This is a genomic window from Streptomyces macrolidinus (assembly GCF_023887685.1).
Classification (GTDB): Bacteria; Actinomycetota; Actinomycetes; order Streptomycetales; family Streptomycetaceae; genus Streptomyces; species Streptomyces macrolidinus.
In genome coordinates this window covers 1-55,677 of sequence record NZ_JAMWMR010000035.1, presented here as the reverse complement: position 1 = coordinate 55,677, position 55,677 = coordinate 1, and the positions used below count along the sequence as shown (strand labels likewise).

The 55,677-nt window shown below is 69.5% G+C and carries 50 protein-coding genes, 7 pseudogenes and 1 riboswitch; of the genes and pseudogenes, 34 read left to right on the top strand and 23 right to left on the bottom strand.

The window, feature by feature from the left end; all coding sequences use genetic code 11:
- The coding region (locus NGF19_RS27200) for an AMP-binding protein (protein WP_252428210.1) at positions 1-585 on the bottom strand (585 nt) is incomplete at its 3' end.
- Positions 586-751: 166 nt separating this feature from the next.
- Here NGF19_RS27200 and NGF19_RS27195 point away from each other — a divergent pair.
- Positions 752-2,089 (top strand): acyltransferase family protein, encoded by a 1,338-nt coding sequence (locus NGF19_RS27195; RefSeq protein ID WP_252428209.1) that lies wholly within the window; start codon positions 752-754, stop codon positions 2,087-2,089.
- A 14-nt stretch (positions 2,090-2,103) separates the two neighbouring features.
- Here NGF19_RS27195 and NGF19_RS27190 read toward each other — a convergent pair whose 3' ends face one another.
- A complete protein-coding gene (locus tag NGF19_RS27190; protein WP_372505915.1) occupies positions 2,104-2,328 on the bottom strand; it encodes an HAD family hydrolase in 225 nt (74 codons plus the stop codon).
- A gap of 142 nt (positions 2,329-2,470) precedes the next feature.
- Here NGF19_RS27190 and NGF19_RS27185 point away from each other — a divergent pair, with 142 nt between their 5' ends.
- Positions 2,471-4,558, top strand: a complete 2,088-nt coding sequence (locus NGF19_RS27185) for a HelD family protein (RefSeq protein WP_252428208.1) — start codon at positions 2,471-2,473, stop codon at positions 4,556-4,558.
- A 143-nt stretch (positions 4,559-4,701) separates the two neighbouring features.
- Here the strand turns inward: NGF19_RS27185 and NGF19_RS27180 are convergent, their stop codons facing one another.
- Positions 4,702-5,454 (bottom strand): response regulator, encoded by a 753-nt coding sequence (locus NGF19_RS27180; protein WP_252428207.1) that lies wholly within the window; start codon positions 5,452-5,454, stop codon positions 4,702-4,704.
- Complete coding sequence (locus NGF19_RS27175) at positions 5,451-6,719, bottom strand: sensor histidine kinase (protein ID WP_252428206.1); 1,269 nt, start codon at positions 6,717-6,719, stop codon at positions 5,451-5,453. The genes NGF19_RS27180 and NGF19_RS27175 overlap by 4 nt, the downstream gene beginning before the upstream one ends.
- Before the next feature lie 144 nt (positions 6,720-6,863).
- On the opposite strand from NGF19_RS27175, the gene NGF19_RS27170 reads away from it, so the two are divergent.
- Entirely contained in the window at positions 6,864-7,283 is a 420-nt protein-coding gene (locus NGF19_RS27170; RefSeq protein ID WP_252428205.1) for a DUF4190 domain-containing protein, read from the top strand.
- Positions 7,284-7,342: 59 nt separating this feature from the next.
- Entirely contained in the window at positions 7,343-8,878 is a 1,536-nt protein-coding gene (locus NGF19_RS27165) for an alpha/beta hydrolase (protein ID WP_252428204.1), read from the top strand.
- A 50-nt stretch (positions 8,879-8,928) separates the two neighbouring features.
- Here the strand turns inward: NGF19_RS27165 and NGF19_RS27160 are convergent, their stop codons facing one another.
- The gene (locus NGF19_RS27160) at positions 8,929-9,627 is read right to left on the bottom strand and encodes a response regulator (RefSeq protein WP_252428203.1); all 699 of its coding nucleotides are present in this window, start codon (positions 9,625-9,627) and stop codon (positions 8,929-8,931) included.
- 33 nt (positions 9,628-9,660) lie between these two features.
- Complete coding sequence (locus NGF19_RS31045; protein ID WP_252428202.1) at positions 9,661-10,824, bottom strand: sensor histidine kinase; 1,164 nt, start codon at positions 10,822-10,824, stop codon at positions 9,661-9,663.
- Between the two features lie 123 nt (positions 10,825-10,947).
- Between NGF19_RS31045 and NGF19_RS27150 the strand changes: the two genes are divergently transcribed.
- The 3 genes from NGF19_RS27150 (at position 10,948) to NGF19_RS27140 (ending at position 13,345) form a co-directional block, all read left to right on the top strand.
- Entirely contained in the window at positions 10,948-11,883 is a 936-nt protein-coding gene (locus NGF19_RS27150) for an ABC transporter ATP-binding protein (RefSeq protein WP_289738205.1), read from the top strand.
- On the top strand, positions 11,880-12,743 hold the full coding sequence (locus tag NGF19_RS27145) for an ABC transporter permease subunit (protein WP_252428201.1): 864 nt from the start codon (positions 11,880-11,882) through the stop codon (positions 12,741-12,743). Before NGF19_RS27150 ends, NGF19_RS27145 begins: the two co-directional genes overlap by 4 nt.
- Before the next feature lie 119 nt (positions 12,744-12,862).
- On the top strand, positions 12,863-13,345 hold the full coding sequence (locus tag NGF19_RS27140; protein ID WP_308288563.1) for an SLATT domain-containing protein: 483 nt from the start codon (positions 12,863-12,865) through the stop codon (positions 13,343-13,345).
- 126 nt (positions 13,346-13,471) lie between these two features.
- Here the strand turns inward: NGF19_RS27140 and NGF19_RS27135 are convergent, their stop codons facing one another.
- Positions 13,472-14,374: a TIGR03619 family F420-dependent LLM class oxidoreductase gene (locus NGF19_RS27135; protein ID WP_252428199.1), complete on the bottom strand. Its 903-nt coding sequence runs from the start codon at positions 14,372-14,374 to the stop codon at positions 13,472-13,474.
- A 131-nt stretch (positions 14,375-14,505) separates the two neighbouring features.
- On the opposite strand from NGF19_RS27135, the gene NGF19_RS27130 reads away from it, so the two are divergent.
- Both NGF19_RS27130 and NGF19_RS27125 read left to right on the top strand, forming a co-directional pair.
- Entirely contained in the window at positions 14,506-14,703 is a 198-nt protein-coding gene (locus NGF19_RS27130; RefSeq protein ID WP_252428198.1) for a hypothetical protein, read from the top strand.
- Positions 14,704-14,796: 93 nt separating this feature from the next.
- The gene (locus NGF19_RS27125) at positions 14,797-15,120 is read left to right on the top strand and encodes a hypothetical protein (protein WP_252428197.1); all 324 of its coding nucleotides are present in this window, start codon (positions 14,797-14,799) and stop codon (positions 15,118-15,120) included.
- 1 nt (position 15,121) lies between these two features.
- Here NGF19_RS27125 and NGF19_RS27120 read toward each other — a convergent pair whose 3' ends face one another.
- On the bottom strand, positions 15,122-16,600 hold the full coding sequence (locus NGF19_RS27120) for an amidase (protein ID WP_252428196.1): 1,479 nt from the start codon (positions 16,598-16,600) through the stop codon (positions 15,122-15,124).
- A 333-nt stretch (positions 16,601-16,933) separates the two neighbouring features.
- Here NGF19_RS27120 and NGF19_RS27115 point away from each other — a divergent pair, with 333 nt between their 5' ends.
- A complete protein-coding gene (locus NGF19_RS27115; RefSeq protein WP_252428195.1) occupies positions 16,934-17,443 on the top strand; it encodes a hypothetical protein in 510 nt (169 codons plus the stop codon).
- 157 nt (positions 17,444-17,600) lie between these two features.
- Positions 17,601-17,939 (top strand): inner-membrane translocator, encoded by a 339-nt coding sequence (locus tag NGF19_RS27110; protein WP_252428194.1) that lies wholly within the window; start codon positions 17,601-17,603, stop codon positions 17,937-17,939.
- Positions 17,940-18,065: 126 nt separating this feature from the next.
- On the opposite strand, the gene NGF19_RS31210 is transcribed toward NGF19_RS27110, so the two are convergent.
- Positions 18,066-18,431: a trypsin-like serine protease gene (locus NGF19_RS31210; RefSeq protein WP_372505918.1), complete on the bottom strand. Its 366-nt coding sequence runs from the start codon at positions 18,429-18,431 to the stop codon at positions 18,066-18,068.
- Between the two features lie 59 nt (positions 18,432-18,490).
- Positions 18,491-18,850, bottom strand: a pseudogene (locus NGF19_RS31205) (S1 family peptidase); the annotation flags it as partial.
- 750 nt (positions 18,851-19,600) lie between these two features.
- Here NGF19_RS31205 and NGF19_RS27105 point away from each other — a divergent pair.
- On the top strand, positions 19,601-19,885 hold the full coding sequence (locus NGF19_RS27105; protein WP_252428193.1) for a hypothetical protein: 285 nt from the start codon (positions 19,601-19,603) through the stop codon (positions 19,883-19,885).
- Between the two features lie 56 nt (positions 19,886-19,941).
- Here NGF19_RS27105 and NGF19_RS27100 read toward each other — a convergent pair whose 3' ends face one another.
- The 3 genes and pseudogenes from NGF19_RS27100 to NGF19_RS27090 form a co-directional block, all read right to left on the bottom strand.
- Positions 19,942-22,452 (bottom strand): aminotransferase class I/II-fold pyridoxal phosphate-dependent enzyme, encoded by a 2,511-nt coding sequence (locus NGF19_RS27100; RefSeq protein ID WP_252428192.1) that lies wholly within the window; start codon positions 22,450-22,452, stop codon positions 19,942-19,944.
- Positions 22,449-23,498: a 4-hydroxyphenylpyruvate dioxygenase gene (gene hppD, locus NGF19_RS27095; protein WP_252428191.1), complete on the bottom strand. Its 1,050-nt coding sequence runs from the start codon at positions 23,496-23,498 to the stop codon at positions 22,449-22,451. The genes NGF19_RS27100 and hppD overlap by 4 nt, the downstream gene beginning before the upstream one ends.
- A gap of 370 nt (positions 23,499-23,868) precedes the next feature.
- A pseudogene (locus NGF19_RS27090) lies at positions 23,869-24,090 on the bottom strand (hypothetical protein); the annotation flags it as partial.
- Between the two features lie 274 nt (positions 24,091-24,364).
- On the opposite strand from NGF19_RS27090, the gene NGF19_RS27085 reads away from it, so the two are divergent.
- The 3 genes from NGF19_RS27085 (at position 24,365) to NGF19_RS27075 (ending at position 27,940) form a co-directional block, all read left to right on the top strand.
- Complete coding sequence (locus NGF19_RS27085) at positions 24,365-25,543, top strand: ATP-grasp domain-containing protein (protein ID WP_308288562.1); 1,179 nt, start codon at positions 24,365-24,367, stop codon at positions 25,541-25,543.
- A 364-nt stretch (positions 25,544-25,907) separates the two neighbouring features.
- Entirely contained in the window at positions 25,908-26,957 is a 1,050-nt protein-coding gene (locus NGF19_RS27080) for a methyltransferase (protein WP_252428189.1), read from the top strand.
- Between the two features lie 170 nt (positions 26,958-27,127).
- The gene (locus NGF19_RS27075; RefSeq protein WP_252428188.1) at positions 27,128-27,940 is read left to right on the top strand and encodes an SAM-dependent methyltransferase; all 813 of its coding nucleotides are present in this window, start codon (positions 27,128-27,130) and stop codon (positions 27,938-27,940) included.
- 163 nt (positions 27,941-28,103) lie between these two features.
- Here NGF19_RS27075 and NGF19_RS27070 read toward each other — a convergent pair whose 3' ends face one another.
- From NGF19_RS27070 to NGF19_RS27060, 3 genes are all read right to left on the bottom strand, one after another.
- The gene (locus NGF19_RS27070; RefSeq protein ID WP_252428212.1) at positions 28,104-28,634 is read right to left on the bottom strand and encodes a DUF1648 domain-containing protein; all 531 of its coding nucleotides are present in this window, start codon (positions 28,632-28,634) and stop codon (positions 28,104-28,106) included.
- A 620-nt stretch (positions 28,635-29,254) separates the two neighbouring features.
- Positions 29,255-29,482: a hypothetical protein gene (locus NGF19_RS27065; RefSeq protein ID WP_252428187.1), complete on the bottom strand. Its 228-nt coding sequence runs from the start codon at positions 29,480-29,482 to the stop codon at positions 29,255-29,257.
- A 184-nt stretch (positions 29,483-29,666) separates the two neighbouring features.
- Positions 29,667-31,073 carry a purine-cytosine permease family protein gene (locus NGF19_RS27060; RefSeq protein ID WP_252428186.1) on the bottom strand — a complete coding sequence of 469 codons (1,407 nt, stop codon included), beginning with the start codon at positions 31,071-31,073 and terminating at the stop codon, positions 29,667-29,669.
- Positions 31,065-31,158: riboswitch (TPP riboswitch) on the bottom strand. (Overlaps the previous gene by 9 nt.)
- A 256-nt stretch (positions 31,159-31,414) precedes the next feature.
- Between NGF19_RS27060 and NGF19_RS27055 the strand changes: the two genes are divergently transcribed.
- Positions 31,415-32,341, top strand: a complete 927-nt coding sequence (locus NGF19_RS27055) for a glyoxalase (RefSeq protein ID WP_252428185.1) — start codon at positions 31,415-31,417, stop codon at positions 32,339-32,341.
- A 2-nt stretch (positions 32,342-32,343) separates the two neighbouring features.
- Here NGF19_RS27055 and NGF19_RS27050 read toward each other — a convergent pair whose 3' ends face one another.
- On the bottom strand, positions 32,344-33,477 hold the full coding sequence (locus NGF19_RS27050; protein ID WP_252428184.1) for an FUSC family protein: 1,134 nt from the start codon (positions 33,475-33,477) through the stop codon (positions 32,344-32,346).
- Between the two features lie 396 nt (positions 33,478-33,873).
- Here NGF19_RS27050 and NGF19_RS27045 point away from each other — a divergent pair.
- From NGF19_RS27045 to NGF19_RS27005, 9 genes and pseudogenes are all read left to right on the top strand, one after another.
- Positions 33,874-35,767: pseudogene (locus NGF19_RS27045) on the top strand (amidohydrolase).
- An 88-nt stretch (positions 35,768-35,855) separates the two neighbouring features.
- Positions 35,856-36,509 (top strand): hydrolase, encoded by a 654-nt coding sequence (locus tag NGF19_RS27040; protein ID WP_252428183.1) that lies wholly within the window; start codon positions 35,856-35,858, stop codon positions 36,507-36,509.
- Between the two features lie 105 nt (positions 36,510-36,614).
- The gene (locus NGF19_RS27035) at positions 36,615-37,313 is read left to right on the top strand and encodes an MFS transporter (RefSeq protein WP_252428182.1); all 699 of its coding nucleotides are present in this window, start codon (positions 36,615-36,617) and stop codon (positions 37,311-37,313) included.
- An 8-nt stretch (positions 37,314-37,321) separates the two neighbouring features.
- Positions 37,322-38,002, top strand: a complete 681-nt coding sequence (locus NGF19_RS27030; protein WP_252428181.1) for an MFS transporter — start codon at positions 37,322-37,324, stop codon at positions 38,000-38,002.
- 75 nt (positions 38,003-38,077) lie between these two features.
- A complete protein-coding gene (locus NGF19_RS27025; protein WP_252428211.1) occupies positions 38,078-38,773 on the top strand; it encodes an MIP/aquaporin family protein in 696 nt (231 codons plus the stop codon).
- Between the two features lie 67 nt (positions 38,774-38,840).
- The gene (locus NGF19_RS27020) at positions 38,841-39,278 is read left to right on the top strand and encodes a quinone oxidoreductase family protein (protein ID WP_252428180.1); all 438 of its coding nucleotides are present in this window, start codon (positions 38,841-38,843) and stop codon (positions 39,276-39,278) included.
- Positions 39,279-39,473: 195 nt separating this feature from the next.
- Positions 39,474-39,815 (top strand): annotated as a pseudogene (locus NGF19_RS27015) (zinc-binding dehydrogenase); the annotation flags it as partial.
- Between the two features lie 184 nt (positions 39,816-39,999).
- Positions 40,000-40,410, top strand: a complete 411-nt coding sequence (locus NGF19_RS27010; protein WP_252428178.1) for a RidA family protein — start codon at positions 40,000-40,002, stop codon at positions 40,408-40,410.
- A 77-nt stretch (positions 40,411-40,487) separates the two neighbouring features.
- Entirely contained in the window at positions 40,488-41,051 is a 564-nt protein-coding gene (locus NGF19_RS27005) for a GNAT family N-acetyltransferase (RefSeq protein WP_252428177.1), read from the top strand.
- 259 nt (positions 41,052-41,310) lie between these two features.
- On the opposite strand, the gene NGF19_RS27000 is transcribed toward NGF19_RS27005, so the two are convergent.
- Together NGF19_RS27000 and arsM are read right to left on the bottom strand one after the other, a co-directional pair.
- The gene (locus NGF19_RS27000) at positions 41,311-42,042 is read right to left on the bottom strand and encodes a (2Fe-2S)-binding protein (protein WP_252428176.1); all 732 of its coding nucleotides are present in this window, start codon (positions 42,040-42,042) and stop codon (positions 41,311-41,313) included.
- A gap of 333 nt (positions 42,043-42,375) precedes the next feature.
- Positions 42,376-43,173, bottom strand: a complete 798-nt coding sequence (gene arsM, locus NGF19_RS26995) for an arsenite methyltransferase (RefSeq protein WP_252428175.1) — start codon at positions 43,171-43,173, stop codon at positions 42,376-42,378.
- Positions 43,174-43,278: 105 nt separating this feature from the next.
- Between arsM and NGF19_RS26990 the strand changes: the two are divergent.
- The 4 genes and pseudogenes from NGF19_RS26990 (at position 43,279) to NGF19_RS26975 (ending at position 47,036) form a co-directional block, all read left to right on the top strand.
- Positions 43,279-43,742: pseudogene (locus tag NGF19_RS26990) on the top strand (ArsR/SmtB family transcription factor).
- Positions 43,739-44,859: pseudogene (arsB, locus tag NGF19_RS26985) on the top strand (ACR3 family arsenite efflux transporter). The pseudogenes NGF19_RS26990 and arsB overlap by 4 nt, the downstream one beginning before the upstream one ends.
- Positions 44,852-45,265 (top strand): arsenate reductase ArsC, encoded by a 414-nt coding sequence (locus NGF19_RS26980; RefSeq protein ID WP_252428174.1) that lies wholly within the window; start codon positions 44,852-44,854, stop codon positions 45,263-45,265. Before arsB ends, NGF19_RS26980 begins: the two are co-directional and overlap by 8 nt.
- Positions 45,266-45,548: 283 nt before the next feature.
- Entirely contained in the window at positions 45,549-47,036 is a 1,488-nt protein-coding gene (locus tag NGF19_RS26975) for a cellulase family glycosylhydrolase (protein ID WP_252428173.1), read from the top strand.
- Between the two features lie 71 nt (positions 47,037-47,107).
- On the opposite strand, the gene NGF19_RS26970 is transcribed toward NGF19_RS26975, so the two are convergent.
- The 3 genes from NGF19_RS26970 to NGF19_RS26960 all read right to left on the bottom strand — a co-directional run bounded on the left by NGF19_RS26970 (position 47,108) and on the right by NGF19_RS26960 (position 49,221).
- A complete protein-coding gene (locus tag NGF19_RS26970) occupies positions 47,108-48,040 on the bottom strand; it encodes a glutaminase (protein WP_252428172.1) in 933 nt (310 codons plus the stop codon).
- Positions 48,041-48,520: 480 nt separating this feature from the next.
- The gene (locus tag NGF19_RS26965; protein ID WP_252428171.1) at positions 48,521-48,958 is read right to left on the bottom strand and encodes a S26 family signal peptidase; all 438 of its coding nucleotides are present in this window, start codon (positions 48,956-48,958) and stop codon (positions 48,521-48,523) included.
- The gene (locus NGF19_RS26960; RefSeq protein WP_308288561.1) at positions 48,955-49,221 is read right to left on the bottom strand and encodes a hypothetical protein; all 267 of its coding nucleotides are present in this window, start codon (positions 49,219-49,221) and stop codon (positions 48,955-48,957) included. The genes NGF19_RS26965 and NGF19_RS26960 overlap by 4 nt, the downstream gene beginning before the upstream one ends.
- A gap of 187 nt (positions 49,222-49,408) precedes the next feature.
- Between NGF19_RS26960 and NGF19_RS26955 the strand changes: the two genes are divergently transcribed.
- The 5 genes from NGF19_RS26955 to NGF19_RS26935 all read left to right on the top strand — a co-directional run bounded on the left by NGF19_RS26955 (position 49,409) and on the right by NGF19_RS26935 (position 54,816).
- Entirely contained in the window at positions 49,409-49,744 is a 336-nt protein-coding gene (locus NGF19_RS26955; protein ID WP_252428170.1) for a MauE/DoxX family redox-associated membrane protein, read from the top strand.
- Positions 49,745-49,853: 109 nt separating this feature from the next.
- A complete protein-coding gene (locus tag NGF19_RS26950) occupies positions 49,854-50,051 on the top strand; it encodes a hypothetical protein (RefSeq protein WP_252428169.1) in 198 nt (65 codons plus the stop codon).
- Positions 50,052-50,644: 593 nt separating this feature from the next.
- The gene (locus tag NGF19_RS26945; protein WP_252428168.1) at positions 50,645-51,508 is read left to right on the top strand and encodes a phosphatidylinositol-specific phospholipase C/glycerophosphodiester phosphodiesterase family protein; all 864 of its coding nucleotides are present in this window, start codon (positions 50,645-50,647) and stop codon (positions 51,506-51,508) included.
- A gap of 87 nt (positions 51,509-51,595) precedes the next feature.
- Complete coding sequence (locus NGF19_RS26940) at positions 51,596-51,886, top strand: aldo/keto reductase (protein ID WP_372505916.1); 291 nt, start codon at positions 51,596-51,598, stop codon at positions 51,884-51,886.
- Positions 51,887-52,065: 179 nt separating this feature from the next.
- A complete protein-coding gene (locus tag NGF19_RS26935) occupies positions 52,066-54,816 on the top strand; it encodes a fibronectin type III domain-containing protein (RefSeq protein WP_252428166.1) in 2,751 nt (916 codons plus the stop codon).
- A 623-nt stretch (positions 54,817-55,439) separates the two neighbouring features.
- On the opposite strand, the pseudogene NGF19_RS26930 reads toward NGF19_RS26935, so the two are convergent.
- Positions 55,440-55,677, bottom strand: a pseudogene (locus NGF19_RS26930) (SAM-dependent methyltransferase); the annotation flags it as partial.

Below are 55,677 nucleotides of genomic sequence, written 5' to 3'. Positions count from 1 at the left end.
GACGCATCCCTTGGGGCGGCCGGTGGTGCCCGAGGTGTAGATGATGGTGGCGGTGTCGTCCGCGCGGACCGCGTCGCGGCGCTCGTCGACCCGGGCGGCAGGGACGTGGGCGCCCTCCTGCCGCAGCCGGGAGAGGTCACCGGCGTCGATCTGCCACACCCGCTCCAGCCCGGGAAGGTTCTCCTGGATCTCCTCCAGGCGGTGGCGGTGCTGCGATGTCCCGACCACCGTCGCGACGGGCTCGGAGTCCTCCAGTACCCACCGGATCTGCTCGGGCGAGGAGGTGTCGTAGATCGGCACGGGCACCGCGCCGACCGTCCACAGGGCGTAGTCGGTCAGGGTCCATTCGTAGCGTGTCGCGGCCAGCAGGGCGACGCGGTCGCCGGGCCGGATCCCGGCGGCGAGGAAGCCCGCCGCGAGGGCGCGTACCTCGCTCGCGAACCGCGCGGCGGTCACCGGCTCCCAACCGTTCCCCGTCGGCCGGTCGAACAGGACGCACTCGGCGCGATCGCTGCGGAACACCGTCGTGGCGAGCTGATCCTGCGGCGGAATCCGGATCGTGGACGGGCTCTCGTACTCGCGCATACCCGCAGTGTCAGCGTGGAGTGGGGGGCGAGGCGTGTGGGGCGCGCCGGGTGAATTGCCGGATTGCGCGATTACACCGGCAGGGCACGGTGCAGTTCTTGTTCACGGATATGGGTCGGGGGGCACGGAGCGGGGGCTCGGTGGACGCGCGAGGAAGGAGGACCGGGTGCGGGTTCGGGACCTCGCCGACGCCACCCCCGCGCGCCGTGACCGCTATGTCGACTTCCTGCGGGCGTTCGCCATCGTCATGGTGGTGATCGGCCACTGGCTGGCAGTGATGATCACCTTCCGGGACGGCCGGCTGGGCGGGGAGCACGCGCTCGCTGTGCTGCCGTGGACCCACTGGCTCACCTGGCTGTTCCAGGTGATGGGGATCTTCTTCCTGGTCGGCGGCTACGCCAACGCCGCATCCTGGACCTCGGCCCAAAGGCGCGGGGACGGCTACGCCGACTGGCTGGGGTCGCGTACGGAACGGCTGTTGCGGCCGACGACGGTGTTCATCGTGGTCGGGGTCGCGGTCGCCGCGGCTGCCCGGCTGGCGGGTGTGAACCCGGAGTTGGTGCGGCTGGCTGCCTGGGTGGTGGCCATCTCGCTGTGGTTCCTCGCCGTCTATCTGGTGGTCGTCGCCCTGACCCCCGTGATGCTGGACGCCCACCGACGCTGGGGCCTGGCCGTCCCGGCGGCCCTCACTGTGATCGCCGCCGGCTTCGACGCCCTGCGGCTGAGTACGGGCGTCGGCTATCTCGGTGCCGCCAACTTCCTGCTCGTCTGGCTGATCCTTCCTCAACTCGGATTCGCGTGGCGCGACGGCACCCTGACCCGTACTCCGGCCCGCCCCTGGTGGCTGTTCCTCGGCGGGTCGGCCGCGCTGGTCGCCCTCACGACGGTCGGGCCGTATCCGGTCAGCATGGTCGGCGTGCCCGGGGCCGAGGTGCAGAACACCTCGCCGCCGACGCTCGCGTTGCTTGCCCTGGCCGTGGCCCAGACCGGGCTGTTCCTGCTGCTCGCCGGGTTCCTGCGGCCCTGGCTGCGTCGACGGCGAGTCTGGATGGCGGTGATCGCCGTCAACGGCGGGATCATGACGCTGTTCCTGTGGCACATGGTCCCGGTGCTCGTGGCCGCGCTGGCGCTCTACCCGACCGGCATCATGCCCCAACCGGAGATCGGGTCGGCGAACTGGTTCGCCTGGCGCCCGGTGTGGGGGGCGGCCTGTGCTCTGCTGCTGGGGATCCTGGTAGCCGTGTTCGCACGCTTCGAACGCCCACGCGGCCGGGCGACGACGGCCACCCGGCCGGGGCGCACCGCCGACAGAGGTGCGACGCGGCTCGCCATCGTCCTGGTACTGATCGGCACGGCCGCGACCTGCGTCGGCATCATCCAGCTCACCGTCGGCGGCTTCCAGGGCGAGGGGCCCGCGGGTGTCCCGCTGAGCGCCCTGCTGTGCTACCTCGCGGGGCTGGTCGCGTTCAGGGCGGCCCGTCGCGCGAGGGCTGATACCGGGTGAAGCGGGGGAGAGGTTCAGGCTGTGGCAGTCCCGTGAGAGTCGGCCGCGAAGGCCAGGATGTGCAGGACCGCCTCACGCAGGCTGACGAAGTGGCGGTGCACGCCTTCCACATCCAACCCGTACCGCTCCGCCCAAGTCCCCCAGACCTGGCGCCGATTGCTCACCGCGTCGATCAACGTACCGTCGACGTCGAAGAGTACGTACTTCACGCGGCCCGGTCGCGGAGGTTCACTGGTCACCCGTCGATCCTGCCGGGCAGCGCGAACGCGTTGCCGCGCCGGAGGACACGTTCCACCCGCTTCGGTCAAGATTTACATTTCCGGAGTCCGTCTGCATAGTGGCGCCTCGACACAGTGGCGGGTTGTACCGAGGGGGCCTTTCTTGTCGCAGATCGACGATGGTGCAGCGCGCGAGGTGGAGCGTGAGCGGGTTGAGGTGTCCGCCATAGGCGACCTGTTCGACGAACGGCTGGCGGACGTACGGGCGCAGTTGGCGCGCGTGCTCGCCTCGCCGCCCGGCAGTGCGGGCGAGGCGTACGAGCGGGAGGTGACGGCCGGGCGGCTGGCGGGGGAGGCACGTCGGCTGGAGGGGGCTGAGGACGGGCTGGTCTTCGGCCGGATCGACCTGGCGGACGGGACGGTTCTGCGGATCGGACGGCTGGGGCTGCACAGGGACTCGGACGACATGCCCGTGCTGGTGGACTGGCGGGCCGAGGCCGCACGGCCCTTCTACGAGGCGACGCCGGTCCATCCCATGGGGCTGCGGCGCCGCCGCCATCTGCGCCTGGCAGGCCGCACGGTGGTGGGGGTGAGCGATGAGCTGCTGGACGGCTCCGCACCTACCGGACAGGACGTGGTCGCTGACGGCCCGTTGACGGCGGCGCTCCAGGAGAGGCGTACGGGGCGGATGGGTGCGGCGGTTGCCACGCTCCAGGCCGAGCAGGACGCGATCGTCCGGTCGTCGCACCGCGGGGTGACGGTGGTGCAAGGCGGTCCGGGCACGGGTAAGACGGTGGTGGCGCTGCACCGCGCCGCGTATGTGCTGTACGCGTTCCCGAAGGCGGCCGAGCACGGCGTGCTGGTACTGGGGCCGAACGCGCGGTTCCTCGACTACATCTGCCAGGTGCTTCCCTCGCTCGGGGAGAACGACGTCGTCTTGGCGACGTGCGAGGAACTGGCCGGGGTCGTGCCGGGCGCCGCGGACCCCTTCGAGGTGGCGCGCCTGAAGGGGAGTGCCGCGCTGGCCGACGCGCTGGGCGCGGTGGTCCGCTCACGGCAGGCCCCGAGTGGCGACTTCACCGTCCGGGTCGGCCAGGAGTGGATGCGTCTGCCGGACGGGGATGTCGCCCAGGCGCGGGAGACGGCGCGGACCAGCGGTCTCGCGCACAACCGGGCCCGTCGGCTGTTCAAGGAGCTCCTGGTCGACGCCCTCGTCCGCGAGCTGGCCCGCAGTGGCGCCGAGGCGCTGGAACTCATCGACGCTCAGGTCACGCAACTGACCGGCCTCGACCTCGACCGGGTCGCCGCGGCGGACCTGCGCCGCCTCGGTGTCGACGGCCCACCGGCCACAGGTGCCGACGAGTTCGACGCCGACGCCGTGCGCGCCGACCTCCTGGACGACGACTTGCTCGAAAGGGCCGTCGAGGACCTGTGGCCGCGGCTCACGCCCGGCGAGGTGGTCCGTACCCTGCTGACGGACGCCGACGCGCTGCCCGCGTACCTGCGGCAGTTCACCGACGACCAACGAGCCCTGCTGCGGCGCACACCCGGTGCACCCTGGACGGACGCCGATGTGCCGCTTCTCGACGAGGCGGCGAGCCTCGTCGACGGACCGCCCGAGCACGTCTTCGGGCACGTCGTCGTCGACGAGGCACAAGAGCTCACCGCCATGCAGTGGCGGATGATCGTGCGTCGTTGCCCGGGCAGGTCGATGACGCTGGTCGGAGACTTCGCCCAGGCGGGCCCGACGACGGTGGCCCTGGACTGGAAGGAGGCACTGGGCCCGCACCTCGGACGGCGCTTCGACCTGCGCACGCTGACCGTCAGCTACCGGACCACGCAGGAGATCCTCGCCGTCACGGAGGACCTGCTCGCCCGGATCGCCCCGGACCGGCCACCGATCCGCTCGATCCGGCGCGGCGAGGCGCCTCGGACCCTCGCCGCGGCCCCGGAGTCGCTCGTCACCACCCTCGTACGGGAGTTGCGGGCGCAGGGCGCCGCGTACCCGGACGAGCTGATCGGGGTGGTATGCGCCGACGGCAGGACGGAGCAGCTCGCGGCTGCGGGCATCGAGCAGTACGCCCGACTGGTGCCCGCCTCACAGGCGCGCGGCCTGGAGTTCGACGCGGCCGTCGTGGTCGACCCGGACGAGATCACCGCCGCCCGCCCCGGGGGCGAACGTGACCTGTACGTCGCCCTCACCCGGGCCACCAAGCGACTGTGCACGATCACCGTGCCGTCGGCCGGATAGCTCTGGTCGGGTCCCGGGGTGAGGAAGTCCGGGACCCAGCCGGAGACCGGCACCGGCAGCGAGCTGTTGCAACCGATCGTTACCCGCGCCGCGCTTCTGGCAGGATTTGACTGCCGAACGTCGGCGCGCGAGAGCGCTGTTGCTCAGTCTGTGCGGGCGTGGTGGGTGACCCGGGGAACGACCAGGCCCGTTTCGTACGCGATCACCACCGCGTGGGTTCGGTTGTGTGCGCCGAGTTTGGTCAGTACGTTGCCGACGTGTGTCTTCACTGTCTCCTGGCTCACTCCGCACGACTGCGCGATCTCCGGGTTGGACAGGCCGGTGGCCATCAGGCGCAGGACCTCTTCCTCCCGGGTCGTCAGTGCCGCGTGCGGCAGGGCTTTGGCGGAGTCGAGCGGGCGGGCGGTGACCATCTGGCGCAGGGCCGCCGGGAAGAGGATCGCCTCGCCTGTCGCGGCCACCCGTACCGCCTGTGCGATCTGCGGGACCGGGAGCCGCTTGAGGACGAAGCCGCTGGCTCCGGCGCTGAGTGCGGCGGTGACGTAGCCGTCGTTCTCGAAGGTGGTGATCACCACGATCTTCGGCGGCTCGGCCGGTCCGGCCAGGATCTGCCGGGTGGCCTCGATGCCGCCCAGGCGTGGCATCCGTACGTCCATCAGGATCACGTCCGGCCGCAACTGCCGTGCTTGCTCGACCGCTTCGATGCCGTCGGCGGCCTCCCCGACCACCGTGATCCCCGGCTGCATCCCGAGGAGCGTGCGCAGACCGCTGCGGGTCACCGCGTCGTCGTCCGCGATCACGAGGGTGACGGAGGTGCTCTCGCAGGCGCCGGTGGTGACGGCTGTGTCGGCGTCAGGACTGGTCGTGACCGCTGCGCCGGCGTGTGAGCCGATCATGCGGGCAAGCGTACCGGCAGCCGGACCGCGAGCCGCCAGTGCTCCGGCCCGTCCGGGCCCGCCTCGAACGCGCCGTGCAGCAGCCGTACGCGCTCGGCGAGTCCCGGCAGACCATGCCCGGACGTCGGGAAGGCACCCGAAGTCATCTCTGGTCCGGTGCGGTTGACCACACTGAGTTCCAGCGCGTCCTGCGTGGTCGCCACCGTGATGTGGATCGGGCCGCCTGTTCCGTGCCGCAGCGCGTTCGTCAGTCCCTCTTGCAGGATCCGGTAGGCCGCGCGGGAGAGCGTCCCCTGTACGTGCGTGAAGTCGCCCGACAGGTGCGGCTCCACCTCCGCGCCCGCGTGCCGCAGCCGGTCCAGCAGTTCGGGCAGGTCGGCCAGGGTCCGGGTCGGTGCCGTCCCCGCGTGTTCCTCGCGGAGCATGCCCAGCACGTAGTCCAGATCTTCGAGGGCGGCCCGGGTCGACTCCTCGATGCTGCGCAGGGCGGCCCGTGCCGCCACCGGGTCGGCGTCGAGTACCTCGCCCGCCACCGCCGCCTGGATCGTGGCCGCCGTCAGCGTGTGCCCGATCGAGTCGTGCAACTCGTGGGCCAGCCGGTTGCGTTCGGCCGCCGTCCGCTCCCGCTCTTCCGCCAGCGCGAGCCGTTCGGCCGAGGACGGGCCGAGCAGCCTGGGCGCCAGCCATCGCAGGGCGTACGTCACGCCCCCACACAGGGCCGCCGCGAGCAGCAGGCAGCCCAGCGCGGCTGCCCAGCTCGGCCAGCCGCTCTCCGGCCGCAGCGACCAGCCGTTCACACTCACCCCGGCCTCGGCGCCCGCCCAGCCGCCGGGCAGGAGCAGACCGGCGATGAACAGCAGGACGCCGAGCTGCGCCCCTGCCCACCCCAGCGCCACGTGCGCCAGCAGCCACAGCGGGGTCCGCCAGCGGTCGGCGCCCGATACCGGGGGAGAGGTCCGCCCGGCACCGAACGAGCCCGCCCGCGGACGCTCGCCCAAGGGATCCGGCAGCGGCACGCCCAGCATCCGCCGGGCGCACGCGATCAGCACCCGTCGCGTGGTACGGGCCAGCCCGATCACGCCGATCAGTACGGACCACACCAGCGCGGTCACGGCGTACTGCACTCCTACCGGGGCTGACGACCACGCCAGCGCCGGCAGCGCCGCGAAGGGCAGCAAAGGAAGGCTCGCCAGCGCGCCGCAGTAGGCGAACAACGCACCTGAATACGTGGAGCCGCGCAGCAGCGGCCGAATTCCCCTGAACATAGCCGGATCAGTATGACCGGACGGCCCACCTGCAGCCTCCCCCGATCGGGGGAGCGAATCCTCCCGCCTTCCCGTGATGTGCCCGCGGGTTCTCGAAATCCACAATCGGGCCCTCACTGATCGACGGGACGGAAGGACACGTTGATGAACGCCCAGGGGACCGAGACGCCGCTGGACCGCGCGGCGTCCGCGCAGACTCAGGCCGCGCAGACTCAGGCAGTACGGACATGGGCCGCACCGAGCGGAACGGCATCGAGCGGAAACGGCCTGGCCACGGCCGCCATGATCCTGGGCATCACCGGCCTCGCCACCTCGGTCGTCTTCATCGGCGGCCCTCTCGCCGTGATCGGCCTGATCCTGGGCATCGCCGCGCTGTTGACGGCCAAGCGGACCGGCGTCGGCCGGGGCAAGGCCGTCACCGCCTTGGTGACGTCGTCCCTCGCGATCGTGGTGTCCGCTCTGGTCGCCGTCCTCGTGCTCTGGTACGCGAACCAGACGCAGGCGTGCTACCAGCCGGACAGCTTCCACCAGTACACGCAGTGCGTCCGCGAGCACCTCGACTGACCGGTCTCGCCGACCAGTCGACCCATCGCCCACCCTCCTCGACAAGGACGAGCATCACCGTGCGCAACAGAATCACCCGCCGAGCCACCCTGCTCACCGCCGGTCTCGCGGCAACCTGCCTTTCGGCGCTGACACTCGCAACCGGCTGCGCCGTGCCCAGGCCCTCCGACGCCTCCGCCGCCAAGGACCCCCTGCGGCAGTACACGCAGCACAAGCTCCAGTGGAAACGCTGCGACGCGAAGGGACCCGACACCATCCAGTGCACGACCCTCGAGGTGCCGCTGGACTACAGCGACCCCGGCGGCAAGACGATCGACCTCGCCATATCCCGGCTCAAGGCGGGCAGTCCGAAGGAACGCCGCGGTGTTCTGCTCCTCAACCCGGGCGGCCCCGGCGCCCCAGGACTGAACCTGCCCACCGACCCGCTCATGAAGTTCCCCGCGGAAGTGAAGCGGCGCTACGACCTCGTCGGCTTCGACCCGAGGGGCGCCGGGCAGAGCGCCCCCGTCAGCTGTGCTCTGACCGCCGACGAACAGTCCGACCATCCGTACAAGGCCGCGACCTTCGCCAAGGACGTGGACCGGGTCCGTACGATCGCCGAGAAGTGCCGGGCGCGGGCCGGTGACGTACTGCCGCACCTCACCACCCGCAACAGCGCCCGCGACATGGACGTCATCCGCGCCGCGCTGGGCGAGAAGAGGATCTCCTACCTGGGCATCTCCTACGGCACCTACCTCGGCGCCGTCTACATGCAGATGTTCCCCCAGCACGCCGACCGGATCGTCCTGGACAGCGCGACCGACCCCACGCGGGTCTACCGGGGCATGTTCCAGGACATGGCGAAGGCGGCCGAGCAGGCCTTCACGCGATGGACCCGATGGGCCGCCCGGCGGCACACGACCTACGCACTGGGCGCCACCCCGGCCGAGGTCCGCGAGACCTACTGGAAGCTGATCGCGCAGGCGGACCGCGCACCCATCACCTTCGAGGGGCAGACGCTCACCGGTGACGACATCCGCGCCGACAACAGCACGTTCTTCCACCTCCGCACGGCCGCCGAACGGATCGCCGGACTGAAGAAGGCGGCCGAGGACGACGACCCGGCCGGGGGCAAGGGCCCGGCCGCGTCCGGCACGCCCGGTCAGGCCGAGGAACCCGACGACACCTACGTCTCCGCCGCCTGGTCCGTCATGTGCGCCGACACCCGTACCTGGTCGCACGACCCCGAGCGATACCGTCGCGAGGCGATCCGCGACCAGGCCAGGTATCCGCTGTACGGCGACTTCGCGGCGGCCATCACGCCGTGTGCCTTCTGGGGGCAGGGCAGCGAGCCGCAGACCACGATCGGGAACACGGCCGGCGCGCTGATCACGCAGAACGAGTGGGACTCCCAGACACCCCTGTTCGCCGGTCAGGCCCTGCACCGGGCCCTGCGCGGCTCCCGGATGCTCACTGTCGTCGGCGGTGAGGGGCACGGCGTCCTCTACGCGCCCGACGGCAACTCCTGCGCGGACAGGGCCGCCACGCTCTACCTGACCACGGGCAGGCTCCCCGCCAAGGACCTGAGCTGCCGGGCCGCGTCCGGGCAGCAGTAGCGGCGCCCCAAGCCTCTCGTGTCTCGAGCACTGCTGCTGGTGCCCCTGCGTCAGCCACCGGGGGCGCCAGGTGGCCCGGTTCTCTGTTCTCCGACCGTCACCAGGCCCGACTCGTAGGCGAGGATGACCAGTTGAACTCGATCGCGCGCACCGAGCTTGGTCAGCAGGCTCGCGACGTGTGCCTTGGCGGTGCCCGGGCTGATGTGCAGGTGTGCGGCGAGTTCGGCGTTCGACAGTCCGCGCCCGACGAGTGCCAGTACCTGGCGTTCGCGGGCGGTGATCCTCGGCAGTTCGGCGTGGTCGGGACGGGTGCCGCCGCAGGCGACGAAGTCGGCGATGAGACGGCGGGTGATGCCGGGGGCGAGCAGCGCGTCCCCGCGTGCGATGACACGGACGGCGGTGAGGATGTCGTCCAGTGCCATGTCCTTGACCAGGAAGCCGCCGGCGCCGGCGCGCAGCGCGGCGTAGATGTTGGCGTCCTCGTCGTAGGTGGTCAGGACGACCACGCGGGTGGCGGGGACGTCCGTGGCGATCATCTGGGTGGCTTCGACACCGTCCATGCCGGGCATGCGCAGGTCCATCACCACGACGTCCGGGCGCAGTTCACGCACGAGCCGGACGGCTTGCGCGCCTGTCCCGGCCTCGCCGACGACTTCGATGTCGGGCGTGGCGTCGATGACCATCCGCAGCCCGGCGCGGACCAGTTCCTGGTCGTCGGCGAGGACGACACGGACGGTCGTGGCCGTCATGGCCGTCATCGTTCCTTCCGGGCAGACACACGCTCACCCGGAACCCGCCCTCGGACCGCGGTCCGGCACTGAACCGCCCGTCCAGCAAGGCCACACGTTCCCGCATGCCGCGGATGCCGTAACCGTCCGTGCCCGTGCCCGTGGTGCCGCCGCGCCCGTCGTCGGTGATCTCGATGTCGAGCGCGTCCGGGCGGTGCTCGATCGCCACGCGGCAGTGGCCGGTGTCGGCGTGCGTACCACGTTGGTCACCGATTCCTGGACGATCCGGAACGCCGCGTGGTCGATCGTCGGCGGCAGCCGGTCCGGGACGCCCTGTCGGCGCACGTCCACTTCCACGCCTGCCGCCCGCGTGGTGGCGGTCAGCCGGTCGAGGTCGTCCAGCCCGGCGAACGCGTCGGTGCGTGCGACTTCCTGAGGACCGCTGCCGGTGCCGGTGTCGGGCTGGGGGCCGGTGTCGGCCCGGCGCAGGATGCCGAGCATCTCGCGCAGGTCACGCAGGGTGTGGCGGCTGGTGTCCTCGATGGCCCGCAGAGCGCCTTCGGCCTGCTGCGGAGAGACGCGGATGACCCGATGTCCGGCTCCCGCCTGGATCGCGATGACACCGATGCTGTGCGCGACCATGTCGTGCAGGTCGCGGGCGATGCGCAGCCGTTCGTCGGTGACGGCCCGAGCGGCCTGGTGCCTGCGCACGCTCTCGTCGTACTCACGCTGCTGCCGTACGGACGTTCCGGCCAGCCACGCCGCCAGCACGCTCAGCGCCAGCAGCACCCCGAGCCCCGCGAGGCCCGGTACGAGCAACTGGCCCCAACCGCCGCTTGTCACCAGGCCCGTGAGCCAGGACGCCTCCTCGGCCAGGAGCGTGAAGACCATCGCCGTGAACCCGTCCCGCCGGTCCCGCACCGCGGTGACGTACATCAGCACGAGGCCTGCCGTCAGAAGCAGCGGCCACACCTGCTCCCACCGCAGACCGATCACCGCGCTCCCGGCAAGCTCGGCCAACAGAACCGCCAGCACCGGCCGCGGACGCGCCCTGACCCATACGAAGGGCAGCGCCGCGATCACCGCCGCCGGTACGACGAGCGTGATCGGCTCACCGCCCGGACTGCCCGGCGCGCGGCCACCGGTGTACGTGGCGGTGAGCAGCACGGCCAGGGCCGCCGGGGCGCACGCGATCCGCATCAGGTTTCCAAGAGCCACGCTCGGAGCGTAGGGGGACGGCCGCGACCGTGGCGTCAGACCTGGGACGTATGCCTGCGGGCATAGGCCCGAGTACAGATCCGCGGGCCGGAAGATCTGCCGCGCGGCCGATGCCGTGCCCCGATGTCCTCCGGCAGCGTGGACCACGTGATCGAAGTCAACCGATTGACCAAGCGCTACGGGGACGTCGTCGCGGTCAGCAACCTGAGTTTCACCGTGCCGCCCGGCCTCGTGACCGGCTTCCTCGGCCCCAACGGGGCGGGCAAGAGCACGACCATGCGCATGATTCTCGGGCTGAACCGTCCCACCTCCGGAACCGCCACCATCGACGGTCGCCCCTTCACCGCACGGCAGGCCGGGCTGCACCATGTCGGTGCGCTGCTGGACGCGGGCGACGTCCACCCGGGACGCAGCGCGCGGGCCCACCTGTCCGCGCTGGCCCACACCAACGGGCTGCCCCGCCGCCGGATACACGAGGTACTGGAGGAGGTCGGGCTCGCCGACGCCGGGCATCGCCGTGTCGGCGGGTTCTCCCTGGGCATGCGCCAACGGCTGGGCATCGCCGCCGCGTTGCTCGGCGACCCGCCCGTCCTGTTGTTCGACGAGCCGGTCAACGGCCTGGACCCCGAGGGCGTGCGGTGGGTCCGCGGCCTGTTCCGGCGCCTGGCCGCCGAGGGGCGTACGGTGCTGGTGTCCAGCCATCTGATGAGCGAGATGCAGAACACCGCGGACCGGCTGGTGGTCGTCGGACGCGGTGAGTTGATCGCCGAGGAGACCGTCACCGAGTTCGCCGCCCGCGGTGCCCGCGCCCATGTCACCGTGCGCACCCCGCAGGCCGCCTTGCTCGTACCGCTGCTGGCTGCCGCCGGAGCCACCGCCACCCCGGACGGCGCGGACGCCCTGGCCGTCACGGGCCTGCCCGCTGCACAGGTGGGCGAGTTGGCCTGTCGTCACCACATCGTCGTGCACGAACTCACCACGCACCACGCCTCCTTGGAAGAAGCGTTCATGGAACTCACCGCACACCACGCCCAGTACAGCGCGCAGGAGACACGATGAGCGCCCCCGCCTCCGCCCCTGCTCCCGCTTCGGTCCCGGCCGGATCACCGTCGGGCGCCGCCGATCCGCGCGTACGCCGGCGCGGCCTGCTCACCGCCGAGTGGACCAAACTGTGGTCGCTGCGCTCGACCCGCTGGGTCCTCGGCGCAGGCATCCTGCTGCTCCTCGCGGGCACCGTGCAGAAGAGTTGGGACGACTACCACGCCTGGCCGAGTTACCACGCGCTCGAACGCGCCCACTTCGATGCGATGACCACCGCGTTCAGCAACATCAGCGCCATCCTGCTCGTCGTCGGCGCGGGCGTCATCGGCGCGCTGACCATCGTCGGCGAGTACGCGACCGGCCTCATCCGCACCACCTTCAGCGCCGTCCCCGCACGGCACCGCGTCGTACTGGCCAAGCTCGCCGTTACCACGGCGGTCATGCTGGCGACAGGAGTCGTGGTGTCGCTGAGCACGTTCGCGCTGAGCCAGTCCATCCTGTCGGGGCGGGGGATCGCGGTATCGGTGAACGACCCGGGGGTGCCGCGCGTGCTGCTGGCCAACGCCCTGCTCGCCCCGCTCGCGGCGCTGGTCGGCATGGGGATCGGTGCGTTGCTGCGGCACACGGCGGGTACGGTCGTGGCGGTGATCGTCCTGTTGGTGGTCCTGCCGATGACGTTCAAACCGACGGTCCATCCATGGGTGAACGACCTCTACATGTGGTTCCCGTTCTACGACTGGGCGCACTGCCTGTCCCTGCGTCGTCCGCCCGCGGGCCCGGCCCTGCCCACGGTCACCGTCTCCTGGACGGCCTTCGCGGCCTGGGCCGTGGTGTCCGCCGCGGTGACCGTCGGGGTCGTCAGCCGCCGCGACGTGTAGAACCGGCAAGAGATCACCCACGGGACGGCGCCCACAGGGAACCGCGCGGGCGGGAGCTGCGTCCTGCGGGGTGAACTGTGGGGTGAACTGTGGGGTGACGATGGGCCTTTGGGGGCGGAGTGCAGCCGGGAAGCGGACCAGGTGTGGGTCTCAGCCCGAGGGAGACGGCCGTCCTCCTGCTGAACAAGATTCATGAGGGCAACGACTACGCACGTGCCAGGAAGCAGAGGTTTTGCCGAAGCGCTTCGGTGACCAAGATGCTCACGCTCGGGCTGTCCGCCGCGTCGACCGTCATCCTGGGGCTGCAGAACCTCAACACCTGGGCCGGTCTGGCGTTCGCCCTCGTGGCTGTGGGCACGCTGCTGGGGGCCGTCGAACCGTTCTTCAACTGGCGCTCGCGATGGGTGCTCATGGAGGAGACGCAGTACCGGTTCCAGCGGCTCGCCGATGACCTGGAGTTCCTTCTGGCCTCCACGCCCGCCGACGACCTCACGCATGACCAGCTCGGTGAGGTCTTCGGCAGATACCAGGCGGTCTGGGAAGACCTGAGCCGCACATGGCTGGAGCACCGCCGGGAACCCGCGCCGTCGACCAACGCCTAGGCAGTCTCCGTAGACCTGCCAACCGGCCCCGCCCGCAGGCACGGAGACCCGGCTGCACCCCCGCCTCGGGTCTCCGTGCGTGCGCGACAGCTCCGTCGGCGGGCGGCTGCCGTGGCCGGAGCGGACTCAGCCCTTCTCGACGAGTTCGAGGATCTGGCGGGCATGCTCCAGGGAGCCCTCGACGGTGTGCACGTCGTACATGGAGTCGATCATGAAGTGGTCGATCCCGGTCCGTTCGTGGACCTCCTTGACGGTGTCGGCGACCCTCTCCGTGCTCGTACCCGCGTCGATGTTCACCCGCAGCACCGTGTCGATGGCGTGGGGGTCGCGGCCGTCCTGCCGAGCGAACTCGTCCAGTTGTGAGCGCTGCGCGACGAGACCGTCCACGTCGACGTGGCTCGGAACGACGATCAACGGCAGCCAGCCGTCGCCGCGGCGGGCGACCCGGCGCAGGGCGCGCTCGGACAACGCGCCCAGATAGAAGGGCGGCCGGGGCTTTCGCACCGGCTTCAGGGGCGAGTGGTGCTCGGGTACGGAGATCTGGTCGCCCTCGTACTGCGCCGGGTCGGTGGTCCAGATGGCGTGGAGGGCGTCGAGCAGTTCGTCCATGCGGGCGCCGCGGCGGGTGAAGTCCAGACCGGCCGCCTGGTACTCCTCGGGAGACCAGCCGATCCCGAAGCCGGGGAGCAGCCGCCCGCCGCTGATCAGGTCGATCGTCGTCAACGACCGGGCCAGTTGGACGGGCGGGTACAGCGGGGCGACCAGAACGTGAGAGCCCAGCAGCACCCGGCTGGTCGCGGCGGCGGCGACACCGAGCAGGACGAACGGGTCGGCGGAGGGGTTCATCTCCTCGGGAATGGTGGTCCCCCGCCCGCCGTAGCCCACGACGGGGTGAACCGCGGACAGATTGCGGTCCGCCACCCAGAGGCTGGCGCCTCCGGCCTCCTCGATCGCGGAGGCGAACGTCGCGGTCTGAGCGATGCCATAGGCCTGACGGTGGAACTGGGGGAGTGCGAAACCGATCTTCATGGTGTCCCTCACGTGTGTTGTCGCCGGGCGGCGCGACTTCGGCTCCGCTCCGACGTGATCCTCTGCGGGCGACTCTCTCAGCCCACGAGCCACGCGCGCGCTCAACTCGCGGAGCATCGCGTGCGGTTGGCGTGCCATGGACCGTGTCCTTCGACAACGCCCGCAACGGCGCGAGAACTTCCGGCACCGAGGCGGAGCCGGTGTCGCGCATGCCGCATCGAGAGGTTCCGGCGTACACGTACCTGCCCTGCACGGAGAAGTCCCGGCTGTACCGCGCGCTGCAACGCCCTTGGCAGGCCGCCGCGTTCGTCGCGCGGGAGTACGGGTGAGTCTCTCCAGCCACGCGGCCGGACCGCAACTCCTGGCTGATTCTCCTTGGCTTCTTCATCGCCCTGGTTCTGTTCGTCCGGGCCCTCGCCCGGATGCCGACCGGGTACGTCGCCGACCCGGCCGCCGCCGACGTGGTGCGGGCGGCCCTCGACCGCGCGGACGCGGACGCGGGGGACGGCTGTTACGCGCCCGCCGCCCAGGTGTCCCGCGTCGGGGACCGTGTCCGTGTCGTCATCGCCGGGCGCGATCCGGCCGGTTCCGCCGGGCCGCCGATCCCCTGGGCGGACGTGGCGGGCGAGCCGGGGAAGTCTTCGGTCTCCCGCAACGTGCTCCGGACCCAGGCCGCTCGCCTTCCCCGAACTCGACGTGCTGCTCTCCCCACCTCACTGACTGCCGAGGAGACCAGCGGGTCGTGATCTACACGGCCGATCCCGGCGCACCGTCCGAGGGCGCACCGACGAAGCCGCCGATCTTCCGTTCGAGCAGTTCGGCCAGTTGCAGCGGGGTGCGGTCCTCGTACATCGGGCCGATGAGTTGTACTCCCACCGGCAGACCCTCGGGGGACCGGCCCGCTGGTACGGCGGTGGCGGGCAGGCCCGGCATAGTGGGCACACCGGCCCAGACGAGCTGGTCGAAGTACGGGTACTCGACCCCGTCGATGTCGATCCGGCGTTCCCTCGGATCGGGGTTGTGGTCGTGCGGGAACGCGGGAGTGGGCGTGACGGGGCACACCACGGCGTCGAACTCGGCGAAGAACTGCCGCCAGCCGTGGCGGTGGAGTTCACGACGGTGGTTCGCCTCGATCCAGTCGCGGTGGCTGAACACCATGGCGCGCAGCCGCGCCGCGTCGAGACTTCGGTCGTCCGCGCTCAGCAGAGCGGCGCGGGCCCGCAACTGCTCGTACGCTTCGACGGGGAAGTGCGCGACGGAGCTCGAGAACAGCAACTGCGTGTAGATCACGGCGGCTTCGGTCAGGTCGGGCAGCAGGGGACTGTGTCGTTCGACGCGGGCGCCGCCGTCGACGAGCGCGTCGGCCACCCGCTGCACGCCCGCCCGCACGGCGGACCCGGTCGGAATGAGCGGATGCTGGTCGAGGACCAGGACTCGGAAGTCGCACAGCCGTTCGTGGCGCGCGGGCGGCAGCGCCACATCGTGCGCCACGCCGAGCGTCAGCGGGTCCGGTCCGGCCATGACGTCGAGCAGGAGCGTGAGGTCGCGGGCGGAGCGCGCCATCGGCCCGACAACGGCGAGGTCGAGGTCGACAGGCAAGACCGGCGCAAGCGGCGGGACCATACCGCGGGCTGCCGCCAGCCCGAGTGTCGGCTTGTGTGCGTAGACACCGCAGAAATGCGCGGGAGTGCGCAGCGAACCGGCGAGGTCGGAGCCGATGGAGAGCGCTCCGAATCCGGACGCCAGGGCCGCCGCCGAGCCGCCGGAGGATCCCCCCGACGTACGACCGTGATCCCATGGGTTGTTGGTGGTGCCGTAGAGCTCGTTGAAGCTCTGTATGTCCTGTAGCCCCATAGGCACGTTGGTCTTGCCGAGCACCACCGCGCCCGCGGCCTTGAGTCGCGACACCTGCACCGCGTCCTCGGCCGGTACGTAGGTCCGGTGTGCCGGCATGCCCCAAGTCGTGGGCAGCCCGGAGACGTTGTAGGACTCCTTGACCGTCACCGGAATGCCGAGCAGCGGCCGGTCCTCACCGCGGGCGCGCGCCTGGTCGGCATCGCGCGCGGCGGCCCGCGCCCGGTCGAAGTCCGGCACACAGATCGCGTTGATCGCCTTGTCGTCCCGCTCGATACGGGCGATCGCCTCGTCGGTCAGTTCCGCCGAGGACACTTCACCGGCGCGCAAGGCAGCCGCGAGTTCCTCAGCCGTCAGAAGATTCCATTCCATGGATCCGACCGTAACCACCTCTGGAACAGGTCACGAAATACCGTTTCGTGCAACGAAGTCGGACGTATCCATACGCGCCGTTCTTCTCTCCCGTTCGATGGGGTAGATCCGCTCGATACGTGGTGTTTGGCTGCCGTTCTCCGCGTCGGCCGCACGCACACCCGGTCTCCGACAGTCGCAATGGGTGGGCGAAGTCGGCGTAGACCTGTGAACGACGTGGAAGTCCCCGTCGTTCAAGGGGAGTTCAGCGCAAGATGCTTGGCGAGTGAGTAGCGCTCATGCATACTCCTGCTGCACCACCGCCCATACCGTGAGTCAAGCAGGAGGAAATTCATGCGACTTCGTGTTCGGGCTGTACTGAGCACGCTCGCCCTCGTCGCCACCGCACTCTTCGCCCCCGGCGTCGGTGTGATGGCCGCCACGGACGCCTTTGCCGCCACCAAGCTCACCCACGCCCAGGCCACCGCCATGTTCCGCGCGGCGGGCATCACTTGGTCCTCGTCCGGCGGCTGCTCCGACCGCAACGGCTCGACGTGCACGTCCTTCGACGGACTCAACCAGGCCACCGCTCAGGGAGCGGTCACCCTCAAGCAGGCCAGCGGCTGCGCCATCAACATCACCGGCGGCACCGAGACCGGACACGCGAGTGGCACGTACTCCCACTGGAACGGCTACAAGCTCGACTACGGCAAGAACACCTGCCTGACCAACTACGTCCACAACGCCTTCACTTACATCGGGCTGCGCGGCGACGGCTACCCCCAGTGGCAGGCGGCGTCAGGCAACATCTACGCGGACGAGGGCACCCACTGGGACGCCCTGTACTACTCCTGCGGCTGCTGAAACCCTGCAGAGAACTCAGTCAACGGGGGATCGTTCAACGCATTGAGAGCCGAGATACGACTCTGCTCGGCGTTGCAAGGCCCGGAGCGGACCACGCCTGGGTTGCGAAACTGCCACGGACCGTCCGGAAGGACGGATTCCGGGTGATCGTTGGGCCATGCCCGAACTCACCGACAAGCAGCCCTCCGGCGCACAGGGTGCCCTCACCGGAGGTTGTCTCCTGCTTCTCGTACTGACAGCGGACGTGGCCGCCGCGCTGTTGGTCGTCATCGTGCTCGCCGTCCGAGGGCTGGGCCGGATGGACGCCAACTCCGGACAGACAGCGGCCGGCGTGCCACCTCAGGACTGGGCGCCAGCGCTGGGCTTCGGCGCTCTGGCCCTGACGGTCGGCGTATCTGCCGTCGTGCTGCTGCGGATCGGGCACCGAGTCATCGGGTCGGTGCAGTTGACGCTCTGCGTCTTCCTGACAGTCCACGCGCTGGGGTCCTGGCCCTGAGCCGGCCGCTGGAGGCGCGGTGGCTGAGGCTGTCCGTGTGCGCAGACCGGCTGACTGGGCGGGACGCCGTCCCCGCTTGCTCAGCGGCGACGGCGAGGACCCGACAGGCCAAGCTCGGCCGTTCCTTCACCCGCCGGGCCCTTGGAGAACGCCTCTGATCCAGTCGCTGATCGGAGGAGCGGTGAGATCGGTGGCGATCGTGTCGGTGAAGCCGCAGGCTGGTGCGCTGCCGCGGCTGACGGCTCCGATCAGGACCCATGGGCCGCCCAGGTAGCGGTTCCAGACCGGGCCGCCCGAATCTCCCTGGCAGGGCGAACCAAACGTAGCGCTGGCCGTGCACAGCTCGATGTCGGGTCGAAAGTCACCTGGAGGCCGATTGCAGGTCTCCGGCGGTAGGACGCTTGTGGACAGGGCCTTGAGCCGGATGGGTGGTTCGCACACAGGCGAGGGGTCGTTGCATGTGCGTCCCCAACCGGCGATGAGGACCGGGATGGCACTACGAACAGGCTGGACCCTGGGCCGAGGAAGGCCGGTGGGGTGGCCACATCATGGTCGAGCCTGAGCAGCCCGACGTCGAAGGGCGCTGCCGCGCCGCCGCCGTTGTAGTCGGGATGCCGGTACACGGCAACCGCCTTCGCGACCTCGCCCCCGGTCCGGTCCACGGATCCGACGTGAACGGTCGTGGTACGTTCCGCGATCGGGAAGACGCAGTGGGCTGCCGTCACAACCCAGTGACGGCCGATCAGGGTTCCGCTGCACGACTCCGATCCGGAGGCACCGGTGCTCTGGATCGCGGTTGTGGCGGGGAAGTCTCCGGGTGTGACGTACCCGCCGCCGATGATCTTAGGACGCGGAACACCATTGCCGGACGGGCCGTCCGCCGCAGCAGCGGATCCCGAACTGGTGACCATCCCCATGAGGATGCCTACTGCGACAGTAGCGACCAGACACCTTACTTTGGTGAAACCTTCACACAATGTGCGCATATGATGATATGTAGCATCATCGTTACTTCGCTTCGGGGAGCGACTCGCGTGATCGTCTGTCCCTTGTGGCTTGGCCTTCGACGCTGCGCCGCTGCCTGGTCATGCCAGGCCGAACCCCGGCGGGCACGCGGGTAGCCCCTCCATGGTCACCGGTCGCGGCCGAGCAGCCACAGAGGCGTCCGTGGACGCGGACAACTTGGTGGCGACGCAGTCGACTACGCGCAAACGTCAGCTTGCGCACTTCGCTGAGCTGTGAACGTCGGTGCTGCGGGCGGTGGTTGTGCGACATGGTGATGTCCTGACGTCGTAGGAGATCGGGCGGAGGGCCGGCCTTCCGATCTCCATGTTCAGGAGCCGTGAGTGCCCTACGCTGAAGTGCGATGACGCCCGCATCCTGGTTACAGACCGCCCAGTTCAGAGGCATGCCGTATCTGCTCCGGGACAGGACGCTGCGATGAAACGCGACGGCGCGCGGGCGGGACGCGGTCAGGAGAAGGCCGCGAGAACCGGGAGCAGTGGCAAGCGGCTCATCGCACGGCCCTCGGTGGCACCAGGCCCACTGCGTACCCTGAAGAACCTGATCTACGGGGCACACGTGGCGGCCGGTGCACCGACCCTTGACGACATGGCACTGGCGGTCATGCGACGCTGCGGTGGGCGGCCGACCGGCTCGTGATGGCAGGTCGTCTGGGCGACGCGCTTCCGTGGTACGAACGAGCGGCCGTCAAGGGTGACACCGACGTGCTGCAGGTAGCCGCCGGTCAATTGGCCGTCGCAGGCAGGACGGAGGAGTCGCTCACCTGGTTCTGGCGAGCCGCGGACGCGGGCGTGAGCTTGCGCAGCGGCTGGTTCCCCGCCCTGAGTCTCCGCCTCCTCGGTGACGCGGCCGACGTACTCCTGCGCTACGGGCGGGACCCCACCGAAGCCCTCGCCCACACGTGGCAGATGGAACCCGGCTGACGTCCGGGGTGCCCGCCGAGCGGTGGAGCGGGCTCGGCGGGCAGCGAGATTCCGGGCTATCCCGTCTGGGCCTTGACGAAGCGCGCCAGCCGTTCGATGCCGTCCGTGATCTTCTGGCGCGTCAGGTAGCTGACCGAGAGCCGCAGGCCGAAGTCGCCACCGCCCTGCGGATAGAAGTACGACATGGGTGTCCAGATGACCCCGAATTCCTCGGCCGAACGGATCAGCGCGGAATCGTCGGCGCGGAACGGGACGTCGACGGAGAGGAAGAAGCCGCCGCTCGGCTCGTTCCAACGGATGCCCAGCGCGGCTCGGTCGCTCTCCGGGAAACAGCGGTCGAGTGCCTCCAGGGTCACCCGCATGGCCTCGCCGTAGTGGGCCGCGGTCCGGGTGTTGAAGCGTGAGGTCCGGCCGTTGGCGGTGAGGAGCATGCCGGCGACGACCGCCTGGCTCACCGGCGACGTGTTCACGGTCACCATGCTCTTGATCTTCGTGAGTTCGTCCGCCAGCAGCCCGGTGCGCCCCTGGGCGTCCGTGACGGTCTGGTCCGCGATCACGAAGCCCACGCGTGCGCCGGGGAAGAGCGTCTTGGAGTAGGAGCCCAGGTGCACGACCCGGCGGTGCCGGTCCAGGGACTTCAGGGTCGGTAGCTGCGTTCCGGGGCTGACCATCCGGTACGGCGTGTCCTCCAGGATCAGCAGGTCGTGGCAGTCTGCCAGGTCCAGCAGTTCCCGACGGGCGCTCAGCGGCATGGTGGTGCCGGAGGGGTTGGAGTGGTCGGGGACCACGTAGAAGGCGCGCGGGCGTCGGCCGCGCGCCCGCTCGGCGAGGAGCGTCGCCTCCAGGGTTGCGCAGTCGAAGCCGTCGCGGCCCTCCTCGACCGGAGTCACCTCGACGTCCAGCAGCCGAGCCGCGCCGGTGATACCGACGTAGCAGGGGCTGGAGGCCAGCAGGGCGTCCTCGGGCCCCGACATCAGCGCCCGCACCGCCAGGAGCATCGCCTCCTGACAGCCCACGGTGACCACGATCGACTCGGGCGCCACGTCGATGCCCTCGTCCTTGCGCAGCGAGTCGGCGATCAGTTCGCGGATCTGGCCGCTGGTGGGGCCGTACTGGAAGAGCGCGGAGCGGATCTGCTCGGGCGACGCTCCGCCCGCCTCCAGATGGTCCAGATAGCGGCGCAGGTACGCGAAGACATGCTCGGCCTCGAAGAATCCGTCGTAGGGGCGGCCGGGCGCGAAGGAGATCGCGTCGGGGTAGCGGTGCGTGATGTCGTTGAGGAAGGTCATGGTGTCCAGCACCGGGTCACGGACGCTGCCGTGCAACTCCTCCTTGCTCAGGGCGACGTCGCCGGATCCGCTTCGGACGACGGGTGCGGACGGCGAGAGGGTGGCGTGGGGGGCTTGGGAGGCATGGGTGGTATGGGTGGCGCCCGCCGGGTGGGGTGGTGCGGGCCGGTGAGGGTTCGTCGGGTGGGGTGCGGGCCGGTGGGAGTCCGTCGGGGTGGCCACCAAGTGGGGCCCCGCCTCGGCGACGGTGGCGGTACCGGTGAAGGTCATCGCTTCCGCCAGTTCCTCGACGACCATGCCCAACACCTCCCCGACGCCGTCCTCCTGGCCCACCGCCAACCCGTGCAGCACGGGCCGCCCGAGGAGCACCGCGTCGGCGCCGAGCGCGAGCGCGGAGAGCACGTCACGGCCCCGTCGGACACCGCCGTCGAGGAGAACCGGACAGTTCCCCGCCACCGCCGCCACGACCTTCGGCAGGACGTCCAACGTGGCCGGAACTCCGTCCAGTTGGCGGCCACCGTGGTTGGATACGACGACGGCGTCGGCCCCGGCCGCGAGGGCGCGGTGTGCATCGGCCGCGGTGAGGACCCCCTTGACCAGCACCGGGAGGGAGCTGATGGAGCGCAGCCAGTCGATGACCGACCAGTCGAGGGTGTCGTCGAAGGCGGTGCGCGCGTGGTCCGCGGGCGAGGCGAATCCGTCTCCGGGGAGGTTGGCGGGCGTGACGCCCTCCGGCAGCCGGAAGCCATTGCGCAGGTCGCGCAGCCGTCGGCCGAGCCGGGGCGCGTCCACCGTGAGGACCAGCGCCTCGAATCCGGCACGCTCGGCACGCTCGACGAGTTCACGTGTCACGGCGCGGTCGCGGAAGCAGTACACCTGGAGCCAGAGCGGGGCGTCCGCCGCCTCGGCTATGTCCTCGAAGGTGCGTCCGGCGAAGGTGCTCACCACGAACGGCAGTCCGGCGCGCCCGGCGGCCCGTGCGGTGGCGACCTCCCCGGACGGGTGGGCCATCGTGTGGTACGCGACGGGGGCGATGGCGAGCGGCGCGGCCCAGGTCCGCCCCAGGATCCGGGTCGCGGTGTCGGGCCGGCCGACACCCGAGAGTACGCGCGGGAGGAGCCGCGTACGGTCGAAGGCGTCGGTGTTGGCCGCCAGTGTCCGCTCCTCCCCGGCGCCGCCTTCCAGGAAGTCCCAGGTGGCGCGGGGGAGGGCCACCGAGGCCCGGACCGCGTAGTCGGCGAGGGTGTGCAGGCCCCGCGGGGCGTCCACGCCGGTCATCGGGCGGCCAGGTGGTCGCGTTCCACGGCCTCGTACAGGGCGCGGATGTTGGCGCTGCCGAACCCCCGGGAACCCTGGCGCTGGATGAGCTCGTAGAAGAGGGTGTTGCGCTCGTAGGGCGAGCGGCTGAACAACTGCAGGAGGTAGCCCCACTCGTCGCGGTCGGCGAGGATCTGTCCGGCGCGCAACTCGGCGATCTCCCCACGCATTCCGGCGAATCGCTCGGCGAGCATGTCGTAGTACGTGCCGGGGGTGGTGAGGAACTCCACGCCGCGGTCCCGGAATTCACGTACCGTGGGGATGATCTCGTCGACCAGGAAGGCCAGATGCTGGACGCCGGGACCGCTGTTGCGGTCGAGGAACGCGTCGAGCTGCCCGGGGTTCTTCGTCAGGTCGGGGGCGACGAGGGTGAAGGTGACTCCTCCGGAGGCGCTGCGGACGACGATCGAGTCCATGGCCTGTCCGCCGACGGCGACGTACTCGGAGGAGTAGCGGTCCATACCGAAGGCGTCCCGGTAGTAGTCGGCGTACTCGGTCAGCCGGTTGCCCTCGATGCAGACGGCGACATGGTCGAGCAACCGGATCCGGCCCGTGGGTTCGGCCGGCGGTTCGGAAGGCGGTTCGGCCGGTGGCTCGGGCGCGGCCACCCAAGGGCGGCCCGGGGGCAGGGCGGGTTCCGCGGCGTCGTCGTGGTGCGGCAGCAGGGTGTGGGTGACGTCGCCGAATCCGGACACGACCGGGTGGCCGTACTCGGCGTCGAGCGGCTTGGCACCGGCCGCCACTGCCGCGGAGCGGGTCTCCGCCGCGTCGTCGCAGGTCAGTGCGATGTCGGCGATGCCGTCGCCGTGTTGGTCGAGGAAGGTCGAGATTCCCCGGCCCGAGGTGACGATCAGCTGTGTCGTGCCCTGCCGCAGCAGGACGGAACTCCGGTCGGGCTGCACGGCGTCCGCGACGCGGAGGAAGCCCATCCCGGTGACGAAGTGGTCGACGGCGGAAGGTGCGTCTTTCGTGTACAGCTCGACGTGCGCTATGTCGTGCACCGACATAGAAGTACCTCCTGAAGGACCGATGACGGGATGTTGATCGGCTACCAGTGCCACTCCTGCCGGCCGCAAAGGTGCCCGGCCTTGCTGCCGGGGACCTGGCACCAGGTCATGAACTCCGTTGATCTGTCGACCTGGTACCGGTCCTCGGTACGTGCCGTCGATGTGTGGGGTCGATGCCGGAGGATTCGGCGCCGATGAGGACCTTCTTGCCGGTGAACTCGGCCAAGTCCAACGGGTAGTACGTGCAGTACTTCCTCACCGGAACCTCCGAAAGCGGCAGTCGGCGAACACGACCACGCGCAGCGTCGATGAAACCGGTCGCTGGAGTTCATCGGAAGGCCGCGAAACGTGTTGTCGCGTGATCAGGCGCTCACAGAGTACGACAACGATGCGCGCTCATCCATAAGTTGGTGCCCTGTGGGGTGAGGCGAACGAGACGTTTGGAGCAGCACCGGGCAGCGGCGAGACCGGGGAAGGCCGGGTAGCTCCGTGGACGCCGCTCGTATCCAGGGCTGACCACCGGCTTCATCCCTTCTCCGCCATGGGCTTTCCGGGCCGAGACACCGATGACGAGAGGCAGTCCGTTCGCGTCGAATGGGGGGAGTCGACCGCCCCTGGCCGTCACTTGCCGTGTTTGCCGGTAATGGTGGAATTCATGGTCGGAGTTGTCGCCCGTGATTTCACATCCGCGCATTATGCTGTGATCTTTGTCACGGCATCCGGGTAAATGATCATGTCTTCGTGTGTCCACATCCCAGGGTTCCTATGCAACGATGCCAGCGTGCCATCCTCGGGCAAGGCAAAAGAGTTCATCCGGTCCGGTCCATCGGTCGTCTGAATCAAATACGGGGGCGAGTATGTCGACAATGATCGTCATCGGATATCGAGGCGATCTCGACCAGGCGCTGCGACGCCGCGGTCTGAATCCTTTCTATGTGGTCCAGCCTCCCAGGGGTGCACCGGACGACCGGGAATCCTGCTGGGTCACCGATTTCGAGAATGCTCAGGAAGTACTGCGTGCGGTGCTCGCCCGAGGGGTCGATGACGTGGTCGGCGCCCTGTCCGTCCATGAGATGGGAGTGTTCACCGCAGCCTGCCTGCGACAGCAGTTGAACCTTCCTGGAAATACGGATTCGCGCACCGTTCTCTCTTTCCGTGACAAGTATCTCCAGAAGAGCGGACTTCCTCCCGAGGTCCGGCGGGCGCGTTGTCGACACGTAGCGAGAGGCACCTCTTACCAGCAACTCGTCGATGATCTGGGCAAGGTCTTCGTCGTCAAACCGGCGGCCGGGGCCGGCGCCCTGCGTACGAGCATCATCCGTTCCCCCGAGGAATACGAACGAGCCCTCGCGCTCTTCTCGGGGACGTCGGATGTGGAGACCGTGGCCGAGTCGGTCGTCGACGGACCGGAGGTCTATATCGACGGCATCTGGAGAGCCGGTGAGCTCCAGTGGTCCGCGATGGGTCGCTACCATGACGCGCCGGTCGACGCCGCCCAGGACGGGACCCTCGCCGCATGGGTGCTGGAGAGAAGGCTCCACCCCGAGCTGTTCCAGCAGTCCGAGACCATCGCCCGCCAGGTCCTCGGGAGCCTCGGCGCTCCCGACTGCGTCTTCCACCTGGAGATCTTCGAGGAGGAGACGGCCCTCACGTTCGGCGAGTGCGCCATTCGAATTCCTGGTGGGCTCTCCCCGCAGATCTATGAAAAGACATACGGTGTCGATCTGTTCGATGTCGAGATCGGTCTGGCACTCGGTGAGCCGCCGACTCAGACGGGACGCGACGGAGCGCCCGACCGTTTCTACGGATGCATCCTCCTGCGGCGTCCCGACAGCGGACATCTGACCCAGGAGGATTTCGAGCGTGCCTTCCAGTTCGACGAAATCAACTACGACTCGTCACCCGATGCGCCGACCGGCCCTTATGGCCTTGTCGGTCAGGCACTTGTGTCCGCCCCGAGCGAACCCGAACTGGAGAAGAAGGTCCGCGACATCGTCCGATTCAATGTGACCGGCGGCGCGGAGAGGGTCGCGTCGCGCTCGTAGGGGGTCCTTGCTGCCTGTCCATGGCGTCGGAGGAAACATCCTCCTGGATCGCGGTGGAATTCTCAGCTATGGGTGAGGAGCCACTTGAACGGCGCGATGGTCGTTATGCCGACTGACTGCCTCATGCCCGGAGCGTCCGAACGGCGATGACCGCCGCTGACCGGGCGCGGAACCTCCTTCGGCGAAGGACCGAACTCCCCTTGAGCCGCCTGCCTCCGCCGTCGTGCCCGGTGACCGTCGGCATGTGCCCGAAGAGCCTGGCGGATGCCATGGCGAGGCCAACTCCTCAACAGGCGCGAACTCCTGAACAACGACCGCCACCGATCCGACGTACTGAGACGTACTGAACGGAAGGCCCCGCCAGGTGAATACCGACAGAGAGAGCGTCATAGCCACGGCGACCGACCCGGTGGTCCGCGATTTCCTCCGCATGGCCGACGACAGCATCGTCGCCGTACTGCCGTACGCGCTGTCCGTCGCAGGGCACCTAGCGATCGCGGATGAATTCACCGACTCCGCAAGGGATGTTGAGCACCTTGCCCAGTCGCTCGGCGTGGCACCCGGGGCGCTGGAACGCCTCCTGCGAACCCTCGCCAGTTGTGGGTTCTTCACCGACGAAGGCGAGGGCCGGTTCTCCCTCACCGAGTTGGGCCGACTTCTGCAGACCGACTCACCCGTATCGATGCGGGCAACCCTCAGCAACGTCGAGTCGTACCGGGCCTGGCTCGGCGCGGTCGACACCATCGCCACCGGCCGACCCGCCTTCGAGAGCGAGTTCGGTGCCGGATTCTTCGCCCACAAGGATCACAACGAACAGTTGGGCGCCATGTTCGACGAACGCATGCGGGAACGGGCGAGCCGCCTCTACTCGGTCCTCGCCACCCTCCCCGCCTGGAACGACACCCACTGTGTCCTCGACATCGGCGGTGGGAAGGGCGCCGTGCTCACCTCGATCCTCACGGCCAACCCGCACCTCAGCGGAGTCCTCTTCGACCGGCCCAGCGTCGTCGAGCGGGCCGAACTCTCAGGGAAACTCGCCCCGCTCCGGGACCGTTGCCAGGTGGCGGCGGGCGACTTCTTCAAGGAGATCCCCGAGGGAGCCGACGCACACCTCATGTGCAGTGTCCTGCACGACTGGGAGGACGACGATGCCATCACCATCTTGACCCGGAGCAGTGAGTCACTCCCCGCGGACGGCCGCTTGCTCATCTGCGAAATGCTCCTGCCGGACTCGAGCGAACCGCATCCGGCCTGGTGGAGCGACCTGGGCATGATGGTTGTCCTCGGCGGTCGCGAACGCACGTTGGATCAGTACCGGTCCCTGCTCCAGCGTGCGGGACTGCACATCTCGGACGTCACTCCGCTTCCGGACTCCTTCTTCAGCGTCATCGAAGCGCGCACCAGCCCGGTTTGACGAACAGCGACGTCGGTTCGGCGCCGGGCGCAGTTGCAGACTGCGGTGGGATGGCCGGGGCGGGGCGGGGCGCGAGATCGGCCCATTCCCGGGACACCGTGATCGGCACGAGGCACAATGGCGGCGGATGTGTGAAGGTGCCACACGACGAGACGAACGGGAGCGCAGACGTGAGTGAGAGCCGCACCTCGTCGGTCGAGACGCCAAGGGTGAACACCGGTGTGGCGCACAACGCGCGTGTGTGGAACTACTGGTTGGGCGGCAAGGAGCATGACGAGGTCGACGAGCAGGTCGGCGGGCACGTGGCCGGGATGTTCCCGGTGATCCGCGATGTGGCCCGCGCGGACCGCGAGTTCCTCGGGCGGGCGGTCCGCTTCCTGGCCGCCGAACGCGGGGTGCGCCAGTTCCTCGACATCGGTACCGGGCTTCCGACGGTCGACAACACCCACGAGACGGCGCAGCGGATCGCTCCCGCGTCGAAGGTCGTGTACGTCGACAACGACCCGATCGTCCTGGCCCACGCCCGTAGCCTGCTGACCAGTTCCCCCGAGGGTGTCACCGACTACATCGACGCGGACGTGCACGACGTGGACGCCATCGTCGAACGCGCCGCCGCCACCCTGGACTTCGACGAGCCGGTCGCGGTCATGATGCTCGGCATCCTCAACTTCGTACTGGACACCGACACCGCGTGTGACATCGTCCGCCGTGTGATGAACGCGGTCCCCTCGGGCAGCTTCCTGGCCCTGACGCATCCCACCTTCGACGCCGACCTCGGTGGCGAGGGCAATGTGGCGGCCATGGCGTTCTGGAACGAGAACGCCACACCGCCGATCACCGCCCGCCCCCGCGCCGAGATCGCCGCCTTCTTCGAGGGGCTGGATCTGGTCGAGCCGGGTCTGGTGTCCTGCGCGCAGTGGCGCCCCGATACGGGCGCGCCCGGCGCGGTTCCCCAATTCGGCGCCGTGGCCTTGAAACCCTGACGCGAGGGGCGTGCTTCGCCTGAGCGTGATCGACCCTCGACTCGGGGGCGGATCGTGGAGCGGCCGTACGGCATCCTCATGCTGTTCCGACGGCTCGTGCGGGACTACGAGAGCAGGCAGAAGTCGCCGCAATCCAGGGCGCGTTGGGCCGCAATGAACGGGCTCACCGCTTCCGGTCGCGCACGGCCGCAGCGACCGTCACCGCAGTGCCGACGAGGACTGGCAGAGGCATCGCCGCGAGGAGCCATGCGGGCACGTTCGAGTCCGGCGTGGAACGCCAGAGCATACCGCAGCCCGCGAGGAAGGAGATACCGATGCAAATGTTGAGCAGCAGCAGGGCGCGTGCGATCCGGCGTGCCGTGACGCGGCTGCCGGGCCTGTTGAGCAGGGACGATGTTGTCTGTACGGCAGCAAACGGTGCGGCGTTGGCGTTCGATAACTCATCGCGTGGTGTCAGCCGCAGCGTCAGCTCCGCACAGCCGGCCATCAACACCGTCACTCCCGCATACACGAAGACCAACACGAACGCGCTGCCGATCGACCTGTCCGTCCAGGCGTCCACTCCATGGACCCCGATGTGCTTCGGTATCCGCCCTGGTAGGCGTGGGTAGCGGAGCGCGCCCCAAGTCGACAGCACGACGAGCAGGAGGGCATTGGGGAGCAACCAGAGCCGGACAGGGGGAGCGAAGGCCATCATGTGACCGATCCTCTGATGAGCGTTCGAGGTTGGGAAGGCCCTACCCTACGGTGACGGCCCGTCGCCCGGAGAACGGCGGACCATCGAGCAGGAACCTGCCCGGAGCGATGAGCAAGTGGGACGTTCCGGCGCCGCAGTCGCCGATCAGATCATCAGCAGCCCCCGGCACCGCGGTTCTGGTGCGCTTCCCTGGCGAGAAGGTCTCGCGCCGCGGAGGTGATCTGGTCGCGGACATGCTGCTGGTCCGGATGCTGATCGTCCAGCAGGTCGTCATCTTGCCCATTGCGGGCAGAACGCCACATGTAATTGAACCCAGTTCCGGGAATGGGGAGTTGAGTCCCAGTCGTAGATGGCTCGGCAGACGTGGTAGTTGCATCCGACCGGAAGGTAGAGCCCGGTGGCGGCGGCGGGCGGCCCGTCTTTCGTGACGGCGAATATGCCCTTTGCTCCCTCCCGGAAGGCTGCGGTTCCGCCGGTCAGTAGCAGCGTCTCGGCGTATACGTCCTTGCGAAGGAGGAACTTGTTCGCCTCCTTCGGGTCGTCGGGAACGTTGTAGTCGGCCTCGAGATCAGGAAGGTGCGGGGGGCCAGTACGAGGTCCAGGGGCTGCTCGCCTGCTCAGTCGGGGATCGTCGGAGCAGTACGCATCGGCAGATAGACCAAGGATCGCGGCGATCGCGCTGCCAGCAGCCACAGTGTGCCGATGCGTCTGCCGTCCGTCCGCTCCACATACATCTCGTAATGGCCACGGGCCTTGTAGAGCGCCCCGTTCCGCAACGGTCTGGCCGGCCGGATCACCCGGTACTCCGTACCCGCCAGACGCACCCGCTGCACGGCAACGTTCACCCGCAGGCTGCCCGGCCCAGGGGCGCCCTGGAAACGGTCACGCCAACGCCTTCCTCTGGTCGATCCAGTCGGCAAGTCCGGTCTACCAGTGGCCCGTTGCCGCTCGGACCGACTGTAGAGCGGCTCACTCAGCAGAAGCCACCTGACCGGCCATGACCGACCTCCCGGCGAGGTCGTCGGTGGATCAGAGCCGCGGGCTTCGGCGCAGCCGCAGCGGGGCGTACACGGCGAGGGCCACGAGGAAGGCGACGTAGTACGAGAGGTCGGCGCCGTGCAGGGCGACCGCGACCGGACCCTCGTACAGGCTGGTGTTCATGAACGGCACGGCCGCGGCGAAGGCGATGGCGAACGCGAGCAGTGCGGGCCGGGCGGGTTGCGGCCGGGCGGTTTCGGCGGTGAGTTCGACCGGCGCGCCGCCTCGTGCCCGTGCTCGTGCGAGCCAGTCGACGATGACGATCGCCACGAACCCGGGGATCCAGTAGCCGACGAACAGCAGCACGTTCTGGAAGCGGGCTGTGGTGTCGGCGGCGTGTATCCACAGCACCAGAGGGAAGCCGAGGACGGCGGCGAGGGCGGCGGCGACCGGGCGGGGAAGCCGCACCCCGACCGTCTGCAGCGCCAGGGAACCGCTGTAGTCGTTCATGGCGTTGCTGCACAGAGCCGCCAACGTCACGGCGAGCAGCCCGAACGCGCCCAGCGGCCCGCCGCCCAGCAGCTTGTCCACGCCCGCGGCCGTCTGGTCGGTCATGACGGACGCACCCCACAGGCCGAGTGTCTGGACGGCCGTGAAGGAGACCACTAGGCCGAGCAGGGTGCACCAGAACATGCGGGGCCGTGAGGTGGTGCGCGGCAGGTAGCGGCTGAAGTCGCTGGCGTACGGGGCCCAGGAGAGCGCCAGGCTCAGTGCGACGGTGCTGGTCACAATGGCCGCGCCGGCCCGGTCGGCGCCGTGTGCGGGGCCGGTGCCCGCGGGGTGGACACCGTCGAGGAGCCGCCAGGCGATCAGTGCGAACGCGGCGGCGAGCACGAAGGTCATGACGCTCTGGAGCCGGTGAATGGCCTCGTAACCCAGGACGCCGAGGGCGCCTTGGCCCAGCATCATGACCAGCACGCCGAGCCAGAACGGCCAGCCGCACAGCCGCGCCAGCGCGTCCCCGCCGAACAGTCCGATCAGTGCGTCCCAGGCGACCGTGGACAGCCACTGCAGCATGCCGGGTACCGTCACGGCCCGGCCGAACGCGAGCCGGGCCAGGGGCAGTTGCCCGGCTCCGGTCCGGCTTCCCCAGGTGCCCAGGTAGGCGGTGGGCACCGCCCCGAGCACGGTGCCCACCACAACGGCCGTGAGCGCGGTGGCGAAGTCCAGGCCGAGGGCGATGCCGACGGTTCCGGTGAACACGCCGGTCATGGTCAGATTGGGGGCGAACCATACGGTGAACAGGCGCCCGGGACCGCCGTAGCGACTGCTCTCGGGGACCGGCTCGATGCCGTGCACCTCGACGCGGAGATCGCCGGGGGCCGCGGGCATCCGTCCGTTGAAGACGGTCTGCTGGTCGTCGGCGGGCAACCCGCCGGAAACATGCGCCAAAGGCATGGAAGACATCCCTCCGCCAGTACGAACTGGTTCAGGTTCAACGGGTGTGATCTCAGCCCTCGTTGGGGCACCCCGTGTCCAGTACGACGGACAGGGTAACCCCTCGTCCCGACACTCCCGTTGCCGCGGTCGGCTCACCGTTCCGCTGTGACCGAAGTGGCGCTGCTCCCTCGGCATAGTGGCGCTACTCCCTCGGCATGCGCCGTCACACCAACGTGATTACTCTTTGTGCGTGTGCGATTCCGCACCGAAGTCGCCGGTCTCGCCGCACTGGCCCGGCAGGAACCAGGCACGGACCGAGGAAGTTCCTGGCAGCCGCCGCCTCGAATCGGAGGAGCCCCATGAGGAAGCGTGTTCTCTCCTGCTTTCTGCCCATAGCCGCCACCACCGGCCTGCTGACCGGGCAGACGGCACCGGCTGTGGCGCACGCCCCCTCGACGGCCGTCCGAACCGGCTCCCGAACAGCGGTCGGCACGCAGTACAACACGACACACGTATACGTCCGACCAGGCACCATGCCGGCCTTCGCCGCCGCGTGGAAGGCCACCTTCGGCGGCACCAGCACCGCCGTCTCGGTCACCGACGTCACCCCCACCCCGAGCCGGACCAAGTCCCAGCTCCTCTTCTCGCCCGTCGGCACCCTGTCGGTCTTCGACTTCCAGACGCCCGTCCCGTACCCGTTCGGGGCGGAGCGCACCGGGTGGCTCGTGACAAGCATGCCCGCCGGGATCGAGCAGGCCCGCGCCAGCGGCGCCAAGGTCATCGTGTCCCCCTTCCTCGACCCGGTGGGCCGGGACGCGGTCATCCAGTTCCCCGGCGGGGTCAACACGCAGTTGTACTGGCACACCACGGCACCGGTGTACAAGCCGCTGGAGACCACCCCGGAGAACCGGGTGTACCTGCCGCCGGACGCGGTGAGCGCGTTCCTCGGCTCCTACCTGAAGTTCACCAGCGGGACGATCGAGTCGGACGTCCCGAGGGCGGACGCGAGCGAGATCGGTCTGCCCGGACAGACGTTCCGCCGGATCCGTGTCACCTCCCCCTTCGGCAGGACCGTCGTCTCGGTGACCAACGGACACCTGCCCTACCCGTACGGGCGCGAGGTCACCGGCTACCGGGTGGCGAACCTCGCGACGACCCTGAGCAAGGCCAAGGCCGCCGGTGCCACCGTGCTGTCGGGTCCCCACCGCTCGGGCGGACGCGACAGCGCCGTCGTGCAGTTCCCCGGCGGTTACATCGCCGAGATCCACGACGTCGTCTCCGGCTGACCTCATGTCCGGTGCGCGCCCGCGTAGTCCAGGTCGGCCAACAGCCGCTCCACGTCCGTCATGAGTGAGCCGTAGACATGCCATGCGCCCGGCTTGGTGAGGGTTCCCTGGCCGATCAGGTCGGTCAGGGTCTCGTGCCAGGCCAGCGCGCCCTCGATCGCCGTCCGCAGCCGCTCGTGAGGGTCTGCGGGGTCGGTCTCCGTGCGCAGGTCGTCGACCAGGCTCCGGACCGCCGTACCCGCCAGTTGCAGGGTCTCGGCATAGCGCTCGAGGAACTGGAGCCCCAGATGACGGTCGGGGTGGTCGTAGGCGTTGTCGGCGAGGGTCCGCGCGATTCCGCGTACCTGGAGCGACACCCCGCGCAGGGCGCTGAACAGTTCGCCGTACGTCACGTCATGTGACCCATGGGTGACGCAGCGCGCGTTCCAGCGCAGACTCTCGTCGGCCTGGCGCACCTGCTCCTGGGTGAACGCCAGGTGCTTCTCGAGTTGGCGTCCCCGGTGCAGCCACCCAGGTGCTTTGGAGCGCAATTCCCCTCGGGCCAGGCCGGTGCCCATGTCGTGCAGCAGTTCCCCGACGGCATGGGCGAGAGTCCTGACGGCGGAGTCGGAGTCGTCCACGTGTAGTGGGGGCAGCACCAGGGCGTTGACCGCGATACCGACGACCGCGCCGGCCAGTGTCTGGAGCACGGGCGAGACCAGGCCGCCCATCGGATCGCCCGCCATCGCGGCCAGTGCGACGACTGCGGTGGAAGCGACCTGCAGCCGTCCGTCGGACGTACGGCGAGGACCCGCCAGAACCGTGAGCAGAGCGATGACCGCGATGGCACCCGCGGTCGGCCCCAGCAGCCGGACGGTCATCAAGGCGAGGACCAGGCCGACGACCTTTGCCGCGATGCTCTGCAGGGCGTTGGTGACCGAGCGGTACACCGTGGACGCGTTGACCATGAGCAAGGCCGTGGCGACCGCCACATAGGCGCGCCCTTCGGGAGCCGCCGGGCCCGCGAGGGCCCAGGCGAGCAGCGCCGCCGTCAGCGCCTTGATCCCATAGGCCAACTGACGGGGCCGCCGGTGACGGAACCCGCCGACGAGGCGGTGCGCCCGCCTGATCGCGGGTACCGGCAGGCGACCGGGCAAGATGGTTGAAAGTTGCACAAGAAGATGGTTGCACCCCATGCCCGGTTCGCGTCGAACGGTGGACGGGTGACATCCCTCACCGCCCAGCCGGTGTGGTCCCCGTCACCGGGAGACGTGGCCCGCGTCACCGGGAGACACCCGATGGCGCGGGCCGACCGAGATGCCCGCCCGTGGGATCGCGACTAGCCTCCCGAACAGGGGCAAGAGTCCTATTCGCTTCTCGGTGCCGGCTCTGCGTCACAGGGCCGGCACCGCACGCTGACACGGCAGGGCCCGCGTACCCCAGTGCGTCGCCCGACGCCGGATTCCGTCCACCACCATCTGACCTCGCCCGGCGGCCAGTACGGACCGGGCCCGCAGCCCCGTGCGCCATGGAGCGTCCAGATGATCAACACCATGTCCGTAGACGGCGTCGCCGTCGACCCGAACGCACAAGAGCCGGCCGAACTGGTCATCCGCAACGGACGTATCCATACCGGAGACACCACCCGGCCCACCGCCGCGGCCCTGGCCGTACGCGCCGGACGGATCGTCGCCATCGGCGACGACGCACGGATCGCCCCCTACGTAGGTCCGGACACCCGCGTCATCGACGCACTCATCCGACGCGTCGTCCCCGGGCTCAACGACTCCCACCTGCATGTGATCCGCGGTGGCCTGAACTACCTCCTGGAGATGCGCTGGGACGGCGTCCCCTCGCTGCGCACCGCCCTGTGGATGCTGCGCGAGCAGGTCGCACGCACCCCCGAGGGCCAGTGGGTGCGAGTGGTGGGCGGGTGGACCGGCGAACAGTTCGCCGAGCGCCGCCTGCCCACGGTCTCGGAACTGAACGCCGCGGCACCTGACACCCGTCTTCGTGCTGCACCTGTATCAGTCCGCGATCCTCAACCGCGCGGCCCTCAGAGCGGTCGGATACACCAAGGACTCCGTCGCACCCCCCGGCGGCCAGATCGTCCGGGACCACTCCGGTGAACCCACCGGCATGCTGCTCGCCGCGCCCGCGGCCGGACTGCTCTACGCCACCCTCGCCAAGGGCCCCACCCTGCCGGAGAACGAACAGCTCGGCTCCACCAGGCACTTCCTGCACGAGCTGAACAGGCTCGGCCTGACCAGCGCGATCGACGCCGGCGGCGGATTCCAGAACTTCCCCGAGAACTACGGGGCGGTGATGAAGCTCGCCGAACAGGGCCTGCTGACCCTGCGCATCGCCTACCACCTCTTCCCGCAGACCGCCGGGCAGGAACTGGACGACCTGCGCCGCTGGATCGGTTCGGTGCGGCCCGGCGACGGCGACGAGTGGCTTCGCCTCAACGGGGCCGGGGAGAACCTGGCCTGGTCGCCCGCCGACTACGAGAACTTCACCGAGCCGCGGCCCCTGCGGCCCGAGCGCGCCGACAGCGAACTGGAGGCCGCGGTACGCCTGCTCCTCGACAACGGCTGGGGCCTCCGCCTGCCCGCCACCTACGGGGAGACCATCGACGCCAACCTCGACGTGTTCGACAAGATCGCGGCCGACGGCGGCTTCCCGCGCGGCGTCCCCTGGTTCTTCGACCACGCCGAGACCGTGTCCGAAGCGGCCCTTGACCGTATCGACGCCATGGGCGGCGCCCTGTCCATCCAGAACCAGATGATGTTCCAGGGCAGCGCGTTCGTCGACCGCTACGGAGCGGCCCGCGCCGCTGACGCGCCGCCGATCCGCAAGATGCTCGACCAGGGCCTGACGGTCGCCGCCGGCACCGACGCCACCCGGGTCTCCAGCTACAACCCCTGGCTCTCCCTGGAATGGCTGGTGCGGGGCCGCTCCATCGGCGGCCGGATCCTGGCCTCTCCCGAGAACCGCGTCGACCGGGACACCGCCCTGCGCATGTACACCGTCGCCGGAGCGCGACTCACCGGTGAGAGCGATGTGAAGGGCATCCTCAAGGAGGGCTACTACGCCGACCTGGCGGTTCTGTCGGCGGACTTCTTCACGGTCCCGGAGGAGGACATCTCACACATCGAGTCCCTCCTGACCGTCGTCGGCGGACGTGTCGTCCACGCGGCGGGGGAGTTCGAAGGACTGGCCCCGCCACTGCCCGGCGTGGAACCGTCCTGGAGCCCCGTCGCCTACTACGGCGGCTACCACCACACCATGTTCCCGACCCCGCCCTCCGGACTGCGCCAGGCCCGAGCCCTGGTCGACGCCGCGGCCGAGTCCGAGGAACACCGCCAATGGCGCGTCGTCCGCGGATTCGCCCCCGACAACGGCTCCGCCGCATCCGAGATCTTCGACTCCTGCTTCGTACTGTGACCGACCGCGGACGCAGACCGAGCGGCAGTCCGCCGGCAGCCCGGATCGGCACCGTACAACCCGCACCAGATGAAGGGTGGAAGAGACCATGGTCGACATCCAGGCCGTCAAGGCCGACCCCGCCGCGCAGCTCCTCAGCCCGCACGACAGCGTCGTGCTGATGGTGGACCACCAGCCGCAGATGTTCTTCGGCACCACCAACGCAGACCGCGGTGAGATCATCAACGCGACGGTGGCCCTGGCCAAGTCCGCCAAGGTCTTCGACGTACCGGTCGTGCTGACCACCGTCGCCTCCAAGACCTTCTCCGGCCCCCTGCTCGCGCCCCTGGCGGAGCAGTTCCCCGACAAACAGCCCATCGACCGCACCACCATGAACTGCTGGGAGGACCAGCGCGTCGTCGACGCGGTCAAGGCCACCGGGCGGCCCAAGATCGTCCTGGCCGGTCTGTGGACCGAGGTCTGCATCTCGCTGGCCGCGCTGTCCGCGACCGACCAGGGCTACCAGGTGTACGTCCCCACCGACGCCTGCGGCGGCGTTTCGGTGGACGCCCACAACAACGCCGTCCTGCGCATGACCCAGCGCGGTGTCGTCCCCACGACCTGGCTCACCACACTCCTCGAATGGCAGCGTGACTGGGGCCGCACCGAGACCTACGAGCCGGTCATGGACGTCGTCATGCAGCACGCGGGAGCCTACGGAGTGGGCGTCACCTACGCCCGCGCCATGATCAGCGGACACTGAACCCGGCGCGCCGGGCCGCACAGCCCGCAACACTCGCGTGTACCACGACTGTTCGTCCGCCTCGGGGCCCGCCATCACCACTCCTCCCACCCCAGGACACCTGGGATGACTCCACCCGCGAACGGCGGTACGGCGGCCCCGGCCCAGCCGCCCGCCCCGCCTTCCCGCCCCGCCTCGTACTGGGCGCCGCTGTCCGTACCGGTGTTCCGGACGCTGTGGCTGGCCCAGTTCGTGTCCAATATCGGGAGCTGGATGCAGACGGTCGGCGCCCAATGGCTGATCACCGAACAGCGGGGGTCGCCGGGCCTGATCGCCCTGGTGCAGACGGCAGCCAGCCTGCCGGTCCTGCTGCTCGGCATTCCCGCCGGGGCCCTGGCCGACATCGTCGACCGCCGCAAACTCCTGTTCACCGCCCAGTTGGTCATGCTCACGGCCGCCGCACTGCGCGCCGCCCTGACCGCACTCGGGCAGATGAACTCCTACGGCGTCCTGGTCCTGACCTTCTTCCTGGGCTGCGGCACGGCACTGATGAACCCGGCATGGCAGGCCATCCAGCCCGAACTCGTGGCCAGACGGGACCTGATCCCGGCCGCCGCCGCCCTGGGCGGGGTGAACATGAACATGGCCCGTGCCATCGGCCCCGCCCTCGGCGGCCTGGTCGTGGCCCTGGCCGGTACGGCCGCCGTCTTCGCCGTCAACGCCGCGTCCTTCCTTGTCACGTTGGCCGCACTGGCCACCTGGCACCGCTCGGCGAGAGCCGACACCATGGCCGCCGAACGCATGATCCCCGCGGGCTCGCGCTGACGCTGTTCGTGCTCGCCGTGGTGCGCGTCCCCTGGATCATCGGCGTGGCCCTGGTGTTCTCCGGCCTCGCCTGGGTCGGCGTCCTGTCGATCCTCAATGCCCAGATGCAGGTGACGGCCCCCGAGTGGGTACGGGCCCGAGCACTGGCCGTCTACCTGACCGTCTGCCAGGGCGGCCTGGCGATCGGCGCCGCGGTGTGGGGCAGGGCCGCCGACGCGATCGGCGTACGAGACGCTCTGCTGGTGGCGGCCGTGGTGCTGGTGATCGGTTCCCTGGTCGGACTGTTCATCTCCGTGCCGGACACCTCCCTGGACCGGTCGCCCTCGATGCACTGGCCGACTCCCGCCATGGTCCTGGACCCGTCGGCATCCACCGGACCGGTCCTCGTCACGGTCGAGTACCGCGTCCCGGCCGACCGCGCCGACGCGTTCACCGACGCGATGGGAGCCGTGGGCCGCTCCCGCCTGCGCACCGGCGCCCTGCACTGGGATCTGTACCAAGACGGCTCACAGCCGGACAGATACCTGGAGCTCTTCACGGTGGCCTCATGGGAAGAACACGAGCGGCAGCACGGCGGCCGGCTCACCGGATACGACCGTGCGGCCGAGGAGAAGGCAAGGTCGCTGGTGGACCCCGAGCACCGCTTCACCGTCTCCCACTACCTCCCCGTTCACCGAGACAGCGGCTGAACCGGCGGCACCAGAGCCTCGTCCGCGGCCAACAGCCCCAGCGGCGCCGCCGATTCACCGATCGTGCGGTGGGTGATGGGCCCGTCCTCCATCTCCGACCGGGTCCCTCGGATCCACCTGCAACTGCTGATCGTCGGCGTAGCGGTCGGGCTGCTCATCGCCGCGCTCATCCTCAGCCCACCGGGCCGGATGACCGGGGGACACATGAATCCGGCGATCTCCTTCGCCACATGGCGTTTCGGGGTCTTCCCCGGAGTCGCCGTCGTCCCCTACATCGTGGCGCAGCTCATCGGATCCACACTCGGCGTACTCCTGGCCGGCGCCGTCTGGGGACCACCGGCCCGCCAACCACCCACCTCCTACGCCGTACTGCAGCCCGGCGCGGGCTGGACCGCCATCGAGTTGTTCTTCGCGGAAGCGGCCAGCATGGGTCTCATCGTCTACCTCGTCGGGTACTTCCTTCAGTCTTCGCGTCTGGCCCCCCTCGTCCCCTGGCTGGTCGGAGTGCTGATCGGCGGAGCCATCGTCGTACTGGGCACCACCACAGGAGGATCGGTCAACCCGGCGCGCCAATTCGGACCGGCCATGGCCTCGGGGAAGCTGTCGTTCCTGTGGGTGTACCTGCTCGCACCCATGGTGGGGGCACTCGTCGCCGCCTTCGTCCTCGACAGGGTGGGCAAGCATCGAGCCGCCCTGACCTACCGGCCGTGCGGCACCCAGGAGAGCGGTGCGCCACTGCCTGCACCACCGCAAGAAGACACGCTGCCCTGAACCGGCCACCACCGCGTCCACGAAACCATCCCCATCGCAATGGACCGCACGGAAGGGACCCACCGTCATGCGTGCTCTGCGCTTCGACCGTTTCGGTGACCCCCATGTTCTGTCTCTCACCGAATGCCCGGACCCGACGGCCCAGCACGGCAACGCCGTCATCGCGGTCAAAGCCGCCTCTGTCAATGCCTCGGACGTGAAGAACGTGGCGGGACGCATGGAAGGAACCCTCCTTCCCCGAACCCCGGGACGGGACTTCTCCGGTGTCGTCATCGATGGCCCCCCTGACTGGACCGGCGCCGAGGTGTGGGGAACCGGGGGTGACCTCGGCTTCACCCGTGACGGCTCACACGCCGAACTGCTCGCCATCCCCGCCACCGCGCTCGCCCGTAAACCCACCCGGCTGAGCTTCGAAGAAGCCGCCGCCACAGGAGTCAACTTCGTCACCGCGTGGCTGGGCACGGTCGAGACAGCGCGTCTGACCGAAGGGAGAACATCTCAGTGATCGGCGTAACGGGCGGCGTGGGCGGCGCCGTTGCCCAGATCGCCCGCTCCCTGGGAGCCCACGTGATCGGGCTCGCCCGGACACCACCGGCCGACAACACCCCCGCCGCATCCGCCATGGACGCTTTCGTCCCGCTCGACAACGACGCACAGCACATCGGAGAACAGATCATGGAGGTGACCGGGGGGCAAGGGCGCGGACGTCGTGTACGACGCGGTGGGCGGAGTGACGACTCCGGCAGCCCTCGCCTCGCTCGCGCACGGCGGACGGCTCGTCGTGATCAGCGCCGTAGGGGACCGGACCGTGGAGATCGACCTCGTCGACCTGTACCACAACGAGACCCGGATCCTGGGCTGTGACAGCCGTCAACTGGACGTCACCCAAAGCAACGCCTACCTCGACCGACTCGCGCCCTACTTCGAATCCGGACAGTTCCAACCCCTGCCCGTGGCGCACCGCTACAGCCTGGAGAACGGCAGGGAAGCCTATCTCGCGGTGGCGAACCGGGCACCAGGACGTGTCGTGATCTTCCCCTGACACGACCTCGCTGTCGGAAGGCCTGCCAGAACCGAGAACGAACACCGGTCAGTTCAGCGCAAGTTGTCGAAGCCGCGGCCTGACGGCGTTGCCGAGGGGCGGTGAGAAAAAGGGAAGGCGGAAGCGAAGGGGGTGTGGGCAGAATGTTCGCGCTCCGCAATCGACAGGAATGGACCCAACGACCGTGGCTCGTGCCATCACTCTGATCCGCTCCGACTCCCTGTCCGACGTCGCCGAGTACGCCTACGCGGCCACGGCGCCCGCCGACTCCCGCCTGATCTTCCTTGCCGGGGCGTGTCCGCTCAACGACGACGGCTCGACGGCGGCGATCGGGGACTACGCCGGTCAGGCCTTGAAAGCCGTCGAGAACATGCAAGTTGCTCTCGCCGCCTCCGGCGCGTCTCTCCAGGACGTCATCAGTACGAGGGTTCTTGTCGCGTCGGCCCGGCAGGAGGATCTGGGGGCTGCCTGGAAGGTGGTCCGGGACTCGTTCGCTGATCATGACGTCCCCAGCACCTTGATGGGCGTCACGGTGCTCGGTTACAAGGACCAACTCGTCGAGATCGAGGCCGTGGCCGCCGTGCTCGACTCCTGAGCCCACTGACGCGCCGCAGAGCCTGAGACCGGAAGTCCCTGACGGGGATGGATCCGCTGCTGGCTATGCTGTCCGCCATGATCAGCGGAGTGACCACTGAGCCCGCCATCCTTGATGCCATGGAGCTGACTTCCGATCCTGAACTGGAGGCCCGGTTCGCGGAGTCGGCCCACCGGATCCTGGCGGACCTGGTCAGTGGAGGTGCCGCGCTGGGATGGGTCGAACCGCCCTCGCGGGACGAGGTGGTGGACCTTCTTGGCCACGTCGTCTCTGCGGTGCGGGCCGGGGATGCGGCCCTGCGCGCCGCTTACCTCGACCGTCGGCTTGTCGGGTTCGGGTACTGGCTCCGCTACGCCCGACCGACCCATCGGCCACACGCTGATCTGGAGAAGATCGCGGTAGACGCTGCCGCCCATGGTCGTGGTGTCGGTCGGGCGTTGACCACTGCCTTGATCGCTGACGCTCGGGAGGCGGGGATCGAGGTCCTCACCCTGGACGTCCGTGGCGACAACACCCATGCCCTGCACCTCTATCGGTCGCTGGGCTTCAGCGAATACGGCCGTCTGCCCGACTTCGTCGCCGTCGGCGAACATCGCTACGACAAGGTCTTCTCCATGCTGGACCTCCGCCGACAAGGCTGACGCGAGGCAGTGTGTTCAGCACCCGCAGGAGCTGCCCGAGCGCGGGACGGTCAGGTCGTCGACCGGGCGGCTGCTCCGTACCGGTGGCAGAGTCGTAGGCCTCGGCCGGAGCCGCGGCGGGCGGCGCCGGTGCTCTCGGCGCAAGCGGCGGCGTTGGCGACGGCCGCACCGTGATCGGCCCGTACGAGGTTCACGGCCGTGATGGCCGCACTGAGCGACCGACCCGGTTCGGCCGACGACCGTGGCTCGAGCGGCCTGGTCAGCGGGACAGGGCGCAATCTCCGCACAGGGCTCCCTTGCGACCCGGTGCGGCGCGGTAGATCAGGCAGCAGCTACGGCGCCGGTACGTTCCGCCGGGTGTCCTGGCGCTCGCACCACGCAGCGGGGGCCTCTCCAGGAGGAGCGCGGTGAGGGTGCGGGTTCGCGCGGTGACCTCCGGGCGGGACGCCGTGATCATGGTCACCGCTCCGTTGACGGCCGAGGCGGTGTTGCCCCACAGAATGTGCCGGGAGACCGAGAACTGCGCCATGGCATCGGCGAGTTGGCGCAGCGTGCCGTCCAGCAGGCGGCTGCTCAGTTCGTCGGCGAGCTGCGAGAGCGAGCCCTCCTCGCCGCCGGTGAAGGCGTCGTCAGGCAGTGACAGGGGCGTCGGGCCGCCGAGCGTGGGTTGCCACCGCAGATCCGCGAGGCCGGGCGCGAGGACCAGGCCGTGCAGTACGGCGGCAGCCAGCGCCGGGGAGACCAGCCGTGCGGCCAGCCCCAAGTGCGCGACAGACGCCGCGACCCGCGTCTCGACCGCTGCTGGCGGCTGCCCGCCGCCCGCGGCCAGCCGGTCCCGTACGTCGCTCACCCGGGCTTCGAGCAGCGGGCGGGACAGTGACTGCCAGGGCTCGGACGGGTGCGTGCCGGGCGGGTGGGTCTGTATGGCGAAGAACGGGCCGAGCGCGGTGATCTCCTCGATCACCCTGCTCTCCGTAGGGCTGCTGGTCATGCCGGGACGGGGTCCGATTCGTGTGAGGGGGCGGCGGCATCCGGACGTACGTCGCCGAATCCGGCCTGGAGCCGCTTGCCCAAGCCGAGCAGCATGAGCTTCTTCTCCATGTCGAGTTGTCCGTACGTCCGGGTTCCGGCGAGATCACTACGCAGGGACCGTATGGCCCGTTTCTCCGGCCGTCAATCAAGCGCGTGCCCAATCGGGGTCGGAGCGGGTGCCGGGAGAATCGGTGCGCCCGACCAGCAGTCCCGGTCAGGTCCGTACGCCCAAAGGTGACGGCGATGGCGAGCATCGCGCGGGCTCTCCAGCAGGGGACGCTGTCCGCTCCGTTCAGCAGCAGGAGCCCGGTGCCGCCGCAGCAGCCGGGGCCGTTTCCTCGGTGATGGCCTTGGTGGCGCGGATGATCGCGGAGTGCATGTCGTCGGCGACCGTGTGGGTGGGGGTGATCTCAATGTCGGTGAACCCGGCGGCTTCGAGGCCCGTCCGGTATTCGGTGAAGGAGAGGGCGCCGGCGATGCAGCCGACGTAGTCGCCGCGTTCGGCTCGCTGGGCGGGGGAGAGGGCGTCGTCGGCTACGACGTCGGAGATGCCGATCCGGCCGCCCGGGGTCAGGACGCGGAACATCTCGGCGAAGACGGCGGGCTTGTCGGTGGACAGGTTGATCACGCAGTTGGAGATGACGACGTCGATGGTGTTCGCAGGCAGCGGGACGGCCTCGATGGTTCCCTTGAGGAACTCGACATTGGTGGCGCCTGCCTTCTTGGCGTTGGTCAGGGCGAGGGCGAGCATCTCCTCGGTCATGTCCAGTCCGTACGCCTTGCCGGTGGGCCCGACACGGCGGGCGGACAGCAGAACGTCGATGCCGCCGCCGGAGCCGAGGTCGAGAACGCGCTCGCCTTCATGGAGGTCGGCGACGGCGGTGGGGTTGCCGCAGCCGAGCGAGGCGGCGACGGCCTCGGCGGGCAGGACGTCCCGCTCGTCGGCGGGGTAGAGGGTGGAGCCGAAGTTGTCGTCGACCTCGATGGCCTGCGGGCCGCAGCACCCGGTGCCGCCCTCGGTGACCTGAACGGCAGCCGCGGCATAGCGGCGGCGGACGGTCTCGCGCAGGTCGGTGTTCTGCTCGCTCATGACGTGACTCCTCGAATGACGGGACTGATGTGGCCCAGATCGGGTTGTATTGACGTTCCTCGATGCAAGCTTGCGCCTTAAATCGAAGCCCGTCAACATAGAAGTATGTCGAAACAAGAGCTTGTGGTGCTCGTCCAGGACGACCTCGACCAGGGCAACGAGACCGAGGGGTGCTGCCCGACGCTGCTGAGTGCTCCGCTGGACGAGGATCAGGCCGCGGAGCTGGCGCCGGTGTTCAAGGCCCTGGGCGACCGGGTGCGGCTGCGGCTGCTGTCGATTTCGCCTCACAGCAGGGCGGCGAGATCTGCGTCTGTGATCTGACCCCGGCGTTCGAGCTGTCGCAGCCGACGATCTCGCATCACCTCAAGCTGCTGAAACAGGCCGGGCTGATCGCCTCCGAGCGGCGGGGGACATGGGTGTATTACCGGCTGCTGCCCGAGAAGACGGACCGCCTGGCCGCGATCCTGACCCGCCCCGGCAGCCCGAAGGATGAGCCCTGTCAGCCCCGTCAGGCCCAGCCCCATCAGTCCCGTCAGCCTCGCGGCGAGTCGGCCGGGGCTGTCTCGTGAGCCGGGAGACGACGGCCGCTCCGTCGGCGTCGGTAGCCGGGCGGCTGTCCGTCGTGGACTGGTTCCTGGCCGTGTGGATCGTGCTGGCGATGGCGGCCGGGCTCGGTCTGGGCCGCCTGGTCCCCGGTCTGGGTGACGCACTCGCGAAGGTGACCGTCACCGGGGTCTCGCTGCCGATCGCGCTGGGCCCGCTCGTGATGATGTATCCGGTCCTGGCGAAGGTCCGTTATGACCGCCTTGACACCGTCACCCGCGACAAGTGCCTGCTGATCCCGTCCCTGGTCATCAACTGGTCCTCGGCCCGGCCGTCATGTTCGCTCTGGCCTGGCTCTTCCTCCCGGACCTGCCGGAATACCGGACCGGGCTGATCATCGTCGGGCTCGCCCGCTGCATCGCCATGGTCATCATCTGGAACGACCTGGCCTGCGGCGACCGCGAAGCCGCCGCCGTCCTCGTCGCCCTGAACTCCGTGTTCCAGGTGGTCGCGTTCTCCGCCCTGGGCTGGTTCTATCTGTCCGTCCTGCCCGGCTGGCTCGGCCTGGAGCGAACGACGCTGGACATCTCGGTGTGGGAGATCGCCCGCAGCGTGCTGATCTTCCTCGGCATTCCGCTCGTCGCCGGGTTCCTGACCCGCAAGCTGGGCGAGAAGACCAAGGGCCGCCACTGGTACGAGACGAGACTGGTCCCCCGCATCGGCCCGTTCGCCCTGTACGGGCTGCTGTTCACGATCGTCGTGCTGTTCGCCCTGCAAGGCGATGCGATCACCTCACAGCCGTGGGACGTGGCGCGGATCGCGCTGCCGCTGCTGGTGTACTTCGCCGTGATGTGGGCCGGCTCCATGGCCCTGGGCAGGGCCGTGGGCCTGGACCACCCCAAGGCGACCACGCTGGCGTTCACCGCCGCGGGCAACAACTTCGAACTCGCCATCGCGGTGGCCATCGCGACGTTCGGCGCGACCTCAGGACAGGCCCTCGCCGGCGTCATCGGCCCCCTCATCGAGGTGCCCGTACTGATCGGCCTGGTCTATGTCGCGCTCGCCGCCCGCCGCTGCTTTCCCCGTACTGAGCCCCCGTCAGCCCCTGCCGCTGCAGCCGAGGAAGGACCCACCCATGTCTGACACCGCCCCGAAGCCGTCGGTGCTGTTCGTGTGCGTCCACAACGCCGGACGCTCGCAGATGGCCGCTGCCTTCCTCACCCACCTCGGCCAAGGCAAGGTCGAGGTCCGCTCGGCAGGCTCCGCCCCGGCTGACACGGTGAACCCGGCCGTGGTCGAGGCGATGGCCGAGGCCGGGATCGACATCTCCGCCGAGACACCCAAGGTGCTGACCAGCGAGGCCGTGCAGGCGTCCGACGTCGTGATCACCATGGGCTGCGGGGACGCCTGCCCGGTCTTCCCCGGCAAGCAGTACGTGGACTGGAAGCTGGACGACCCTGCCGGGCAGGGCGTCGTCGCGGTCCGCCCGATCCGCGACGAGATCGAGAACCGCGTCCGCGGCCTGCTGAACGAACTAACGAACTGCTGAACGAATTGACGAACTACTGACCGCGTAATCGCGTACGGATCAGCGTGACCGGTCAGCGGCGGGTCCAGGGTGTTGAACGGGCCGCCGACGGCGAGCTGCTGGGCGCTTGGGCCGCTCGGGCCGCTGGGGTAGGCGTCCGCGGACACGCGCCGTTCGTCGCTGAACGAAGAGTTGAGCAAGTGTCAGGAATTGACGTCGCGAGGTCTTGCCGTCGCGTACGCCTTTGGCCAGGATCGGCACTCGCCGGGCAACTCCGCCCCCTGCCGACCGCACCGGAGGCACCATGCGTCTGCGTCGCTCCGCCACCACGCTCGCCTTCGGCACAGCCCTCCTGTGCGCACTGCCCGCAGTGGCTCCGGCCCAGGCCCTCGGCGCGCCCGCCCGCACGGAGGTGCCACGGGGAGCGGGAGCCATGACCCGGCCCACCGGCACCGTCACCACGCCCGACGGCGTGGTCCACCTCGCCGACAGCCAGGGCCGGGCGTTGCGGCTGCACGGCTTCAACCTCGGCAAGGACGACACCGTCACCCGCGACCGCGTCGCCCGGCTCGCGCGCGACGGATTCGACCTGATGCGGCTCGACATCCAGTGGGAGAAGGTGGAACCCCGCCGAGGCCGGTACGACACCGCCTACCTCCGCTACCTCGACCAGGTGCTCGACTGGGCCGACCGGTACCACGTCCTGGTCCTCGTCGACTGGCACCAGGACGTCTTCGGCCCCGCGTTCGGCCACGACGGCATCCCCGCATGGGCCACCCGCACCGACGGGCTGCCTTTCGAGCCCGACCCGGACGACTGGTTCTCCGACTACTTCCAGCCCGCCGTCCAGGCCGCCTTCGCGCATCTGTACGACGACCCCGACCTGCGCACTGCCCAGGCCGCCGCCTACGCGAAGGTCGCCACCACCCTGCGCGGACACCGCTCGCTGCTCGGCTACGACCTGTTCAACGAGCCCTTCGGCCCCGTCCCCGGAGACCCGACGGACCCCGCCGACCAGGCCGCCGCCTCCGCCGCGCTCGAACAGGGCCGACTGCCTGCCATGTACCGGCGCCTCATCCGGGCCGTCCGCTCCGTCGACCGCGACGCGTGGCTGTTCGTGGAGCCCACCGTCCTCGTCGGCCAAGGCGTCCCCACGAGCCTTCCCGGCTTCGCCGACCCGCGCCCCGGCGCCGCCCGCATCGGCTACGCCCCGCACGCCTACGACACGGCCGTCGAGGCGGGTCAGGACTGGGACCCGTCCGGGCAGTTCATCGAGCGGTACGAAGCCGCCATCGGCGCCTACCCGGCCGCGCACCGGCTGCCCGTCATCGTCGGCGAATGGGGGCCACCCAAGGCCACCACGCCCGGCAACGCCCAACTCGTACGCCGTCAACTCCTGTCGATGCACGGCTTCGCCACCGGCTGGGCCATGTGGTACGACTGCGACGCCACGGACGGCGGCGGCTACTGCGCCCGTGACCGCGACGGCAGCCCCGCACCCGGCAAGGAACCCGCCTTCGCGCCCTACGCCCGGGCCGTCGCGGGCGCTCCGGGAGCCGAGACATACGACCCGCCCACCCGGACCTACACCCTGACCCTGACCGCCACCCCCGCGACCCGCGGCGCCTGGACGACGCTCGCCCTCCCCCCTGCCGCGTTCCCCCGGGGCGCGCGCATCACGGTGGAGGGCACGCGCGCCACGGTCGTCCACAGTGCCCCCGGTGAGGCGGACGTACTGCTCCCCAGGGCGCGCCCTGGCACCGCGGTCACCGTGACCGCGACGGCACGCTGACGTGGGCGCCCACGCGGGCGATCGGGTGTCGGGTCACCGACCGGCGGCCCGGACGGTGACCCAGGGGGCTTTCAGAACACCGACAGGTCGGTGAGGGTCGTGAAGCGGTCCAGAGCCGCCACACCGGCCACGGAGTTGCCCCGCTCGTCCAGGCCCGGACTCCACACGCACAGCGCGCACCGGCCCGGCACGACGGCGATGATGCCGCCGCCCACACCGCTCTTGCCGGGCAGCCCCACCCGGTAGGCGAAGTCACCGGCCGCGTCGTACGTCCCGCAGGTGAGCATGACCGCGTTGACCTGCTTGGCCTGGCGGCTGGCGAGCAGCCGGGTGCCGTCCGCCCTCAGGCCGTGCCGGGCGAGGAACCTGGTGGCCAGCGCCAGGTCGGCGCAGGAGGCGGTGATCGAGCACTGGCGGAAGTACTGTTCCAGCAGGACCGGCACCGGGTTGTCGATGTTGCCGTAGGACGCCATGAAATGGGCGAGGGCGGCGTTGCGGTCGCCGTTCACGGTCTCGGACGCGGCGACCTCTTCGTCGAAGTCCAGCTCCGGGTTGCCGCTCTCGGCGCGCAGGAAGCCCAGCAACTCGCCCGCCGCGTCGCCGGTACGGGTCTGGAGCCGGTCGGTGACCACCAGGGCGCCGGCGTTGATGAACGGGTTGCGCGGGATGCCGTTCTCGTACTCGAGCTGTACCAGGGAGTTGAAGGGGTTGCCGGAGGGCTCGCGGCCCACGTGCTCCCACAGTTCGTCGCCCTCGCGCGCCAGGTCGAGGGCGAGGGTGAACACCTTGGTGATGGACTGCGCGGAGAACGGCTCCCGCCAGTCGCCCACCCCGTACACCGTGCCGTCCAGCTCCGCGACGGCCATGCCGAAGGCGCGGGCGTCACGGGCCGCGAGCGCCGGGATGTAGTCGGCCGAGCGCCCGCGGCCGGGCGTGTGCCCGATCTCCTCGGCGACGCGCTCCAGGACCGGCAGGTAGGTCGGGGACGACGTCATGATCGCCATTCTGCCCTCGGGCCGGTCCCGGTGCGCTGCGGTGGTGACCCGGGGGGAGGGCGGCCCGGCAAGGGACCATGGCCACTGGCCCGGCGAGATGGGTCCCCCCCCACACACCAACGGCCTCGGCCGACACGGCGCCCACGTCTGTCCGCAGTGAGTGCGCCCTCCCGCGAGGGCGGACGCCTCGCGGCCGAGTTCCGGGAAGCCTCTTCGGATCCGGATCCGGACCCGGACCCGGAGGTACGCCGTGCGCTGCTGGTGGCGCTCGGTTAGGTTCCTGAAGTACCCAGCGGCCCTTGCCGTTCGGTGTCCTGGCCGGGACATCGGCGGCCACCGCATCAGGCTGGGCGGGGGAGCCGTTCACACAGTGAGCGAGGCCAGAGGTCCGAGGTAGGGGTCGTCCCATCCTGGCCTGCGTGACCCGGCGTTGGCCACTTCACCGCGGCCTCACCCGGAGTTCTCGGCAGCAAACCCCGTACACCACGCTCAGCCGCCGCCCAGGCGGTTGAGCACCACCCCCAGTAGATCCCCCTCCGCCACATACCCGAAGTGCCGGGAGTCCTGGCTGCGCAGGGCGTCCCCGCGCACGACCAGCGCACCGGGCGGAACCACCGCGTCCTCGACCGTGTCACGCACCTCGGGCGGCACCGCGTCGCCCGCCATCGCCGAGACCCGCTTGACCAGCCAGTCCAGACGATCGTCCCCCGCGCCGTACACGAACGGGTTCCGGAAGACCACCGCGTCACCCACCCGCGCCCGCGTGGTGCGCCGCACCACCAACCGGTCGCCGTCCGCGAACGTGGGAGCCATGCTGGACCCCGTGACCCGGACGAGCGAGAAGCGCGACCGCAGCACGCGGTAGGAGAGCAGCAGCACACCCGTACCCACGGCCACTCCCGCCCCGGCCCGCGCGACCCCCGTCATACGACCGTCCTCTCGCCCGCGGCCCGTTCGTCGAGACCGTCCGTGTAGCCCGATGCCTGCAGGCTGAACAGCCGGGCATAGTGCCCGTCCAGCTCCATCAGCTCGGCGTGGGAGCCGAGTTCGCCGATCTGCCCGTCGACCAGCACCGCGATGGCGTCCGCCTCGCGCAGCGCACCGAGCCGGTGCGAGACCAGCAGCGCGGTCCGCCCCCGCCGGTGCCGGCCGAGGGCACGATGCACCTCGTGCTCGGCCTCCGGATCCACTTCGACGAGCCGACGAGCTCGGCCGCGGCACGCACGCCGACACCCATGAAGCCGTCCTCCTCGGCATCGCGGGAGGTGGGCTGCACGTGGCGTATGTCCTGTTAGCGGTGTGACCCCTCATCGGTGTCGTGTTCACGGCATCCGTCACCCATGGTTCCGGCCTCCACCCTTTCGACGGAGGTCCACGATGACCCGTGTGATCGGCAAGCTGGGCGACACGGTGGGAATCGTCCGTACGCTGCGGAGCGGGACCAAGGCGTCCTGCGCCTGCTTCGGAGCTTCGACCGCGCCGATCGGCCGCCGTCATGTGGTCCGCAACTCCGTGCTGCTCGCCCTCGCTGCGTTCGGTCTGGCCGCCGCGGCCTCGGGGACGGTGACGCCCTCCGAGGCGGCGGGCATCGCCGTCACTGCGTTCGGCGCGTTGACGGGCGCTCTGCTCGTCATCTTCACGGACGAGCTCGGCACGCTCTTCGAGGACGACGCTCCCCGCACCCCGAGCCGGGTTCGCCGGACCTCCCCGTAGACACCGCACCTTGTGCAGGCCACGTCCACCTGAACGTCGTGCCCGTGCGTCGCGCCATCCCCCCGGCGGCCAACCCGCCCCCACGATGACACGAGACCCCGTAGTCACCATGCCCTATCTGGTCACCGCCGTCGTCCTGATCGCCGTGCTCTGCCTGCTGAACCTGCTGCTCACCTTCGGCGTCATCCGCAAGCTCCGTGCCCAGGTCAAGGAGAAGGCCGACCGGGTGGTCGACGGGCTGATCATCCCGGCCGGCTCGGCCGTGCCCGGCTTCTCGGCCGTCACCACCGCTGGTGAGCGCACCTGAATCCGGATATCGAATTCCTCGCTTTAGATTCCATGATCCAGATTCCAAGACCGGTTTCACCAAGACCCGGTTTCACCAAGGCCCGGTTTCCAAGGTTCAGTTTCCAAGTTGCCGTGGAGCGGTGTTTCGGGAACGGAGTATGAGGATCCACTGTGAGATCACCGGCTGTGCCGCTGCGTGCGGCCAGGCCCCGGATCGGGACGGGCCGGAATGGCGCAGGTGCGGACACTCGGCGCAATACCCGGCTGGAATTCCACGACTCGGAGGCCGACGCGTCGCCGTCTTCGTTTCGCTGTGGGTAGTGATCGCCCATGATCCGCTGGTGTCACGCGACTCGACCCGCTTCGTCGGCTCGGCGGCGCCCTGAAGTCCGCTGACACGCGCGAGGCGAGAAGAGTCATATCCCCACGCCCAGCCGCCGGCCTCTCATCGAAGCCCGCAAACCCGGATGCGGACGAGTAACGAAGACCATCGCCGTCCGCAGAAGTGAACCGGCGAAGTCAATCAGGCCAACTCACGCTCCGCACCCACCCGTTGGAGCGCATCGGCCCCATACTCACTGACATACATACGGCCCTCCAGGGAGGCAGAGCATGCTCCACACCACCCGCCGCAGAGCCCTCACCACCCTCGGCGCCACCCTCGTCGGCGCTGTCACCGCCCCCGCGGCGAACGCACAGGCGAGTGAGCGCGGCCGTGGCCCCCGCCCGCTGCGCCATGCCCACGCGCACAACGACTACGAGCATGCCCGGCCCCTCTTCGACGCGCTGGACCACCGTTTCGGCAGCGTCGAGGCCGACATCTACCTCGTCGACGGGCAGTTGCTCGTCGCCCACGACCCGGCCGACCTCGACCCCTCCCGCACTCTCGAATCGCTCTACCTCCAACCACTGGCGCAGCGCATCAAGGCCAACCACGGCTCCGTCCACCGTGGTTGGCGCGAACCTCTCCAACTCCTCATCGACATCAAGACGGAGGGTTCGTCGACCTACCTCGAACTCGACCGCCACCTCCAGTGCTACCCGCACCTGTTCACCACGTACACACACGGCAAGGTGCGCCCCGCCGCCCTGACGGCCGTCATCTCGGGCGACCGTGCCGCCCGCGGCCCGATGGAGGCCCAGCAGGTGCGTCACGCCTTCTACGACGGGCGGCTGTCCGACCTCGGCACGGCGACCCCGGCCACCTTCACCTCACTGATCAGCGACAACTGGACCCTCAACTTCACCTGGCAGGGCGACGGCCCGATGCCCGCCACCGAGCGCGACAAGCTGCGCGGCATCGTCCGTGCCGCCCACGCGCGCGGACAACAGGTCCGCTTCTGGGCCACGCCGGACCAGCCGGGCCCGGCCCGCGACGCGCTGTGGCGTGAACTGCTCGCCGCGGGCGTCGACTTCCTGAACACCGACGACCTGGCCGGCCTCGAAACGTTCCTCGACGCTCACGACAAGGCATGACGTGCCCCCTGGCCTGAAGTCCAGGGATTCCGGTCCGGGCCGTCCGACCCTTCTGGTCGAGCCAGAGGGGCTTGAAGCTGTCTCGCCATCGCCGATGCCGTGAAGGAGGTCGCCACGGAGTTGGGTCGTACGCCCGCCCAGATCGGGTTCGCCTGGACTCTGCGGAACCCGGCTGTGACGGCACCGATCATCGGCGCTCGCACCCCCGCGCAGTCGAAGGACAACCTGGGCGCCATGGAAGTCGACTTCACCGCCGCCCAGTTGGCCCGCCTCGACGAGGCCGGCACGATCGAACCCGGTTACCCGCACGCCATGCTCGCCAGCGACCACATCCGCAAGGCGACCGCAGGTGACCTGAAGTTCGAAACCCGCCACTGATACCTGATCGAGGCCCGCCACGCCGTCGAAACATGCCGTGCAGTCGGCAGTGTGAGCAGATCCTGGTCGCGGATGATCGCGTTCTGCGGGGTCTGTTCGCAACGCAAGGAGAGTGCGACTGCATGTGTGTGTGGAGAACGGCATCAAAGGCAAGGAAGAGGCCCAGAGGCGTACCTTCAGTGGTTCGCCATGTCGTGACCGTCGCGCTCGCCCTGGCGCTGACCGTGACGGTGGCGGTGGCCGACCCCGCCGTCGCGCGGCCACACGCCGCGGCGGAGGACGACGGGTGTGCCGCGCATGCCACGTCCTTCGCCGTCGACGAGGGAGGCGACCCGCTGAACGTGCGCATGGGCTGCGCCAGGGACGCGGGCGATCTGCGCGAACTGGCGGACAGCTACGGCGACTTGATCATGGCTCTCGACTTCAAGGTACCTGAACGCCGTGAGCAGGTACATGAACTGATCGAGGCGCAGGTCACCGAGGGCAACAAGTGGCCGCACCTGGGTGATTGGCTCGCCAGGCGTGCTCAGAGCCAGAGCGTGGGGATCTATCCGCCGCAGGACGTATCGCTGGGGTTCGACGGAGAGTTACATGCCGTCGGCGACAGTCTTGTCATGGTGATCCCTCAGAACGACGTCGGCGCCACGGCTAACTGGTGGCAGAAGTGGATCGCCGCCGGTGTCTCCCTCGGGGTCGTGATCGCGACGACAGCCATGTGTCTGGCCGCCTTCAACGTCGGGGCACCCGCCGCCGCTCCGGTGTGCGGGGCCGTGGGGGCATGGCTGGGCGCACTCGTCGGCGAGCTGATGAACGCCGCCTTCGACAAGAGGTCGCTCGGTGACGGCGCGGTCTGGGCGGAGGCGTTGGCCGTCGCGTTCTGGAGCGCGGTCGGAGGGGCTTTCGGCGGGCAGCTCCTGGAGTGGGCCTCCTCCAGCGGTACCAGTCTCGTCACGGCGTTTCAGGGCAACCTGCGTAACCTCGCGGCCAAGTTGGGGAGCCTGGGCCATCCCCTCACCTACATGTCCCAACAGCTCGAAGTGATGTGGCCGAAGCTTGTCGAGAAGCTGGTGCAACTCTCCCGCGGCGTGGGCGGCACCGACAAACCGCTCAAGGTCATGGTGGTCGGCGATTCGATGTCGCAGGGCTACGAGGGCGACTGGACCTGGCGCTACAGGCTGTGGGAATGGTTCAAGAACCAGCACATCGACGTCGATTTCGTCGGCCCCTACGTAGGAACCAGGAGTCAGGCGACTCCCTCCGCCCCCAAGCCTCCTCCGCTTCCGGAAGACGCGCAGATGCCTGGCGCGGAGGAACCCGACACCTGGGGCGGCTACGCGACCGACGCCTCCGAGAGCTTCGACAGCCGGCACTTCGCTGTCTGGGGACGCCAGGCGGACCAGGACAAGAAACTGATCCGCGCGATGGTGTCCGAGTACCAGCCGGACATGCTCCTGGTGGGGCTGGGGTTCAACGACTTGGGGTGGTTCGTCAGCGATGCCCAGGGCACCCTGGACAGCATGAAGACGCTGGTCGACGAGGCACGCGCAGCGAAGCCCGATATCGACTTCGCCCTGGCCAACGTTCCCCAGCGCTCCCTCATCGGCGGCCGGGAGGATCTGCCCGTCAAGACCGCCTCGTACAACGACATGCTGAAGGCGGCCATCCCCGGCTGGGACTCCCTCACCTCTTCGGTGAAGCTGGTCGACTGGGCGGCTTCCTACGACTGCCGGCCCGACTCGTGCCCGGCCGCCTATGACGGACTCCACCCCAACGCCGAAGGGGAGTTCCAGATCGCGCAGGCCTACGAGCGCACACTGAGCGAGCAGTACGGCATCGGATACTTCGTGCCCGACATTCCCGCCACCGTCCCGGCACGGCACACCTCCGCCATCTCGAGCCTCCGAGCCGAGACCACGCCGGGCGGGATCAAGGTGACCTGGGACAAGGTCTACGGCGCGCGTGGCTACGACGTCCGCCACCGGCGCGTCGGCACGGACACATGGACGCTGACACCCGCCTCGGCTCCTCGTTTCGACGAGATCTGGACGGTCGACGGCGAGCAGTGGGAATACCAGGTCCGCGTCGACGACGGCGACACCGAGACCCCGTGGTCCCCCACGGTCGACGCGGTCGCCCATCCGAAAACCGCTCCAGGACCGGAGATATTCGTCACCCTCCCCACTCCCGGCGGCATCCGCGTGTCCTGGCACACCGCGAAGGGCCCCTACACCGAGACGATCGACCGCTACGAAGTCATCGTGTGGGACAAGGACACCCCAGGAGCGTTGGTCCAGAGCATCGGAGTCCGCGACGAGTCCGTGGTCGTCGACGACCTGAAACCCGGTCACCACTACCTGGTCGCCGTGTCCACGTGGAACGAGGCGGGCGGCGGCGTCCCCACCGTCGGCAGATCCGTCACCGTGGGTGGCGCAACGCCGGCCGCGCCCACGGACCTGACCGTCCGCAGCGTCGACGCGACGACCGTCGACCTGAACTGGCAGGGGTCACAGGAGGCAGCCGGTTACCGTGTCTGGGTCCGCAACCTCCTGGACGGCGGCCCGTTCACCTCCGACGAATACGTCACCGACACCACCAGCAGGACGATCGCCTTCCTGTTTCCCGGCTACTGGAATTTCGAGTTCTGCGTCACCGCGATCAACGGATCGTTGGAATCGGACAAGTCCAACTGTGTGGGACTTCCCGACCGGCCCGGCCTCCGCTCGGGCCCCAGCCCCAGCCCCGGCGTCGGTGGTACGGACACCGGCACCGCAGACGCCAGTGAACCCTCACTGACAGCGCGGGCGAGCACGGAGCGGAAGACTGAGACACGTGACGAACTCCTCCGGTCCAGACCGTCCTCGTGCACCTCGCTTCCCGCGTCGAAACACGCCGTCAGCCCCCTCGCACGGGCCACGGCCGACCTCTGCTGACACGTACAACTGAGGAAGTTCCCCTCCGCGAAGGCCGTCCGGCACACACCGGACGGCCTTCGCCCTGCCTCGGCCACGGTGTCGCGCTCGGGTAGTTCCTCGGCTTCGATCAGGATGCCGATGACCCAACTCTGGGGGATGGGGCATCGTTGAGGTTCTGCGCTTACCGTCTGCCACGACTGGGTGTTCCCGTTCTCGGCGGGCTCCCCTGCCGGACATGGCTTTCACCCTCCGACCATCCCGCTCGGGACCCGTGCCTCCATCGACACCGTGTCAGGAACTCTGACGGTCGAGCCTGCTGTCGTCTGACTGTCGGCCGTACGGGGTGAACGGCCGCGGGTTCGTAGATGCCGTTGGGTGATGGCGTCGCGAGCACGATTGTCGTGCTGGGGGAGGGCCGTGCGGAATCCACCAGCGTCCGTCGGCAGGGCAGCAACGTGGGCGAGTCCCGCGAAGGCATGGCGCAGGGCGATGCTTGTGGTCGCGGCAAGCTGGTCGGAAGGGTCCGAGTCCGAGATCCGCGACGGCCTGGCCCACGCCGAGGAGAAGCTCACCGAACCCGACGCGCAGGTCTCCCGACGCGGATGATCTACTCCACCCCGACCCAGGCCACGGGTCACGCTCTATGGGCGGCGGGCCAGCAAGTGGGTGTCGAGGAAGCCCCGTTCAGAAGCTGGGTCGTGGAGCAACCGAGCCACCATGACGAGGCCGGCACCGGCCAGCAACTCGGCAAACTGCTCCGTCGGCCAGGCATAGGCGGGCGCCACCTTGTGGTCGAAGCGGACCGGCTCGGGCCCCTCGGTCCCGAAGAAGGACACCAGGAGCAGACCCCCTGGTGCCAGGACACGCACCTGCTCAGCG

Coding starts and splice junctions, on each gene's coding strand:
- NGF19_RS27180 (WP_252428207.1), bottom strand. CDS start 5,454: ATGATCGGCTCACACGCCGGCGCAGCGGTCACGACCAGTCCTGACGCC.
- NGF19_RS27175 (WP_252428206.1), bottom strand. CDS start 6,719: ATGTTCAGGGGAATTCGGCCGCTGCTGCGCGGCTCCACGTATTCAGGT.
- NGF19_RS27170 (WP_252428205.1), top strand. CDS start 6,864: ATGAACGCCCAGGGGACCGAGACGCCGCTGGACCGCGCGGCGTCCGCG.
- NGF19_RS27160 (WP_252428203.1), bottom strand. CDS start 9,627: ATGACGGCCACGACCGTCCGTGTCGTCCTCGCCGACGACCAGGAACTG.
- NGF19_RS27150 (WP_289738205.1), top strand. CDS start 10,948: ATGTCCTCCGGCAGCGTGGACCACGTGATCGAAGTCAACCGATTGACC.
- NGF19_RS27145 (WP_252428201.1), top strand. CDS start 11,880: ATGAGCGCCCCCGCCTCCGCCCCTGCTCCCGCTTCGGTCCCGGCCGGA.
- NGF19_RS27135 (WP_252428199.1), bottom strand. CDS start 14,374: ATGAAGATCGGTTTCGCACTCCCCCAGTTCCACCGTCAGGCCTATGGC.
- NGF19_RS27125 (WP_252428197.1), top strand. CDS start 14,797: ATGCCGACCGGGTACGTCGCCGACCCGGCCGCCGCCGACGTGGTGCGG.
- NGF19_RS27120 (WP_252428196.1), bottom strand. CDS start 16,600: ATGGAATGGAATCTTCTGACGGCTGAGGAACTCGCGGCTGCCTTGCGC.
- NGF19_RS27115 (WP_252428195.1), top strand. CDS start 16,934: ATGCGACTTCGTGTTCGGGCTGTACTGAGCACGCTCGCCCTCGTCGCC.
- NGF19_RS27110 (WP_252428194.1), top strand. CDS start 17,601: ATGCCCGAACTCACCGACAAGCAGCCCTCCGGCGCACAGGGTGCCCTC.
- NGF19_RS27105 (WP_252428193.1), top strand. CDS start 19,601: ATGGCAGGTCGTCTGGGCGACGCGCTTCCGTGGTACGAACGAGCGGCC.
- NGF19_RS27100 (WP_252428192.1), bottom strand. CDS start 22,452: ATGACCGGCGTGGACGCCCCGCGGGGCCTGCACACCCTCGCCGACTAC.
- hppD (WP_252428191.1), bottom strand. CDS start 23,498: ATGTCGGTGCACGACATAGCGCACGTCGAGCTGTACACGAAAGACGCA.
- NGF19_RS27085 (WP_308288562.1), top strand. CDS start 24,365: ATGATCGTCATCGGATATCGAGGCGATCTCGACCAGGCGCTGCGACGC.
- NGF19_RS27070 (WP_252428212.1), bottom strand. CDS start 28,634: ATGGCCTTCGCTCCCCCTGTCCGGCTCTGGTTGCTCCCCAATGCCCTC.
- NGF19_RS27060 (WP_252428186.1), bottom strand. CDS start 31,073: ATGCCTTTGGCGCATGTTTCCGGCGGGTTGCCCGCCGACGACCAGCAG.
- NGF19_RS27055 (WP_252428185.1), top strand. CDS start 31,415: ATGAGGAAGCGTGTTCTCTCCTGCTTTCTGCCCATAGCCGCCACCACC.
- NGF19_RS27040 (WP_252428183.1), top strand. CDS start 35,856: ATGGTCGACATCCAGGCCGTCAAGGCCGACCCCGCCGCGCAGCTCCTC.
- NGF19_RS27035 (WP_252428182.1), top strand. CDS start 36,615: ATGACTCCACCCGCGAACGGCGGTACGGCGGCCCCGGCCCAGCCGCCC.
- NGF19_RS27025 (WP_252428211.1), top strand. CDS start 38,078: ATGGGCCCGTCCTCCATCTCCGACCGGGTCCCTCGGATCCACCTGCAA.
- NGF19_RS27020 (WP_252428180.1), top strand. CDS start 38,841: ATGCGTGCTCTGCGCTTCGACCGTTTCGGTGACCCCCATGTTCTGTCT.
- NGF19_RS27005 (WP_252428177.1), top strand. CDS start 40,488: ATGATCAGCGGAGTGACCACTGAGCCCGCCATCCTTGATGCCATGGAG.
- NGF19_RS27000 (WP_252428176.1), bottom strand. CDS start 42,042: ATGACCAGCAGCCCTACGGAGAGCAGGGTGATCGAGGAGATCACCGCG.
- arsM (WP_252428175.1), bottom strand. CDS start 43,173: ATGAGCGAGCAGAACACCGACCTGCGCGAGACCGTCCGCCGCCGCTAT.
- NGF19_RS26980 (WP_252428174.1), top strand. CDS start 44,852: ATGTCTGACACCGCCCCGAAGCCGTCGGTGCTGTTCGTGTGCGTCCAC.
- NGF19_RS26975 (WP_252428173.1), top strand. CDS start 45,549: ATGCGTCTGCGTCGCTCCGCCACCACGCTCGCCTTCGGCACAGCCCTC.
- NGF19_RS26970 (WP_252428172.1), bottom strand. CDS start 48,040: ATGGCGATCATGACGTCGTCCCCGACCTACCTGCCGGTCCTGGAGCGC.
- NGF19_RS26965 (WP_252428171.1), bottom strand. CDS start 48,958: ATGACGGGGGTCGCGCGGGCCGGGGCGGGAGTGGCCGTGGGTACGGGT.
- NGF19_RS26955 (WP_252428170.1), top strand. CDS start 49,409: ATGACCCGTGTGATCGGCAAGCTGGGCGACACGGTGGGAATCGTCCGT.
- NGF19_RS26950 (WP_252428169.1), top strand. CDS start 49,854: ATGCCCTATCTGGTCACCGCCGTCGTCCTGATCGCCGTGCTCTGCCTG.
- NGF19_RS26945 (WP_252428168.1), top strand. CDS start 50,645: ATGCTCCACACCACCCGCCGCAGAGCCCTCACCACCCTCGGCGCCACC.